Raw genomic sequence first — 55,656 nt, 5'->3', positions numbered from 1 at the left:
CGGCCGCCGTCTCGGGCAGGTCGAGGCCGAGTCCGTCGTAGAGCAGGACGGTACGGCGGTACGCCGGCGGCAGTTCGAGCAGCGCGGTGAGCAGCGCCCGCCGGTGCGCCTCGGCCGGCGGCGAGTCGGGGTGCTTGTGGGCGCGGCGCAGCCGGTGCCAGGGGGAGAGGGCGTACTCGTACGCCGTCGCCCGCACCCAGCCCACCGGGTCGGCGTCGACGGCCACCTCGGGCCAGTGCTCCCACGCGTGGTGGAAGGCGTACTCGACGGCCTCGTGGGAGAGCCGCCGACGACCGGTCAGCAGATACGTCTGGTGGACGAGACCGGGTGCGGCCTGGGCGTACAGCGCGTCGAAGGCCTCTTCGGGGGTGCGGCCCGGCACGGCGGGGGGCCCCGCCGGTTCGGGTGCCCACGCGGGCCGAGGGGCGTGCGCCGGCTGAGGGGCGCGCGCGTCGGCGGACGCCGGTTTCAGGCGCTCCTGCGGCCTCGCGGGGCCTTTGCGGGCGGGGCCGGGGGCGATGGCCGGAGAGGGGGAGGGCGCCCTCGGCGGCTTCGCGGCCCGCTTGACGGCGGCCTTGGGCCGGACGCCTGCCGCCGGGGCCTGCGGCGGTGCCGGTGCGTACGGCTGCGCGTGCGCCTGCGGCTGGGGCTGCGCGTGCGCCTGGGCCTGCGGCTGCCACGGGGCGGCCGGGGGATGGGGTTGGGCCTGCGGCTGCGCCTGGGCGGCCTGCACCTGGGCGGCCTGGGCCTGCGTCTGCGCCTGCGCCTGCGCTTGTGGCGCGCCCTGAGCCTCCGCCTGTGGTCGTGTCCGTTCCTGTGTGTGCGGCCGTTCGGGTGAGGGCGCGTCGTCCGGCTCGTATGAGCCGAGCAGCTTCGCGTACGCCTCGCGCTTGCGGCCCCGGGGCGCCGAGCGCCCGGTTTCCCATGCCTTGACCGTGGCCTTCGTGACGCCCATGGCCTCGGCGACCTGCTCCTCGCTCAGGGCGAGGGCCTCACGCAACCTGCGCCGCTCCTTCGGGGTCGGCAGGGTGACGGAGGGTGCGGAATCCGCTGTGCTCCGGCTCATCGGTGTCGACCTCCCGCAGAGCTGCTCTGGGCGGAAAAGTACATAAACGTATCTTGAGCGACACAACGGAGGTTTGCCTGTTACGCGGCAAAAGCGCGTGTCGTTGGGAGCATGGCCCCGTGACCCATGTGACCGAGCACCCTCTGGTCCAGGGCGGCCGTTCCGCCGCGCTCGCCACCGCCTGCGTCCGCGGCGGGGTCGCCGCCGGACTCGGTCTCGGCGCCCTCGCGGTCCTGGTGATCGCCGCCTGGATCAGCTCCCCGTACCCCGACAGCGGCGCCGGGGGAGCCCTGCACCTGGCCGCCGGGCTCTGGCTGCTCGCCCACGGCGTCGACCTCGTCCGTACGGACACCCTGTCCGGCCTCCCCGCGCCCCTCGGCGTGGTCCCCATGCTCCTGGCCGCCCTGCCCGTCTGGCTCGTCCACCGGGCCGCGCGCGACACCCTCGACACCGGTGACGAGGGCGACCGGCCCCGCCCGTCCACCGGCGCGGCCGTCGCCGCCGTGGCCGGGGGGTACCTCCTGGTCGCGGCCGCGACCGTCGCCTACAGCGGGAGCGGCCCGCTGCCCGCCGACCTGATCACCGCCGGGCTCTGGCTGCCGGCCGTGGTCCTGGGCGCGGCGGGCACGGGCGCCTGGACGGCGCTCGGCCGCCCGCTGCCCGGACAGCGCCAGACGGCCGCCGCCCTGCGCGCGGTGGGGCTCGGCCTCGTGACGCTCTTCGGCGGCGGCGCGGTGGCCGCCGCGGTCTCGCTCGCCCTGCACGCGCGCCAGGCACAGGCCGCGTACACGGGACTCGTGGGGGAGTGGTCGGGGAGCGTGACGGTGCTGCTGCTCGTCCTCGCGCTGCTGCCGAACATGGCCGTGTGGGGAGCCGCGTACGGTCTCGGGCCCGGCTTCACCCTCGGTACGGGGGCGATGGCGACCCCGCTGGGCCTGGCCGGCGATCCGGCCGTGCCGCCCTTCCCGCTCCTCGCCGCACTGCCCGCCGAGGGGCGTGGCACCTGGCTCCACTGGGCGGTCGTCGCGGTCCCGCTGGCCGCCGCCGTGCTCCAGGGCCGGCGCCTGGGACGTTCGGCGGGGAACTGGACGGCCCGCGACACGGCGCTCACGGCGCTCGGCGCGGCCTGGGGGTGCGGGGCGGCCGTCGCCGTCCTCGCCGGCGCCGCGGGCGGCCCGCTCGGCACCGGCCGACTGGCCGCGTTCGGCCCGGTGTGGTGGCAGGCGGGCGCGGCGACGGTCCTCTGGGGCGCCTGCGTCGGGGTGCCGGTGTCCTTGGGAGTACGGGCCTGGGGCCGCCGGGCGCTGCGCCCGAAGCGGAAGCGGAAGCCGGTGCCGGTGCCGGTGGTCGCGGGGGAGGAGTCCGGGGCTGTGTCCGGGGCGGTGTCCGGGGCGACGGACGCGCCCTCGCCCGTGCTCTCGGCCGTCCCCGCGGCCTTGAAGGGACTTCTCTCCGGTCTCGTACCGGCGCCCGGGGCCGTGCCCCCGCCCGTACCGGGTGCTCCGGGGGCCGGACAGACACAGCCGCGCCCTTCGGGAACGGTCCCCGAGCCCGCCCCCGCCCGGGTGGGCTCGGACGCGGGTTCCGGTCCGGGGGGCGACCCCGACCCGGACGGCGACCGGTACGGCGATCCGTACGGCGACGGGTACACGGACCACGGCGGCGGGTACACGGACCCGTACGACGACTCCGGCTTCGAGCCCTACGACTACCTTCCGGCGGCCTGGGAGCCGGCCTCCTCGCCGCCACCGGCCCCACGGGCCCCGACGGCCGACTAGGCCGGCCGGGGAGCCCCGGCCGGCCTAGTCGGGACCGTTGCCCCCGAGCCTTCTCCCGCGCCTGCCGCCGCACCTACTCCCGCACCCCGAAGCCCGCGCGGAGCGGCTTCGGCAGGAGGTCGTTGCAGGCCAGCTGGCCCGCGTGGGTGAGGGCGTCGTCGCGGCACTCGTAGAAGTCGCTGTAGACGAGCTGCATGGTGAAGCCCACCGCGACGATCATCAGCGCCACGCTCGCCGCGACCAGACCGCTGATCGCGGCCGTCCGCATCGAGCGGAGCGGGACCGCCGTGGCGCCCTGCCCCGAAGGCCGTCCGGCGGGCTGCCCCGGCGTCTGCCCGGCGGCCGGTCCCGAGGGCTGAGACGCCTGCCCGGGTGCCGGCTGTGATGTCGGCGACAGCGCGTCGGCCGGCTTCGGCTTGGCGCGCAGCGAGCTGATCGCCCAGTAGAGACCCAGGGCGCCGAGCAGCAGCGCCAGTTCCGGGATCTCGAAGATGGCGAAGAAGAAGGCCCACATGCCCGCGAGGATCGCGTACCGCGCACGCCGCTGCGCCGGGTCCGTCGGGTCCCAGCGGAGCCCCTTGCCGCCGGGCGCGCCCTGACCGGGGCCTCCCTCGGGGCCGCCCTGGCCGCCCCCCTGGCGCTCGGGACCACGGCCGAAGCCGCCGTCCGAGGGGCCCGGCTGCCTGGGGCTCCAGCGGCCGTCGGACGGCCCCGACGAGCCCGAAGCCCCGGAAGCACCGGACGTCTCGTCGTCCGGGCCCTCCGGTCGCCGCGGCTGCCACGGCTGGTCCGGCCGGCCCTCGGGCGGCGGAGCGAACGGGTTGTTGTCCTCCGTGGACTGGCGTTCCGGCATCTGCTGAACGTCTTCCCTCTGTCGTCACGACCACGGCCGCACCCGTGGTCTCCGCTGCTGTCTCGTCCGCCGCTGTGGCTGATCGTCTGCTGATCGTCAGGCGTCGGACCCTGACGCTACCGCCCTGCTCCGCCCCCGTCCCGTGGGGGCCGTCCGGTGTGCCGGTATCGTTGCTGACGGTCGAGCCATTCGTAGGGTTCCCCGTATCGAGCGGCACGATTCGTTCGTATGACCGTACAAACACCACGGAAAGAGTGACCCAGTGGCTGCCGCCCGCCTCGTCGTCCTGGTCTCCGGTTCCGGTACCAATCTTCAGGCCCTGCTCGACGGCATCGCCGCGGACCCCGAGGGGTACGGCGCGGAGATCGTCGCCGTCGGCGCCGACCGTGACGGGATCGCCGGTCTGGAGCGCGCCGAGCGTGCCGGACTGCCGACCTTCGTGTGCCGGGTGAAGGACCACGCGACCCGCGAGGAGTGGGACCGCGCGCTGGCCGAGGCCACCGCCGCGTACGAGCCCGACCTCGTCGTCTCGGCCGGATTCATGAAGATCGTCGGCAAGGAGTTCCTCGCCCGCTTCGGCGGCCGGGTCGTCAACACCCATCCGGCCCTGCTCCCCAGTTTTCCCGGTGCCCACGGGGTGCGTGACGCCCTCGCCTACGGCGCGAAGGTCACCGGGTGCACCGTCCACTTCGTCGACGACGGTGTCGACACCGGCCCGATCATCGCCCAGGGCGTGGTCGAGGTGCGGGACGAGGACGATGAAGCCGCTCTGCACGAGCGCATCAAGGAAGTCGAGCGCTCGCTGCTCGTCGACGTCGTGGGGCGCCTCGCCCGGCACGGCTATCGCATTGAGGGACGAAAGGTTCATGTCGGTGAACACGGACACCGTTAAGCCCATCCGCCGCGCGCTGGTCAGCGTCTACGACAAGACGGGGCTCGAAGAGCTGGCCCGCGGTCTGCACGAGGCCGGTGTCGAGCTCGTCTCCACCGGCTCCACGGCCGGGAAGATCGCCGCCGCGGGCGTGCCGGTCACCAAGGTCGAGGAGCTCACCGGCTTCCCCGAGTGCCTGGACGGCCGCGTCAAGACCCTCCACCCGCGCGTGCACGCCGGCATCCTCGCCGACCTGCGCCTGGAGTCGCACCGCGAGCAGCTCGCCGAGCTCGGCGTGGAGCCCTTCGACCTGGTCGTCGTGAACCTCTACCCGTTCAAGGCGACCGTCGCCTCCGGCGCCACTCCCGACGAGTGCGTCGAGCAGATCGACATCGGCGGCCCGTCCATGGTCCGCGCCGCGGCGAAGAACCACCCGTCCGTGGCCATCGTCACCAGCCCCGAGCGGTACGCCGACGTGCTCGCCGCCGTCCAGGCCGGCGGCTTCGACCTGACCGCCCGCAAGCGGCTCGCCGCCGAGGCCTTCCAGCACACCGCCGCGTACGACGTGGCCGTGGCCGCCTGGTTCGCCGACGACTACGCCGCCGCCGACGACTCGGGCTTCCCCGACTTCCTGGGCGCCACGTACGAGCGGAACAACGTCCTGCGCTACGGCGAGAACCCGCACCAGGGCGCCGCGCTGTACGTCGACGGCACGGGCGGCCTCGCCGAGGCCGAGCAGCTGCACGGCAAGGAGATGTCGTACAACAACTACACGGACACCGACGCCGCGCGCCGGGCCGCGTACGACCACACCGAGCCCTGCGTCGCGATCATCAAGCACGCCAACCCGTGCGGCATCGCGATCGGCGCCGACGTCGCCGAGGCCCACCGCAAGGCGCACGCCTGCGACCCGCTGTCCGCGTTCGGCGGCGTCATCGCCGTCAACCGCCCCGTCTCGGTCGCCATGGCCGAGCAGGTTGCGGAGATCTTCACCGAGGTCATCGTCGCCCCGGCGTACGAGGACGGGGCCGTCGAGGTCCTCGCCAAGAAGAAGAACATCCGTGTGCTCAAGGCCGAGGGCGCCCCGAGCAACCCGGTCGAGGTCAAGCCGATCGACGGCGGAGCGCTCCTCCAGGTCACCGACCGCCTCCAGGCCGAGGGCGACGACCCGGCCAACTGGACCCTGGCGACGGGTGAGGCCCTCTCCGCGGAGGAGCTCGCCGAGCTCGCCTTCGCCTGGAAGGCCTGTCGCGCGGTCAAGTCCAACGCGATCCTGCTCTCCAAGGACGGCGCCTCGGTCGGCGTCGGCATGGGCCAGGTCAACCGCGTCGACTCCGCGAAGCTCGCGGTCGAGCGGGCGGGCGAGGAGCGGGCGCGCGGTTCCTACGCGGCCTCGGACGCCTTCTTCCCCTTCCCGGACGGCCTGGAGATCCTCACCGCCGCCGGTGTGAAGGCGGTCGTGCAGCCCGGTGGGTCGATGCGTGACGAGCTGGTGATCGAGGCGGCGACGAAGGCCGGAGTGACGATGTACCTCACGGGGACGCGCCACTTCTTCCACTGAGTCGTACGGACGACGGGCGGCCCGTCGGTACCCCTGGGGTGCCGGCGGGCCGCCCGTTTTTTCGTACGGGCCGGTGCTTTTTCCTGACGGGCCGGCGTCCGTCCGTACGGGCCGACGCTTGCCGTACGGGCCGGTGCAGGCCCCCGGCCTCAGCAGTCCGTCGCCCAGATGTGCGAGGCGATCGGCCGGGCGAGGGCGAGGTCGCGGCGGGCGCCCTTCGGTACGCAGCCGAGCGCGCCCTCGAAGTCGTTCGCCGCGAAGTAGGCGACGTGGACGAAGCCCTTCGGGTCGGCGCCGCCGTTGTTGAACACCGAACGCGGGGCCTCCTTCCGTGCCCAGCCGCACGCCCGGTCCCCCTCGGACCACACGGCGTCGTCGTGCTCCCATGCGCACATCTCGCCCCGGCCGCCGCTCCCGGAGAAGAAGCAGACGAAGCGCGGCGCGCACCGCTCGTACCCGGCCGCCGCGGAGGCGGGCGGCTCGTCCGGCCCGTTCAGGAACGTGCTCAGGCCGAGGCCCGTCGCCGTGAGGGCGGCCAGAGCGGCCAGGGCGGCCACGAGCGGTGACACCCGTCGTCCGGGGGGACGCCCTCGGCGGCGCGGCGCCCCTCCGGCGGCGGCCTCCCGGACCCGGCGCAGCAGGGACGCCGCGTCGTGGGCGGCCCGCTCCTCGTGCGTACGGCTCAGACAGTCCGCGACGATCTCCCGCCAGGCGGGCGGGAGCCCGGGGGAGAGCCGCAGTTCCTCCTCCCCTCGCGCGTACCGCACGGCCGCGTCCCGGCGCGCCGTCGGCGTGCCGCCGGGGAGCGGAAGGGAGCCGGTGAGGACGAGGTGGGCCAGGACGCCGTAGGCCCATACGTCGGAGCTGGGGCGGATCCGGGTGCCCCGGACGCCGACCTCGGACCAGAGCAGTTCGGGCGGGCTGTAGTCGGGGGTGGCGAAGCCGGGGGCGTAGGCGTGGGTCCCCTCCAGTTCGCTCGCCGTGCTGAAGTCCCCGAGCCGGACGTCGCCGTCCTGCATCAGCAGGACGTTGCCGGGTTTGAGGTCGCCGTCGCGCCGCGTACACGCTCGCGAACGCCCCCGCCCCCAGCGGTCGCTCGACCGTCCAGACGCCGACGCGGTAGCCGGCCGGCACGGTCAGCGGAAAGCCGCTCACCGCGGGCGGTCGGCGGCGGGTGTGCAGTCTTTCGCCGGGCGCCGGCCGGACCTGTTCTCCGGGGGTCGCGGCCGGTGTGGGCACCACGATGATGCTGTACATGACGCTTCCCTTCCCCGGGGTCCGCGCCGTCAGGCCGGAAAGGGGCGGCGAACGAGTGCAGTACGTCACCTCCGTGCCCGCGCCGCGACGGGGGCCGCACGGGGACCGCGGGAGGCCCACCGCCCCCGTCGGTGAGGGATCCGCCGATCGGGTGGACTCTGGTCTAATGAGTTGCTCTTTTGTCGACCACTGGTAGTGGGGGCGTGGTGTTGGACGTACAGAACAGGTCCGCCGAGGAGGCCGTCACCGGCTCTCCGGGCGCCGCCGCCACCGAGTCGCCGGAAGCCCTTCCGCCGGCCCCGCTCCGCCCGTACCTGATCCTCGCGGTCGTCCTCTGCGGTCTGTACTTCCTCTACTCCTGGGTCCAGTACGCGCACTTCCGCACCCCGTCCTGGGACCTCGGGATCTTCGGGCAGTCCGTCCGGGCGTACGCCGAGTTCAGGGCCCCGATCGTCGACATCAAGGGCCCCGGCTTCCACATACTCGGCGACCACTTCAGCCCGGTCACCGCGCTCCTGGCACCGCTGTACTGGATCTGGCCCTCGCCGGTCGCCCTGCTCTTCGGCCAGGCCGCGCTGTTCGCCTCCGGTGCCGTCGTCGTCGGCCGCACCGCCCAGCAGATCCTCGGCAGCCGGGCCGCCGGCATCGGGCTCGCCCTCGCGTACGGGCTCTCCTGGGGGCTCCAGGAGGCGGTGAAGTCCGACTTCCACGAGATCGCCTTCGCCGTCCCGCTGCTCGCCCTGACCTGCCGCGCCCTGCTCCTCGGGCGCTGGACCGCCGCCGTCGCCTGGTCCGCCCCGCTCGTCCTCGTCAAGGAGGACATGGGGCTGACCGTCTCTATGGTCGGCGCGGTCCTCTTCCTGAAGGGGCAGAAGCGGCTCGGCGCGGCCCTGGCCGGCTTCGGCGCGGCGGCCTTCGCGCTGACGGTCCTCGTCCTGATCCCGGCGGCGAGCCGGGTCGGCCAGTACGACTACTGGTCGAAGATCGAGAAGACCGGGCAGGGCACCGAGACCTCCTTCGCGCAGGTCGTCGGTGACGCCCTCGCCTCGGGCGAGCGGTGGGAGATGGTGGTCTTCCTGCTCGCGATCACCGGCTTCCTCGCCCTGCGCTCCCCGTTGATCCTGCTGGTCCTGCCCACGCTGGGCTGGCGCTTCCTCTCCCAGGACCCCAATCACTGGGGCATGCACTGGCACTACAGCGCCATCCTCATGCCGGTGGTGTTCCTGGCCCTGGTGGACGGCGTCCGCTCGGTCCGCACCTCACCGCGCGCGTGGCTCGTCTCGTACGGGAGGGTCGTCGTCCCGGTCGCGACGGCGGTCGCGCTCGTGCTCGCCTGGAATCTGCCGCTGCGGGAGCTGGCGAAGCCGGAGACGTACCGGACGGACGTCCGGGCCGAGCAGGCGCGGGCGGCGGTGGAAGCGGTGCCGGAGGGCGTGAGCGTGGAGGCGGACGTCTCGCTCCTCGCCCACCTCACGGCGGACCACCGGGTCTACTGGGTGGGCACCTCGAAGGGCGCCACCCCGGACTACCTCGCCTTCGACCTGCGCGGCTGGTCGCAGCAGGTCACGGATCCGGAACAGCTGGCTTCGCAACTGCATCCGGAAGCGCGGTACGAGATCACCCACCGCTCCGACGGCTTCGCGGTCCTGAAGCGGGTCTAGCGGGTCTAGCGGGGCCGGCGGGGTGGACATGGCTGGGGCCCGGTTCCGTACGGAACCGGGCCCCAGCCATGAGTGGATCAGTACTGCTGCTTGTTGCGGTTGAACCAGGCCGAGCCGTCCGACTTCGCCACGAAGACGATGCACAGGACGGCCAGGGCGAGGCCCACGATGCCGAGGGGCAGCGAGAAGAGGCTGAACAGCACGCTGATCGAGGAGTAGACGATGGTGCCGATCCGGACGCCGTTGCCGCCGGAGCGGAACTTGGCGGCGAGCACCATGCCGAAGGCGGCGAAGATCAGCGAGAAGATGCCGAGGCCGATCAGGATGCCCTGACCCAGGTCGGCGAAGGCGTCGACATCGGCGGACGAGGCGCCGGACTTCTCCAGCTCGCTGTCGATCGCGAAGGACATGCCGATCACGGCGAGGCCGCCGATGACGTTGAACGCGGCGCTGATCCACAGCATGACGCGCGCGGCCTTCACACCACCGGGCATCTCCATGGCCACGCCCGGGTAGCCACCGCCACCGTACGGAGAGATCGGCGGTGCCGCGGGGTAGCCGTAGCCCTGCTGCGGGGGCACGCCCTGGGGGGCCTGCTGCGGGTAGCCGTAGCCGGGCTGCTGGCCCTGACCCTGCTGCTGGCCGTACGGGTTGTTCGGGTCGCCGAAGCTCATCGCGGGTTTCCTCCGTGAAATTTCTCTGTGCGGGGACGACGCGGCCCGCGCGGAGGACTTTTCACGGGATGTGAGCGGATTCCCCCCGGCACTTTCCGCGGTACTTCGCCGATCATCGTGGTCGCAACGCCGACTTTTTGTCCAGTCGATACGCAGCGCAGTTGTGCAAGTGCAACCTGTCGTTCCGTGTGACGGGCCGCCCGGCGCGAGCGAATTGGAACAAGGCGGGGGTCATCCGGGAGGATGTCTCCATGAGCGCCCAGATTCTCGATGGCAAGGCCACCGCAGCCGCGATCAAGTCCGATCTGACCGTCCGTGTGGCGGCCCTCAAGGAGCAGGGCATCACACCGGGACTCGGTACCGTCCTGGTCGGCGACGACGCCGCCAGCCAGAAGTACGTGGCGGGCAAGCACCGCGACTGCGCCCAGGTCGGCATCGCGTCCATCCAGCGTCACCTTCCGGCGACCGCCACGCAGGAGGAGATCGAGGCGGTCGTACGCGAGCTCAACGAGGACCCGACCTGCACCGGGTACATCGTCCAGCTCCCGCTGCCGAAGGGCATCGACGAGAACCGCATCCTGGAGCTGATGGACCCGGCCAAGGACGCCGACGGTCTCCACCCGACCAACCTCGGCCGGCTCGTGCTCAACGAGCCCGCCCCGCTGCCCTGCACCCCGAACGGTGTCATCACGCTGCTCCGCGCGCACGGTGTGGAGATCAACGGCGCGGAGGTCGTGGTCGTCGGCCGCGGTGTCACGATCGGCCGCCCGATGCCGCTGATCCTCACCCGCCGCTCCGAGAACGCGACCGTGACCCAGTGCCACACCGGCACCCGGGACCTCTCGGCGCACCTGCGCAACGCCGACATCATCGTCGCGGCGGCCGGTGTGCCGCACCTGATCAAGCCGGAGGACGTGAAGCCGGGCGCGGCCGTCCTGGACGTCGGTGTCTCGCGCAACGGCGAGGGCAAGATCCTCGGCGACGTGGACCCCGGTGTCGCCGAGGTGGCCGGCTGGATCTCCCCGAACCCCGGCGGTGTCGGCCCGATGACCCGTGCCCAGCTTCTCGTCAACGTCGTCGAGGCCGCCGAGCGCGCGGCCGCGGCGCTCTGACGTGACCTCCGGAACCCCGGACGGGGCGGACGAGCTGTCGGGCGATGTGAAGGCTTCCGGTTCCGCCGCGGCCGCCGCCCCCCCGGACGCGGGGTCCGCGTCCGCCTCCGTCGGCGACTCGGCGGAGGCTTCCACCGGTGCCGTGGACGGCCCCTCCGCCGGAGCCTCCCCCGGTGGCCCGCGGAGGCGGCCGCCCACCGTCACGACCGGTACCGCGCGTCCCGAGGGCGGCGGCCGGGCGGCCCCCGGCGACGCCCCCGCGCCCGCCCGTCAGTGGCCGCTGCTCACCGTGCTCGGCCTCGCCGGACTCGGTCTGCTCGTGGTGGGCACGGACGTCGTCCCGCAGGCCTTCCGGATCGGGACGATCCTGGTCGGGGTCGCCCTTCTCGTGGGGGCCGTGATGCGCCGGGTGCTGCCCTCGGTGGGCATGCTCGCCGTGCGGTCCCGCTTCACGGACATGATCACGTACGGCGTGATGGGTGGCCTGATCGTGCTGCTCGCGCTCATGGTGCAGCCGAGGCCCTGGCTCAGGATCCCGTTCCTGGAGGACGTCCTCCACCTCACGGTCACCTAGCCCGGATCGTACGGACGCGGCGCCCGCCCTCTCCCCCGTGGGAGGGCGGGCGCCGCTGTGATCAAGGGTCATGTACGTGCCAAGGCTGGTTCAAGGCCCGACGGTGCGCTGTGGCACGGAAGTGACCATTCCGCTACCTCGGCTCCGCATCCGGGGCGCGCATCGCCCCCGGACCTGCCATCCTTCGGGAAGCAGGGGAGGGCACGGGACAAGGGGGCCGCACATGCCTGGCTGGAAGTCGCTGCCGGACGAACTCGACCCGGACGTCCGCGCGTTCACCGAGCGGCTCCGTCGGCTGATCGACCGCAGCGGCCTCGGCGTGACGGCCGTGGCCGAACGCACCGGACACGAACGGTCGGCGTGGGACGCGTATCTGAACGCCCGTCTGCCCGCCCCCCGGGCCGCCGTCGTGGCACTCGCCGAGGTGACCGGAACCGACCCGGCGGGCCTCGCGACCGACTGGGAGCGCGCCCGCGCCGCCACCCTCGTCCGGCCCGAGGACGGCGACGGCGACGGTCACGGCGACGGCGACGAGGGTCCCGGGGTCACCGGCGACGGCCGTGCACCCGGAACCACCGACGGCCGTGCACCCGGCGACGGCCCCGATCCCCGTGGCCCCGGCGACGACCGCACCATGGAGATCCGGCGCCTCGACCGGCCCCGCCCGGCAGGGACACCGGTCCCCGACGCCGCCCCGCCCCCGCCCCGTACCCCGGCGCCCGACTCCCCCCGTACTGCCGGGCCCCCCACCCGTACCCCCGACTCCCGCCGCCGCGGTGTGCTCCTCTACGCCGCCGGGATCGTCGGCGCCCTGCTCGTCGTCACGGCCGCCCTGCTCCTCGTCGACCTCGGGGGTTCCGACGGCGAGGACGACCCCGTGGCCGCCCCGCCCGCCACCACCGCCCCACCCGCCACGAAGCGCGCCTCCCTTCCCCCGGGAGTGAACTGCTCGGGACCCGACTGCACCGGCCAGGACCCGGAGGCCATGGGGTGCGGCGGCCCCCTCGCCACCACCGTCGCCGTCGCCCGCGTGGGCGGCGCCCGGGTCGAGGTCCGCTACAGCGAGACCTGCGCGGCCGCCTGGGCCAGGATCACCGGGGCCGCGCCCCGGGACACCGTCACCGTCGAGGCCGGGGAGACCGTGCGGCGCGCCACCGTCGCCCCGGGGACCGACACGGCGACGGTGGAGACCGACGCGTACACGCCGATGGTCGCCGTCGACTCCGGCGCCGCCGCGAAGGCCTGCGGGCTGCTCGCGGACGGGAACGAAGGCTGCACGGAGGACCGGTAGCCGCCCGGACGAGAACCCGCGGGCACGTCGGCGGGGGCCGGTGGTCGCGCAGGTCGGAGCCGGTGGCCGCGCGGACGAAAGCCCGTGGGCACGCGCGTGTGCACGGGTCGACACGCGGACGTGAACCCGTGGGAGCGCAGGCGCCGTCGGGCCTCCGGGAGGGGGCGCGGAAGGGCGGCAGTGAGCCGGACCACAAGGGGGTGGGGATTCACCGGGGCCCGGGTCGGATAGCCTGACCGCTGGATATCTCTTCATGTCGAGACACCGATCGATCAAGAGAGCTATCCCGCACCAGGGGCAGGGACCCCCACCGCCAGCTGTCTTACGGAGATCGCCATGACCCGCACTCCCGTGAATGTCACCGTGACCGGCGCGGCCGGCCAGATCGGCTACGCGCTGCTCTTCCGCATCGCCTCCGGCCACCTGCTCGGCGCGGACGTGCCGGTCAAGCTGCGCCTCCTCGAGATCCCGCAGGGCGTGAAGGCCGCCGAGGGCACCGCCATGGAGCTCGACGACTGCGCGTTCCCGCTGCTCAAGGGCATCGACATCTTCGACGACCCGAACCAGGGCTTCGAGGGTGCCAACGTCGCGCTGCTCGTCGGCGCCCGCCCGCGTACCAAGGGCATGGAGCGCGGTGACCTGCTCGCCGCCAACGGCGGCATCTTCAAGCCGCAGGGCAAGGCCATCAACGACCACGCCGCGGACGACATCAAGGTCCTCGTCGTCGGCAACCCGGCCAACACCAACGCCCTGATCGCCCAGGCCGCCGCCCCGGACGTGCCGGCCGAGCGCTTCACCGCGATGACCCGCCTGGACCACAACCGCGCGCTCTCGCAGCTCGCCGCCAAGACCGGCGCCTCGGTCGAGGACATCAAGCGCCTCACCATCTGGGGCAACCACTCGGCGACCCAGTACCCGGACATCTTCCACGCGGAGATCGCCGGCAAGAACGCCGCCGAGGTCGTCAACGACGAGGCGTGGCTGGCCGACACCTTCATCCCGACCGTCGCCAAGCGCGGCGCCGCGATCATCGAGGCCCGTGGCGCGTCCTCCGCCGCCTCCGCCGCGAACGCCGCCATCGACCACGTCCACACGTGGGTCAACGGCACCGCCGCCGGCGACTGGACCTCCATGGGCATCCCGTCGGACGGCTCGTACGGCGTCCCGGAGGGCCTCATCTCCTCCTTCCCCGTCACCACCAAGGACGGCAAGTACGAGATCGTCCAGGGCCTGGACATCAACGAGTTCTCCCGCACCCGCATCGACGCGTCCGTGGCGGAGCTCGCCGAGGAGCGCGACGCGGTGCGCGAGCTCGGCCTCATCTGAGACCGAACTCCGGCTCCACGCCCCGGCGTGATGCCCCGGCACCGCGCACCGGCTCCGTGCCGGGCGTGACGCCCCGCTCCACAAGACCCGGCGCCCCCGGGCCGTACGACCGACCGTACGGCCCGGGGGCGCCGTCATGCCCCGGCTCTCCCTGCCGACACGGAACCCCCACCTCCCCTATGCTGTCCCACCGGTTCACGGACAAGTGAGTCGTAAACGTGGACAGTTACACACCTTCGGGGGAGTTTTGGCGCAGTCGTTCTTACCTCAGCAGCCGGGTGAACCACCCCACACACCACCGCCCCACAACCCACCGCCCGGCGCACCTCCCGGCGGCCCGTCGGCCGTCGACCCGCGCCGGCTGCCCGCCTCCAGCGAGGCGACCCGGCTCCTCTGCGCCGGCACCTACCTCGACGACGGGTTCCGCGACGCCGTCATCGACCAGCTGTACGTCCACGAGGAGCGCTTCGCCGCCCCCTCGCTCGGCTACGACGCGAGCCGCGTCCTCGCCCACGCGCTGCGCGCCCGCCGCGTCGAACTCGCCTGGGCCGCCGGCATCCTCGCCCTCTGGATCGTCGCGCTGCCGCTCACCAAGGGCCTGATCGCCCTGCTGATCGTGCCGTTCCTGGTGCTCGGTCTCGCCCGCTGGGTCAGGGGACGCTCCGCCGCAGCGCCCGTCTACCGCGTCGTCGGGGCCTTCCTGCTCCGCTGGTACGGGCGGCTGATGCTCCTCCAGTCCGCCGTGCTCCTCCTCGTCCTCGCCCTCGGCGACGAGGAGTCCGGCTACGAGTTCCTCGGCGACACCGCCGAGGCCGGCCAGTTCGTCGGCCTCGCGGTCGAACTCGCCGCCCAGGAGATCTGGGGCATCGGCAAGCTGGAGGTGTGGATCACCGTCGCCGTGCCGTTCCTGGTGGCCTGGGCGGTGGCCACCCAGCGCGGCCAGTTCGCCCGCGCGCTCACCGAGGAGCTGTCCAGGGGCCGCTTCCCCGACCTGGGTTCCGACCCCGCCGAGCGGACCGAGGGTGTCCGGTCCCGGCGCCTGCGCGACCGGATCCGCCTCGAACAGCACGCGCGACTCGTCATGTACGGGGTCGACGACCCGTTCTGCGGAGCCGGCGAGCCGTACGAACCCTGGTCGCTCTCCGTGGAGCTGCGCCCCCGCGAGGACCTCGCCGACGGGGCGCCCGAACCGCTCGACAACAGCGCCGTCATGCGGCACGTCGTCCCGCTCGTGGAGGCGCTGCGCGTGCCCTCGCCGCACGGCTCGCCGGAGCTCCAGGCCGCCGTCCGCGACCGGCTGCGCGAGCTGGAGATCGACGAGGTCGTCTTCCTCCCGGTGGACGGGCTGCCGGCCCGCACCGCCGCCCCGTACAGCCCCGAGGGCTTCGAGACGCACCGCTCGGGCGCCATCGAGGAGGGCGGCGAGACCCGCCGGCACTTCCTGCGCATCCGGGTCGGCGGCTGGGGCGAGGAGATCGTCACCACCGTCTTCGTCCGTGTCCACACACAGGGCGGCATGCTGATGCTGGAGGTGGCCCCGCACGTCCTCCGGCCGGTGAAGCCGCTCTACCGCTACGCCGACCGGATCGCCCACCGCTACCGGCACAACCACTCCTTCGGCAAGGCCGTCTGGGCCCTCGGCCAGACCCCGCGCTCCGCCGGGCAGGCCCTGGTCACGCTCGGGCGCTCGCTCGGCCACGCCTGGCGGCTGCTCACCGCGGGACACGCCAACGCGCTGCCCGAGGGGCCCGAGGTCTCGGTCCGCGAGCTCGGATCCGACGACGAGGCCTCCCTCTTCCAGGAGATGGACGTCAGCCGCTACCTGAAGAGCGTGCAGGACCGGGTCGCGAACGGTGTGACGGTCGCGCTCCGCGAAGCGGGTTACGAGACCGCCGAGTTCGAGCAGAAGATCGTCCACGTCGCCGAGGGCGGCACGTTCATCGAGAACACCAAGGGCAACGTCACCCTCGGCAACCACAACACCGTCACCAGCAAGACCTTCACCACCGCGACGACCGGAGGCAATCGTGGCTGAGACCGGGCACACCACCGACAACGGCGCCGGCGACCGCGCCCGTGGCGGCATCAACGTCACCAACACCGGCGGCAACGTCACCATCGGCGACCACAACACCGTCACCAGCACGGTGACCGGGACCGCGCCCGCCCGCGATCCGCGGCAGGAGGAACTGCTTCTGGCCGTCCGCCGGCTCCGCGCCGACCTCGGCGGGGTCGTCCCCACCGAGCAGACGGCCGCCCTGGACGCCGAACTCGCCGACGCCGAGGACGAGATCGAGGGCACGGGCCGGGCCGACACGGGACGGCTCACCCGGCTGCGCCGCGCTCTCACGGACGCCGGAGCGGTGACCGGGATCCTCGCCTCGGGCGTGGCCGTCGGGCAGGCCGTCGGCACGCTGCTCGGAGGGTGAGATGAGCGGCGACGGGGGCGGCGGGGGCGCGGCCCGCTGGAACGACGAGACACAGAGCTGGGAGACCGGCCCGGCGACGCCCGGACCCGTGGGGGGAGCCGGGGGCGGCCCCGTCGTGGGCGGGGTGCCCGGGCCCGCCGGGGAGGGCGCGGTGCGCGGCCCCGCCGCCCAGGAGCCGCCGACCGCCCCGGCGTCCGGTCCCGGGCCCTCATTGGTGAAGGGTGGGGCAGGGGGCGGCCCGGTCGTACCGCTGCCGCCCCCGCCCCCGCCGCAGTACACGCCGGGACCGGTGCCGGAGTACGACCCCGGGTACGCGCCCGCGTACCTGCCGGAGACGGGCGGCTGGCAGTACTCCACGCCCGGCGGCCCCGCTCCCGAGGCCCGGCCACGCGCGCGTGGCGCCGTCGCGGCGGGCGTCGCGGTGGCCGTCCTCGCGGCGGGCTCCGTGGGGGGCTGGCTGCTGTGGGGCCGCGACGACGGGGGGAGCCCGGCGGCGGGCGGCCCCCCGGCCTCCGTCTCGGCCCCCGACGAGCCGGGGGCCGAGACCACCGCCCCGACGTCCGGCTCGCCGTCGGACCCCTTGTCCGGTACGCCGTCGGACTCCGCCACGCCTTCCGGCACGGCCACCCCCACGGACGGCGCGCCCCCGGCCGGCTACGGGGTCGTGAAGGACCTCAAGGGCTTCACGATCGCCGTCCCCGACGGCTGGGACCGCACGGAGACCGACCAGGGCGTCTTCTACAACGCGCCCGACCGCCGGAGCCTGCTCCAGATCTTCGTCGTCACCGAGGCCGGTCTGACGCCGTACGAGGCCCTGCGCGGGGCCTCCGAGGACGGCCGGGCCACCAAGCCCGGGTACCAGGAGATCAGCCTCGAACGGGTCACCGGCGAACCGGACGCCCCGGCCGACTCCGCCGAGCTGGTGTACGCGTACACCCGGGACGACGGCAGCCGCCGCAAGGTCGTCGACCGGGCCTTCACGGCCGCGGACGGCAACCACTTCGCGATCCTGGTCGCCGGTCCGGAGAGCGACTGGCCCAAGCAGCGGGAATCCCTGAGCGTGGCGCTGAAGTTCTTCCGGCCCGGGGCGTACTGAGGGGCTCGACGCCCGCTGAGGGGCTCGGCGCCCGCTGAGGGGCCCGGGGCGTGCTGAGCGGCTCGTGCGTACGGGGCAGCTCGGGGCGGGACTTCGGTCCCGCCCCCGGGGCGTTCCGTCGTGGTGGCGGACCCGGCCCTTCGGCCCGGAGGGCCGCTCAGAGCACCCCGCCGCCCCGGAGCCGGAGCTTCGTCGCGAACGCCGACAGGTCGTCCCTCGCGCGCCGGAGCAGCCCGTCGCCGAAGGTGATCCGGGTCGCGCCGAGGCGACCGAGCGCGGCGAAGGACGGCCCGCCCGGGCCGGCCAGGGTGTTGATCGGGAGGGCGCCGAGGGCGTCGCGCAGGGCCGGGAGATCGGCGGACGGGGCCGCGATCGGGTAGACGCAGTCCGCGCCCGCCTCCGCGTAGAGCCGGGCGCGGGCGATCGCCGCCCCGACCGGATCGGGCGCCCGCCGGATGTACACGTCCACGCGGGCGTTGACGAAGAGGCCGGGCCCCGCCGCGGCCCGTACCTCCGCGAGCCAATCGGCCTGTTCCCGGGGGTCCTTGAGCCCGCCGGCCCCGTCGCTGTCCTCCAGGTTCACCCCGACGGCACCCGACTCCCGCACACGCTCCACCAGTTCGGCCGCGGGAAGCCCGTAGCCGCCCTCCAGGTCCGCCGTGACGGGCACGGAGACCGCGCGGGTGATGCGCCCCACCGCGGCGAACATCTCCGACGCCGGCGTCGCCCCGTCCTCGTACCCGAGGGAGGCGGCGATCCCGGCGCTCGGTGTGGCGAGCGCCGGGAATCCGGCCGCCTCGAAGGCCCGGGCGCTCACCGCGTCCCACGGGCCGGGCAGTACCAGCGGATCCCCGGCGGCCCGGCCCAGGTGGAGGGCGCGGAACCGACTCCCGGCCGTCCCGCCCGCGCCCCGGCCCCCGTCGCCGCTCACGCGGAGCGCGGGGTGTAGTGGCCGGGCGTCATCCGGGTGGTGACGGCGATCCGGTTCCACGCGTTGATGACGACGATCGCGCCGATCACCCGGGCGAGCTCGGTCTCGTCGAAGTGCGCGGCGGCGCGGGAGTACACCGCGTCGGGAACGAAGCCGTCGGTGAGGATGGTGACGGACTCGGTGAGCGCGAGCGCGGCGAGCTCCCGCTCGGTGTAGAAGTGCCGGGACTCCGCCCAGGCGGAGAGCTGCACGATCCGCTCGACGGTCTCGCCCTCCGCCAGCGCGTCCTTGCTGTGCATGTCGACGCAGAACGCGCAGTGGTTGATCTGCGAGGCCCGGATCTTGATCAGGTGGTACAGGGTCGGGTCGATGTCCTTCGCGGCCGCCGTCTCCAGGCGCAGCATCGCCCGGTAGAACTCGGGGACGCGCTCGGGGAAGGGGAGGCGAGGGGCGTGCTCGTGGGCGTACTCGGCTGCCGCGGGGGTGGCCGCGGTGGGCTCGGCGACGTTCGTGTGCGTGGTCATGTCTTCACCGTACGAGCGAGGTGGCACAGGAGTATGGTCCATTGGCATGGCGAACGAGTGGGCCACTTTCGGGGCCGATCTCCATCTGGAACTCCGGGGTCCGCGGCTGCGGGCGGGCCTCATGGACGCCCTGCGGGAGGCGGTGCGCAGCGGGCGTCTGGAGGCGGGCACCCGGCTGCCGTCCTCCCGGTCGCTCGCCGCCGACCTCGGGATGGCCCGTAACACCGTCGCCGACGCCTATGCCGAACTCGTCGCCGAGGGCTGGCTGACGGCCCGGCAGGGCTCCGGCACCCGGGTCGCCCGTCGCGCCGAGCCCCGCCCTCCGGCGCGCCCGTCCCCGGCCTCCTCGCCCGCGCTCGCCCTGCCCCGGTCCACCACGCCCGCGCACAACCTGAAGTCCGGCACCCCCGACCTGGCGTCCTTCCCGCGCGCGGAGTGGCTCAAGGCGTACCGGCGGGCCCTCACCGCCGCCCCGAACGAGGCCTTCGGGTACGGAGATCCGCGCGGCCGGATCGAACTGCGCACCGTCCTCGCCGAGTACCTCGCCCGCGCCCGGGGCGTCCACGCCCGGCCCGAGCGGATCGTCGTCTGCGCGGGCTTCGCGCACGGCCTGACGCTGATGGGTCAGGTGCTGCGGAGCCGCGGGGTGACGGACGTGGCGATCGAGTCGTACGGCCTCGATCTCCACGCCGACCTCCTCACCCGTACGGGACTCGGCACCCCGGTCCTGCCCTTCGACGAACGCGGCACCCGTGTCGAGGAGTTGTCGGACGGGTCGGGAGCCGGGCCCGGACCGGTCGGGGCCGTCCTGATGACGGCGGCCCACCAGTTCCCGCTGGGCGGCGCGCTGCCCCCGGACCGGCGGGCCGCGGTCGTCGACTGGGCGCGCGCCTCGGGCGGCCTCGTCCTGGAGGACGACTACGACGGCGAGTTCCGGTACGACAGACAGCCGGTGGGCGCGCTCCAGGGCCTCGACCCCGAGCGGGTCGTCTACCTCGGCACCGCGAGCAAGTCCCTCGCCCCCGGCCTGCGGCTCGCCTGGATGGTGTTGCCGGAGAGCCTGGTGGGCGAGGTGGTGGCGGCGAAGAGCGGCGCGAACCTGGTCCCCGGCGCGCCGGACCAGCTGGCGTTCGCGGAGTTCCTCGGCTCGGGGGCGTACGACCGGCACGTCCGGGCGATGCGGCTGCGCTACCGGCGGCGCCGTGACCAGCTGGTGGCGGCGGTGTCCGCGCACTCGCCGGAGACGAGGATCGGCGGGATCGCGGCCGGGCTCCACGCGGTCCTGACCCTGCCGCCCGGCACGGAGCAGGACGTCCTGCGGGCCGCCGCCTGGAACGGCCTCGCGGTCCAGGGCGTCAACCAGTTCCGCCGCCCCACCGTGCCGGCGACCCTGGACGGTCTCGTCGTCGGCTATGCGACACCCCCGGACAGCGGCTGGCAGGGCGCCCTCCGGAGCCTGTGCCGGGTGCTGCCCCAGGGGGTGTCGTGAGCCCGGGGTTCCAGACAGTACTTTCCGGGCACCCCTAGGCGGTGCCCGCGGCCACGGGCTTCCCGGCCGGGTCGACCTCCGGCGGCTCGCCGAAGCGGGCAAGGACCAGGGAGCCCGCCACCGCGACGGCGAAGCCCAGGATCGCCAGCCAGCCCAGGCCCTCGCGTGTGCGGTCGCCGAGCCAGACCACCCCGACGATCGCCGGGCCGACCGTCTCGCCGAGCACCGCGCCCGCCGTCGCCGTGGTCACCGAGCCGCGCTGGAGCGCCGAGGTCAGCAGGAGGAAGGCGGAGCCGCCGCCCACCAGCAGCGCGTACCAGACCGGGTCGGCGAAATCGATGCCGTCGATCAGGCGGACCGCGATCTCCACCACCCCGAAGCCGAAGCCCGCCCCGAGGCCGAGGACCAGTGCGCGGGGCTTCTCCGGCAGCCGGCCGCCCACGACGCCGAGCAGCAGCACCCCGAAGGAGATCCCGAGCAGCGCCCAGCGCATCCACTCCGAGCCGTCCCGGTGGCCCTCCTTCCCGGAGGCGAGGGCGAGCATCCCGAGCCCCAGGCAGACCACGGCCACGGCCGTCCACTCGATCCGGCGCAGCCGCACCCGCAGGACCCGGGAGGAGATGACCGCCGTGACCGCCAGGCTCGCGGCGAGCGCGGCGCCCACCGCGTAGATGGGCAGGGTCCGCAGGGCGATGATCTGGAGGACGAACCCCGTTCCGTCCAGGCCGAGTCCGACGAGATACCGCCACTGGCGCAGCGCCCGCCACATCAGGGTGACGTCGACGCCACCTCCGGTCCCCGGTGTCGCGGCGCGGGCGCCCATCGCCTGGAGAACCGAGGCGGCGCCGAAGCAGACGGACGAGGCGAGCGCGCAAATCATCCCTAGTAGCACGAAAAGACTCTAGGCGTTGCGGCTGGAAATCACCGGCCTACACTGTGCGGTCGCGACAGACGTGAACGCGACAAGCGGGAACGGCGGCCGGTGTGACCGCGGAAGGTCGCGACCGCGAAGGGGAGGCGACGGACATGCGCAGGCTGAGGTCGAGCACGGTGGTGCTCGGCGGGATGGGCGTGCTCGCGGCGACGATCACCGCGTGCGGCTCCGAGCCGGACAAGCGGTGTGTCGACCCGCTGACCCGGGAGGAACTGCCCCGCTACGAGTGCGAGAGCGGTGGCGGCGGTGACGACGACAACGGCGGCACGAGCACCCGTGGCTCGTACTACTACGGCGGTTCCGTGCGCGACAAGCAGGTGAGCGGCGGCAGCTTCGACAAGAAGGCCGTCGACACCGGCGGCTTCGGCTGCTCCGGTTCCGGCGGCGGCTGAGAGAGGCCCGGCACATGCGACGGCACACGATCGAGCCCCGGCCCGGCTGGCAGGAGACGGTGGAGGAGCAGGGGCTCGTCTACCCGCTGACCCGCTACCCGGACGGTTCGCTGCGCCCGTACTGGGACGAGAGCGCCTACTACTCCTTCACCCTGCCCGAGGTCGAGGCCCTGGAGGAGGTCGTCGAGGAGCTGCACGCGATGTGCCTGGCGGCGGCCGCTCACATCGTCGAGCGGGACCGGTTCGCCGAGCTCGGTCTCACCGATCCGAAGCTGGTGTCCCTGGTCGCCGAGTCCTGGCGGCGCCGTGCGGAACTCCCCTCCCTCTACGGGCGGTTCGATCTGCGCTACGACGGTACGGGCCCGGCCAAGATGCTGGAGTACAACGCCGACACCCCGACCTCGCTGGTGGAGGCCGCGAGCCCGCAGTGGTTCTGGATGGAGGAACGGTTCCCCGGCGCCGACCAGTGGAACTCGCTCCACGAACGTCTCGTCGACGCCTGGAAGAAGCAGGCCCACCTGCTGCCTCCCGGCCCCCTCCACTTCGCGCACTCGGACGGCGACGAGCTCGGTGAGGATCTGATGACGGTCGCGTATCTGCGCGAGACCGCCCAGCAGGCCGGGCTCGAGACCGAGGCGCTCTCCGTCGAGCGGATCGGCTGGGACCGGCTCTCCCGCCGCTTCGTCGACGACCGGCTCCGCTTCATCCGCAGCTGCTTCAAGCTCTACCCGTGGGAGTGGCTGACCACCGACCGCTTCGGCGGGCACGTCCTGAGCACCCTCGACAACGGCGGCGGCACGGGCACGACCTGCTGGATCGAGCCCGCCTGGAAGATGCTGCTCTCCAACAAGGCGCTCCTGGCGATCCTGTGGGAGCTGTACCCGGGCCACCCCAACCTGCTGCCCGCCTACCTCGACGGGCCGCGCGAACTCGCCACGACCAACGGCTGGGTCGCCAAGCCGCTGCTCGGCCGCGAGGGCGCCGGTGTCACCCTGCACGAGGCCGGCACGGAGCCGTTCGTACGGGACGGGGAGCCCTGCTGCTACCAGGAGCTGGCCCCGCTGCCCGACTTCGACGGCAACCGGGTGGTGCTCGGCGCGTGGGTCGTCGAGGACGAGGCGGCGGGGCTCGGGATACGGGAGTCGGCGGGGCTCGTCACCGACGAGTACGCCCGCTTCCTCCCGCACGTGATCCTCTGAGGGGTGTCCGGAAGGTCCTCGGGGCCCTCCGGTGGCCGTTGCGTCTACTCGGGGACGTACTCCCTGAGCGGCGCGGGCCTCAGTCCGGCGGCCTCGGCCGCGTCCAGGGCCCGCCGCAGGTCCTGCTCCAGGGTCTCGTTGAAGTGCAGCAGGATGATGTCGCCGGCCTTGAGCGTCGGCGTCGGCGGGGTCCACTGGCCCCAGGTCGTGAGGTCGTACGTCCAGGTCACCAGCGCCTTCGCCCCGCAGGCGCGGGCCGTGGTCAGGGTGGTCGCGTCGTAGACGCCGTACGGCGGCCGGAGCAGCCGCGGGCCGTCGCCGAACCGGGCGAGGTGCTGGTCGCGCGCCCCGCAGACCTCCGCCTTCTGGCCGGCGGCGTCGAGGGTGGTCAGGTCCGGGTGGTTGACCGTGTGGTTCTCGACGCGGGAACTGCCCCGGTTCAGCAGGGTGTGGAAGTAGCCGGAGTCGTACGAGTAGGCGCCGGGCAGCAGGAAGAGCGAGGCGGGCACCCGGCGGTCGAGCAGCAGCTTCGCCGCGGCGGGGTCGTGGAACCAGCCGTCGTCGATGGTGATGAAGACGACGGGGTCGGTGGTCTCGATGTGCGAGACCACCGGGACGGGCTCGGGCCAGGCCGCCTTCGGGGCGGCGTGCGCGGGTCCCGTGACCGCGCCGAGGAGCGCGAGGGGGACGAGGGCGGCGAGCGCGGCACGCACGGCGTGACGCAGACGGAGTCTCGGCATGGCCGCATCATTGGCCTAGACCAACTGCCGTGTCAATGGCCCGAGTTGCTCCGGTCCGACCCCGCGTCCGCCGCCCTCCCGAGCGGATTGCGTCAGTCCTCCGACAGGACGCCCCGCAGCTGCTCCAGCCCCCAGTCCAGATCCTCCTTCGAGATGACCAGCGGCGGCGCGATCCGGATCGTCGAGCCGTGGGTGTCCTTCACCAGCACACCCCGCCCCATCAGCCGCTCCGAGATCTCCCGGCCCGTGCCGTGCGACGGCGCGATGTCCACCCCGGCCCACAGACCGCGCCCGCGCACCGCCTCCACCGCCCCGCCGCCCACGAGCAGCCCCAGCTCCGCGTGGAGGTGCTCGCCCAGCTCCGCCGCCCGCTCCTGGTACTCGCCCGTCCGCAGCATCGCGATCACCTCGAGGGCCACCGCACAGGCCAGCGGGTTCCCGCCGAACGTCGAACCGTGCTCACCCGGCCGGAACACCCCGAGCACATCCCGGTCGGCGACCACCGCCGACACCGGCACCACGCCACCGCCCAGCGCCTTCCCGAGGATGTACACATCGGGCACCACACCCTCGTGCTCGCACGCGAACGTCCTGCCCGTCCGGCCCAGACCCGACTGGATCTCGTCCGCCATGAACAGCACGTTCCGCCGGAGGGTCAGCTCCCGCACCCCCGCCAGATAGCCGGCCGGCGGGACCAGAACCCCCGCCTCGCCCTGGATCGGTTCGAGCAGCACGGCCACCGTGTTCTCGGTGACCGCCGCCTCCATCGCCGTCAGATCCCCGTACGGCACGATCTCGAACCCCGGCGTGTACGGGCCGTAGTGGTCCCGGGCCTCGTGGTCCGTGGAGAAGCTGACGATCGTCGTCGTCCGGCCGTGGAAGTTGTTCGCCGCGACCACGATCTTCGCGTGCCCGTCCGGCACGCCCTTCACCTCGTACCCCCACTTCCGGGCGGTCTTCACGGCCGTCTCCACGGCCTCCGCACCGGTGTTCATCGGCAGCACGGCCTCCTTGCCGCACAGCTCGGCGAGCCGGGTGCAGAACTCGGCGAACCGGTCATGGTGGAAGGCGCGCGAGGTCAGCGTCACCCGCTCCAGCTGGGCCTTCGCCGCGTCGACCAGACGCCGGTTGCAGTGCCCGAAGTTGAGCGCCGAGTATCCGGCGAGCATGTCGAGATAGCGGCGCCCCTCGACATCGGTCAGCCAGGCGCCGTCCGCCGAGGCGACGACGACCGGCAGGGGGTGGTAGTTGTGTGCGCTGTGCGCCTCCGCCGAAGCGATCGCGTCTTGTGTGCTCGACACGGGATCTCCGTTCGTCCTGCGGCTCGGGGGATGACCCCGACGAGGGGGTGTGGCCCCTGTTTCTATCGTCGCTCGGATACCGGACGGGGAAACCTCGCGCGCGGCGCGCCCGCTACTCTGAAAACACGCACGGCGACTGGCGAACGGGGAAACGACCCCGGGGGAGCCGTGCGCGGCAGACCACACGAGACGCCGCCCGCCTGGGCGTCACGGGACCGAAGTCCCGCGTGGCGCCGCGCCTCCCACGCAGTGCCCCGGGGCCCGCCGACGCCCGGAGGACACCACCATGACCGCCCCGCAGCACCCGTACACCCACCCCGCGCTCACCGCCGCCGACCCCGAGCTCGCCGCTCTCGTCGGCGCCGAGGAACGTCTCCAGGCGGAGACCCTGCGCCTCATCCCCAGCGAGAACTACGTCTCCGCCGCCGTGCTTGAGGCCTCCGGCACCGTCCTCCAGAACAAGTACAGCGAGGGCTACCCCGGCCGCCGCTACTACGAGGGCCAGCAGAACATCGACCAGGTCGAGACCCTCGCCGTCGAGCGCGCGAAGGCCGTCTTCGGCGTCGAGCACGCCAACGTCCAGCCCTACTCCGGCTCCCCGGCCAACCTCGCCGTCTACCTCGCCTTCGCCGAGCCCGGCGACACCGTCATGGGCATGGCCCTGCCGATGGGCGGCCACCTCACCCACGGCTGGGGCGTCTCCGCCACCGGCAAGTGGTTCCGCGGCGTCCAGTACGGCGTCCGCCACGACACCGGCCTCATCGACTTCGACGAGGTCCGCGAGCTGGCCCTCAAGGAACGGCCCAAGGTGATCTTCTGCGGCGGCACCGCGCTGCCCCGCACGATCGACTTCGCCGCCTTCGGCGAGATCGCCCGCGAGGCCGGCGCCGTACTCGTCGCCGACATCGCCCACATCGCCGGCCTCGTCGCGGGCGGCGCCCACCCGTCCCCGGTCCCGCACGTGGACGTGATCTCCACGACCACCCACAAGACCCTGCGCGGCCCGCGAGGCGCCATGCTGATGTCCCGCGAGGAGCACGCCAAGGCGCTCGACAAGGCCGTCTTCCCCGGCCTCCAGGGCGGCCCGCACAACCAGACCACCGCCGCGATCGCCGTCGCCCTCCGCGAGGCCTCCCAGCCCTCCTTCCGCGACTACGCCCACGCCGTCGTCGCCAACGCCAAGGCCCTCGCCGAGGCACTCCTCGCCCGCGGCTTCGACCTGGTCTCCGGCGGCACCGACAACCATCTGATCCTGATGGACCTCACCCCCAAGCAGGTCCCGGGCAAGATCGCCGCGAAGGCCCTCGACCGGGCGGGCATCGTCGTCAACTACAACACCGTTCCCTACGACACCCGGAAGCCCTTCGACCCCTCCGGCATTCGCATCGGCACCCCCTCCCTCACCTCCCGGGGCCTCGCCCCGGAGCACATGACGCTCGTCGCCGACTGGATCGACCGCGGTGTCGCCGCCGCCGGCAAGGGCGACGAGCAGGCCCTCGCCGCCGTCCGCGCGGAGGTCGCCGACCTCCTGGCCGCCTTCCCGGCCCCGGGCCTCCCGGTCTGACCCTCGTGGCGGCGCCCGGGTGGTGGCCCCTCCAGGGCCGGCCACCCGGGCCCGCCCCGCCGGTCAGCGGCCCCCACCGGTCAGCCGCCCACCGACTCCGCCGCCCGCCGGGCCTCCTCACGGTCCGGTATGCCTTCCAGCCGGAAGGTGAGCGCGCCCCCGCTCCTCGTCCAGAGAAGGGTGGGGCCCGCCGTGCGGACCTCATGCGTCCAGGCCGAGCCCGTCCCGTCCGTCATCGGAAAGGTCAGCAGGTGCGGGGCGGCGAACCAGTAGCCCTGCGCCCCGTCCGGGAGATCGACCCACTCCGGATGGACCCTGACCTGCTTGGCGAAGCCGAGGTCCAGACGGGCCGGGAACTCGTCGAGCCGGACCGTCCGCGCCCCGTCGCGCCAGCACAGACTGATCACCGCCCGGCCCCGCTCGGCCGACCCCGTCACCGCGACCGCGTCCGGCGCGCCCAGCGCCTTCGGTATCAGCGGCTCGAAGCCCGCCAGCCGCCCCGCCTCCGCCGGCGGCACCGGCTCCGGGCACCCCGGCACCGCGCCCCCGGCCGGCGGGCGGCGCCCGTCCGGGTCGTACCGCACGGTCACCCCGCCGAAGCCGAACCAGTCCGCCACCGCCGCCCGCACCGGCGGTGTGAGCACCAGCACGATCAGCACCCCGGTCAGCCCGGCCACCAGGGCCCGCCACCGCTCCCGCGCCCACCCCCGCACGGCCGCCCACCACCGCCGCCGGACCGGCACGGGCACGGGCTCGGGAGTCGGCACCCGCTCGGCGAGGAGCTGCGCGAGCACCCGCTCGGCCATCGACTCCCCGTCCACGTCCGGCACCCGCAGCCGCCGTCCCAGCTCTCTCAGCTCGTCCGGCAGACCCTCGTCAGCCACGCTCCTCACCTCCCTCCGGTCCGTCCCTCAGACCTTCCTCCAGCACCAGGCCCAGCTTCTTCAGCGCCCGGCTCAGCCGGGACTTCACCGTCCCCTTCGGCCAGCCGAGCGCCTGCGCCGTCTCCGTCTCGTCCAGTTCGAGGAGATACCGGTGGATCACCACCTGCCGGTGGTCCTCGCCCAGACCGTCGAGCGCGTCGAGCAGTCGTCTGCTCCGCTCCCGCCGCACCGCCGCGACCGCCGGATCGGCCGACTCCGGTATCCGCGGCTCGCCCCCGAGCAGGTCCGCCTCCCGATCGGCGACGGCCCGCTGCCGGCCCGCCGACCGCACTGTGTTCCTGGTCTCATTGGCGACGATCCGCAGCAGCCACGGCCGGAACGCCGAGCCCTCCTTGAAGCGCCCGAGCGAGCGGTACGCCTTGAAGAAGGCCTGCTGCACCACGTCCTCGGCGTCCGCGCCCGCACCCCACGCCACCGCGGCTCTCAGCGCGACCGGCGTGTGCGCGCGGACCAGCTCCGCGTACGCCTCCGGCTCTCCGGCGCGCACCCGTGCGATCACCACGGCCTCGTCGGCGTCGACCAGGCCCCCCTCCCGCGTCCTCACACTCTTGATACACCGGCAGTCCGGGATCGGTTCCCACACCTGAGAGAATGATGTGCATGGCCTCTGACGTTCCCCGCGTGCTCTCCGGAATCCAGCCCACGGCAGGCTCGTTCCACCTCGGCAACTACCTCGGCGCCGTCCGCCAGTGGGTCGCCCTCCAGGAGTCCCACGACGCCTTCTACATGGTCGTCGACCTGCACGCGATCACGGTCCCGCAGGACCCCGCCGAGCTGCGCGCCAACACCCGGCTGGCCGCAGCGCAGCTGCTCGCCGCCGGTCTCGACCCCGAGCGCTGCACCCTGTTCGTCCAGAGCCACGTCCCCGAGCACGCCCAGCTCGGCTGGGTCATGAACTGCCTCACCGGCTTCGGCGAGGCCTCCCGCATGACCCAGTTCAAGGACAAGTCCGCCAAGCAGGGCGCCGAGCGCGCCACCGTCGGCCTCTTCACGTACCCGATCCTGCAGGTCGCGGACATCCTGCTCTACCAGGCCAACCAGGTCCCGGTCGGCGAGGACCAGCGCCAGCACATCGAGCTGACGCGTGACCTCGCGGAGCGCTTCAACGGCCGCTTCGGCGAGACGTTCACGATCCCGGCGCCGTACATCCTCAAGGAGACGGCGAAGATCTACGACCTCCAGGACCCGGCGATCAAGATGAGCAAGTCGGCGTCCACGCCGAAGGGCCTCATCAACCTCCTGGACGACCCCAAGACCACCGCGAAGAAGGTCAAGAGCGCGGTCACCGACACCGAGACGGTGATCCGCTTCGACCCTGAGAACAAGGCGGGCGTCTCCAACCTGCTCACCATCATGTCCACGCTCACCTCCACGTCCGTGGAGGACCTGGTGAAGAGCTACGAGGGCAAGATGTACGGCGCGCTGAAGACGGATCTCGCCGAGGTCATGGTGGACTTCGTCACGCCGTTCCGGACCCGTACCCAGGAATACCTGGACGACCCGGAGACGCTGGACTCTGTCCTGGCCAAGGGCGCGGAGAAGGCCCGCGCGGTCGCCGCCGAGACGCTGGCGCAGACGTACGAGCGCATGGGCTTCCTGCCCGCCAAGCACTGAGCGCGGCAGCGATCACGCACCGCGGGGGCGGGGAGTCCAAGGACCCTGGCCCAAAGGGTGGTGCAGGCCGCACACTGGCGACTGCACCACCCGACACAAGTCGACCGACGACGGAGGAGAACGACGTGGGGACCGTAACGCTCGGCGTTTCGATCGCGGTCCCGGAGCCCTACGGCAGCCTGCTCCAGGAGCGGCGCGCCGGCTTCGGGGACCCGGCCGCACACGGCATCCCCACGCACGTCACGCTCGTCCCGCCGACCGAGGTCGCCGAGGAGCGGCTGCCGGGGATCGAGGCGCACCTCGCCGGTGTCGCCGCCGACCACCAGCCGTTCCCGGTGCGGCTGAAGGGCACCGGGACGTTCCGGCCGCTCTCGCCGGTCGTCTTCGTGAAGCTGGTGGAGGGCGTGCCCCTCTGCAACCGGCTCCAGCAGCAGATCCGGGACGAGTCCGGCCCGCTCGCGCGCGAGCTGCAGTTCCCGTACCACCCGCACGTCACCGTCGCGCACGGGATCTCCGAGGAGGGGATGGACCGGGCGTACGAGGAGCTCGCCGGGTTCGAGGCGGCCTGGACCTGCCGTTCCTTCGCGCTGTACGAGCAGGGCGCGGACGGTGTGTGGCGGAAGCTGTACGACTACGAGTTCGGCAGCGGCCGCCCGATCGCGGCCGTCCCGGCGCAGGGCGGCAGCCCGGTCGACACGCCGACGGCCACCACCACGGGCTGACCCGGCCCGCCCCGGCCCCCGGGCGGCCTCAAGGGTCGACCGGGGACGCCCCACCGGCCGGGCGTCGGCGCACATACGTAATCCGCCGACCCGGCACGGCCCGCCCCCACCACACGCCCCGTCGCAGGCACACCGCCGACGCGGCGCCCGCTCTCGCACCGGGCCGCTCCCGCACCAGGGCGCACTCACACCGGCGCCCGCTCCCGAACCAGGGGCGCACTCACACCGGCAGCAGTCGGAAGAGCGCCCTCGGCGTGTGCCGCACCGCCGTCATCACCATCCGCAGCGCCCCCGGCACCCACACCGTCTCCGAGCGGCGCCGCAGCCCCAGCTCGATCGCACTCGCGACCGCCTCCGGGGTGGTCGCCAGCGGCGCCTCCGCGCGCCCCGCCGTCATCTTCGAGCGCACGAACCCGGGCCGTACGACCATCACGTGCACCCCGGTGCCGTACAGCGCGTCCCCGAGGCCCTGGGCGAAGGCGTCGAGCCCCGCCTTCGAGGAGCCGTAGATGAAGTCGGCCCGGCGGGCCCGCTCGCCCGCCACCGAGGAGAGCACCACCAGCGAACCGTGCCCCTGGGCCTGGAGCGCGCCCGCGCACACCAGCCCCGCCGAGACGGCGCCCGTGTAGTTGGTCTGCGCGACGCGGACGGCGGCGACCGGGTCGGACTCGTCCCGCGCCTGGTCGCCGAGGACCCCGAAGGCGAGGAGCACCATGTCGATGTCCCCCTCGGTGAAGATCTTGCCGAGCCGCTCCTCGTGCGACTCGGTGTCGAGTGCGTCGAAGGGCACGGTGCGCACGTCCGCGCCGAGTACGCGCAGCGACTCGGCGGCGGCGGTGAGCGCGGGGGAGGGGCGCCCGGCCAGCCAGACGGTCCGGGTGCGGCGGGCGATCAGCCGGCGGGCGGTGGCCAGCCCGATCTCGGAGGTGCCGCCGAGGACGAGCAGGGACTGCGGGGCACCGAAGGCGTTCTTCAACGTGACCTCCTGGAGATCGGGGCGGGCCGGAGGCGGACCCCGGCCGGCGGACGGGACGGGCGCGGCCGGGACCGCGGGCGTTCGAGCCGCGGGCCCCGGCCGCCTGGGCCGCGTCGGCCGCCGCGGCACCGGCACCGAGGCCGGTCCACGCGCGCGTGGCGGGGCGCGGTGCGCCCCCGGCCGATCGCCTCGCGGTCGTCCGGGAGGCAGGTCTCGACAGCCATGGGGGTGACCGTATAGCCGCGTCTGTCGCTTATGCCGTTATTGCATGGCGGTTCGTCGAAATGGGTGATTAAAGGAGTGTCGGGAAAGCACCCCCGGGGAAGGGGGCTCCCTTGATCCACGAGTGGCGATGTACGGGATGTCGCTGGCGGGCCCGCGCGCCTCGGCGGGGGATTCTCGTATCGCGGTCGCCATCAGGGGCTTGCACGGATTGAGGGGTAGGCGTACGACATGGACTGGCTGACCAAGCTCCCCGTCATCGGCCCGTGGGTCGCGAAACTCATGCGGACCCACGCGTGGCGCTCGTACGAGACCCTCGACGAGGCCCACTGGACCCGGCTCGCGGCCGCGATCACCTTCGTCTCCTTCCTCGCGCTCTTCCCGCTGATCACCGTCGCCGCCGCGGTGGGCGCCGCACTCCTCAGCAAGGACCAGCTCGACCGGATCGAGGAGAAGATCAGCGACCAGGTGCCCGGCATCTCCGACCAGCTCAACATCAGCGGGCTCGTCGACAACGCCGGCACCGTCGGGCTCGTCGCGGGCGCGCTGCTGCTCCTCACCGGCATCAGCTGGATCGGCTCCATGCGGGACTGCCTGCGCGCGGTGTGGGGGCTCGACGACATCGAGGGCAACCCGATCCTGCTCAAGGGCAAGGACGCGCTCATCCTCGTCGGCCTCGGCGGCGTCGCCCTCGCCTCGCTCGCCGCGTCCTGGCTCGGCTCCACCGCCGTCGGCTGGAGCGCCGACCGGATCGGGATCTCCGGCGACGGCGCGGGCGGCTACCTCCTCCAGACGGCCGCCGTCCTGGTCGCGGTCGTCGCCGACTTCCTGATCCTGCTGTACGTGCTGACGCTGCTGCCGGGGGTGCAGCCGACCCGCCGCCGGCTCGTCGTGGCGGCGCTGATGGGGGCGGTCGGCTTCGAGCTGCTCAAGCTGCTGCTCGGGGGCTACATGCGGGGCGTCGCGGCGAAGTCGATGTACGGGGCGTTCGGTGTCCCGGTCGCCCTGCTGCTCTGGATCAACTTCACCGCGAAGCTGCTGCTGTACTGCGCCGCGTGGACGGCTACGGAGTCACGTCGGGAGCAGACTCCGGAGTCTGCTCCGAGCGGCGGCGACGGGCCGCCGACGCAGCGAGCGGCCAGCGACGGTTGACCAGGAAGACGGCACCGGCGAGGAGTACGAGCACACCGCCCGCGACGGCCAGCGCGATCCCGACGCCACCGGACTGGTGCTCCTTGGCGGCCGCCCGGGGGGAGTCCCCCGGGGCGTTCTTCCCGGGGGCCGGGACCGAGCCGTCGTCCGGGGCGGAGGTGCCCGTACGGGCGGAGCGGGGCGGCACGAGTTCGCCGACGGGGGTCACCTTCCCGTACGCGGCGAAGCCCCAGTCGAGGAGCCGGGCGGTCTCGCGGTAGACGGCGTGCTGCTCCTTGGAGGAAGGGTTCATCACCGTGACGAGCAGGACCCTGCCGTTGCGCTCGGCGACGCCGGTGAAGGTGGCACCCGCGTGGGTGGTGTTGCCGTTCTTGACGCCGGCGATGCCCTGGTACGGGGCCACGCCGAGGTCACCGGTGAGCAGCCGGTTGGTGTTCTGGATCTCGAAGGTCTCGCGCTTCTTGCCCGGCTTCTGCTCGCCGGGGAAGGCGGCGCGGGGCGTGGCGGCGTACTCGCGGAAGTCCTGCTTCTGCATGCCGTTGCGGGCGATGAGCGTCAGGTCGTACGCGGAGGAGACCTGGCCCGGGGCGTCGTAACCGTCCGGGGAGACCACGTGGGTGTCGAGCGCCTGGAGCTCGGCCGCGTGGTCGTTCATGTCCTTCACGGTCTGCCGCAGGCCGTTGTTCATGCTGGTCAGGACGTGCACGGCGTCGTTGCCGGAACGGAGGAAGACGCCGAGCCACAGGTCGTGGACGCTGTAGGTCTGCTTCTCCTTGATGCCGACGAGGCTGGAGCCCTCCCCTATCCCGGCCATGTCCGCGGTGGTGACCAGGTGGTTCTGCGTCTTGGGGAACTTCGGCAGCAGGGTGTCCGCGAAGAGCATCTTGAGGGTGGAGGCCGGGGCGAGCGGCCAGTGCGCGTTGTGCGCGGCGAGGATCTGACCGTTCTCCGCGTCCGCGACGATCCAGGAACGGCCGGACAGCTCCTTCGGCAGCACCGGGGCGCCGGGCCCCAGCTTCACCTGCGTACCGGGGCTGCCGAGCAGCGGTCCGCCGACCGAGGACATCGCGGCGGGGGGCTTGGGCTGCTTGTCCTTCTCGTCCTTCGTGTCCGCATGGGCGGGCACGGCGACGACGAGGGGCAGGAGGACAGCAGCGGCGACCGCCCAAGCGGTCTTCTTCGAAGCAGACACGGTCGTGAACGTACAGGTACGGAAGAACGACCCGAACCCCGGCTGGCGGTTCACCCGGGCTCCTCCACCCGGAAGCGGGGCCCCCGGGGCCGACGGTGATACTGGGGTCATGAAGCTCAGCCGCCGCGTCTCCTGGTTCCTGCTCGCGTTCGGGGTCTGGAGCTGGTTCATCTGGATCACTTTCGTCAAGAACCTGTGGAACGACGGGAGTGGCCTCGCGTTCGACGACGCGGGCGACCCGACGGCCTACTTCTGGGTTCATCTGCTGCTTGCCGTCACGTCCTTTGTCCTGGGGACGGGGATCGGGGTGCTCGGGTTGCGTGGGGTGCGTGCCGCGCGTCACGGAAACGGTTAGGACCGCGCGAGCGGTCAGAAGAGGGGTTCCGGGGCGTGGTCGTCTTCCTGCTGGTCCTGATCGTGGTCCTCGCGCTGCTCGGCGCGGTCCACTGGTACGTGTGGCGGCGCCTCGTGCGCGATGTCACGACGCGCGGGAGCCTGCCGCGCCGTCTGGGCACGGCCGCCGTCGTGGCGCTGCCGCTGCTCTCCTTCGCGGCCCTCGGCTCCTCCCGCGCCGGAGCGCCCTTCCTGCTCCAGCAGGTGGTCGCCTGGCCGGGTTTCCTCTGGCTGGCGCTGCTGCTGTACGTGACCCTGGCCCTGGTCGTCGGCGAGGCCGTCCGGCCCCTCCTGCGCCGTTGGCTCGCCCGGCGCGCCGGGGGAGCGGCGCCCGCGGCGCCCCTCCCGGTGCCGGTTCGCGAGTCCGTCCCCGCCGCCGAGCAGCCGGTCCCGCCGGTGGCGCCCGACGCCCCGGCCGGTCCTGCCTCCGGGGCGTCGGAGCCCGCCGGGGCCACGGGGGCCTCGGAACCGACTGAGCCCAAGGAGCCGAGGGGGGCCGTCGGGCCGGTCGCTCCCGGGGCCGCCGCGGAGGTCTCCCGTCGGCTGTTCGTCTCCCGGGTCGTCGGCGGTACGGCCGCCGCCGTCGCCGCAGGGACCGTCGGCTACGGCACGTACGGCGTGCTGCGCGGCCCCCGCGTCAAGCGGGTCACCGTCCCGCTCGCCAAGGTGCCGCGTGCCGCGCACGGCTACCGGATCGCCGTCGTCTCCGACATTCACATCGGCCCGATCCTGGGCCGCGCCCACACGCAGCGCATCGTGGACACCATCAACGCCGCCCAGCCCGACCTGGTCGCCGTCGTCGGCGACCTCGTCGACGGCACCGTCGAGAACCTCGGCTCCGCCGCCGAGCCGCTCGCCCGGCTCCGCGCCCGCCACGGCTCCTTCTTCGTGACCGGCAACCACGAGTACTTCTCGGGCGCCGACGCCTGGGTCGACCACGTCCGCGAACTCGGCCTGCGCACGCTGCGCAACGACCGCGTGGAGATCGCGGCCGGGTTCGACCTCGCCGGCGTCGACGACGTGGCGGGGGAGAGCGAGGGCCAGGGGCCCGACTTCGCGCGGGCCCTCGGTGACCGCGACCGGGCGCGCGCCGCGGTCCTCCTGGCGCACCAGCCGATCGTCATCCACGACGCCGTGCGCCACGGCGTCGACCTCCAGCTCTCCGGGCACACCCACGGCGGGCAGCTCTGGCCCGGAAACCTGCTCGCCGAACTGGCCAACCCGACCGTCGCGGGACTCGAACGGTACGGGGACACCCAGCTGTACGTCTCGCGGGGCGCGGGAGCCTGGGGACCTCCGGTCCGGGTCGGGGCGCCCTCGGACATCACCATCGTCGAACTCGCCTCGAAACAGGCGTAACCGGGGCGGGGTGACTCCCTGCGTCGAGACCGATACGTGCTGCTCATCGACTTAAATTCGCATTTCCCGGACATATACATGTGGTGTGAAAGTTTTCTCTTCCACTTGTGAAAACGGTGTGATGGGATGACGTTGATCGCGACGTTTCCGGGGGCCGTCGCACCGGGGTGGGACGAAAAAAGGAAGCACGGCAATGCGGTCGACGGTCCGTCTGCGGATCCTCATCACTTGTGGAGTACTGGTGGCCGCCGGAGTGGGGGGTTGGCAACTCCTGCCCTCCGACGGCGGCCGCACCGATCCGATCAGTGTCGGCACAACCGACGCGATCACTTCTCTGGACCCGGCCGGCGCGTACGACGCCGGTTCCTGGGCCATGTACAGCAATGTGTTCCAGTCGCTGATGACGTTCAAGCCGGGGTTCACGACCCCCGTGCCGGACGCGGCGGAGAGCTGCAAGTTCGTGGGCACCAAGCTCACGACGTACCAGTGCACGCTCCGCGACGACCTCTCCTTCGCCAACGGGCGAAAGGTGACCGCCGAGGACGTCAAGTACTCCTTCGAGCGGATGCTGCGCATCAAGACCGACGTCGGTCCGCAGCCTCTCTTCCCGACGCTGAAGAGCGTCTCGGCCGAGGACCGGACCGTCACCTTCCACCTGAGCGGCCGGGACGCCACGTTCCCGCTGAAGGTGGCCACGGGTGCCGGTTCGATCGTCGACAAGGACCAGTACCCGGCCGACAAGCTGCGTACCGGCTCCGCGGTCGACGGCTCGGGGCCGTACGTCCTCAAGGAGTACAAGGAGGGCGAGTCGGCCCTCCTGGAGCCCAACCCGAACTACCGGGGCGCCATCACCAAGGCCGGCGGTCCGGTCCTGGTGAAGTACTTCGGCCAGTCCGAGGAGCTCGCGAGCGCCTGGAAGTCGAAGGACGTCGAGGTGACGCACCGGCAGCTCCCGCCGGAGTTCGTCTCCGCCCTGGACACCAAGGACGGCACCCGGGTCACCGAGGCGGAGAGCGCCGAGATCCGCAACCTCAACTTCAACGTCCGGCCCGGCTCGCCCATGGCCGACAAGGCGGTCCGGCAGGCCGTCGCCGCCGTCCTCGACCGCCCGGCGATCACCACCGGCGCGTACAAGGGAACGGTCGAGCCGCTGTACTCCCTCATCCCGCAGGGCTTCGTGGGGCACAGCACGGCCTTCTACGACGTGAACCCGGAGCCGAGCGCCAAGAAGGCGAAGAAGCTCCTGAAGGACGCCGGGGTGGAGACCCCGGTGAAGTTCACCTTCGGCTACCGTGCGGACGCCACCTACGGCGCCGAGACCGCCGAGATCAAGCGGCAGCTGGAGGAGACCGGCCTCTTCGAGGTCAAGACCGTCGAAGTGAAGTGGACGGAGTTCCAGAAGCAGTACGCGAAGGGGACCTTCGACGCCTACACGGTCGGCTGGCTGCCCGACTTCCCCGACTCCGACAGCTTCACCGCGCCGCTCGTCGGCACCGCGAACACCCTGCACAACGGGTTCTCCAGCAAGCGGATCGACGAACTGATCTCCTCGACGCAGCAGTTCAGCGACCGCTCCCGGGCGACCGGCGACTTCAAGGAGATCCAGAGCGAGGTCGCCACCGACGTCCCGCTCGTCCCGCTGTGGCAGAAGAAGGACTACGTCCTCTCCACGGAGGCGGTCGCCGGCTCCCAGTACCTGACGGACGGTACGGGCATCTGGCGCCTGTGGGAGCTCAGCTGGATCTAGGCCGTCTCCTCCGGATCGGGGGAGACGACCCGGATCTCGTCACGAGGTCTTCGGCGGCTTCGGTTCTGCCCTCTTCTTGGGCTTTCCCGAGGCCGCCATTCCGGCCGCGGTCGGCATGAAGTCGGAGAGCAGCTCGTGCGTCTCCTTGACCAGCGGGCGCAGGATCCGGAAGCGGGAGAGCGAGATCGCGCGGGCGGTGACCGGTGCGAGGCGCTCCACCAGGCGCCGGCTGTTGGCGGCGCCCTCCGAGCGGTCGTACACCCAGAACAGCACCAGGCCCATCTGCTGGAGCCAGAGCAACTGGGGCAGGGCCTCGGCCAGTTCGGGGTCGACCTTCACCGAGGCGCCGGAGATGACCCGCCGGTGGACCTCGATCGCCGCCTCGCGGGGCCCCTCCGACTCGGGGGAGAAGGGGCTGAGCGGGCTGTCCGGGTCGGCGGCGTTCTTGAAGAACTGGGCCGCGAACTCGTGGTACGGCTCCGCGATGTCGAGCCAGCCGAGGTAGACCCCCCGGATCCGGGCCGTGAGGTCCTTCTCGCCGCCGGTCAGGATGGGCTCGACGGCCGCCTGGTGCTCCTCGGCGATCCGGTCGTAGAAGCCCTGGACGAGGTGTTCCTTGGAGGAGAAGTAGTAATAGGCGTTGCCGACGGAGACCCCGGCCTCCTGGGCGATGGCCCGCATCGTCGTCTTGTCGTAACCGCGCTCCTTGAACAGCCGGAGCGCGGTTTCGAGGATCAGCGTGCGGGTCTGCTCGCTCTTCGGAGCCTTCTTGTCGTCGGCCTTCTTGTCGGCGGCCTTCTTCTCTTCCTTCGCGTCCATCACAGGGCCGAGCCTAGCCGGGCCGACCGGGCACTTCGCAGCGCCCGTCCGCGCAGCTCCCGTCCTCGCCGCCCGGCCCCTTGAGGGCCTCGCGCCACTTCGCGGCCGCGAGCACGGTCATCCGGGCGAAGGGCTGCCCGGCGGGGGTGGCCAGCCAGTGGGCCTTGGCCCGGTGGTCGGCCAGCGCCCAGAGGCAGACGATCCAGGCGGAGGTCTCCCGGTAGACCTGGCCCCGGTCCCCGACCACGGTGATCTCCCGCAGGGTGGCGGCGTGGTCGAGGGCGGGGAAGCGGCGCCTGGCCTCCTGCGACCCGGCCGGTACGAGGTCCAGCGGGACGAGCTGCCGCTGGCGCAGCAGCCAGTGCCTGAGATGCACGCAGAGCGGGCAGTCGGCGTCGTACAGCACGGTCAGACGTCCCACGGGGGTCGGCACCGCGGTTCAGCCCTGAGGCGCGGGCGGGGCCCAGGGGCCGGCCTTGGGCGCGGTGGTCCAGCCCTGGGGGCCGACCGGCGGCACCTGCTCGCGCTCCATGACTCCGCGGCGCCGGATCTTGTTGAGGACGTACACGTTCCCGAGGTGCATCACGCCGAGGACGAGCAGGACGACCCCGAGCTTCACCGAGAGCGCCTCGAAGAGTGCGCGGGCGTCGAGGACGGCGTCGTCCTGGCTCAGGTAGAGGGCGACGAAGCCGAAGTTGACGAGGTAGAAGCCGACCACCAGAAGGTGGTTGACGGCATCGGCGAGCTTCTCGTTCCCGTGCAGGACGTCCGCGAGGAAGATCCTTCCGTTGCGGCTGAGTGTGCGCGCGACCCAGATGGTCAGAGCCACGCTGATCAGCAGATAGACGATGTACGCGACGACAGTGAGGTCCATGCCCCACCCTCCCTTGAACGCGTTCAAAAGCTGGCGGTCATGACTGTAGACCTCTCTTTGAACGTGTTCAAGTTCCATGCGGGGCCCAGGGGAAACCTGCTGGCCACCGCCGGTCCCGCCGCCTAGGGTCGGGCGGATGACGCTCTCTCACGACCTGGCCGGCGCCGGCCCCTCGACCGTCCTCCTGCTGCACTCCGGGGTCTGCGACCGCCGGATGTGGGACGGGCAGTTCCAGGCCCTCGCCGACGCGGGGCACCGCGTCGTCCGCTGCGACCTCCGCGGCTTCGGCGACAGCCCCATGGACGCTCCGCACACCCACGCCGACGACGTGCGCGGCCTTCTCGACCACCTCGGCATCGAACGGGCCGCCGTCGTCGGAGCCTCCTTCGGCGGCCGGATAGCCCTGGAGCTCGCCGTCCGCCACCCCGGCCATGTCTCCGCGCTCGCCCTGCTCGGCTCCGGCGTGCCGGGTTTCCGGCCCGGCGCGGAACTGCGGGCCTGGGGAGAGCGTGAGGACGAACTGCTCGAAGCCGGCGACCTCGACGCGGCCGTCGAGCTCAACGTCGACACCTGGCTCGGTCCCGAGGCGGGGCCGGAGGCCCGTGCCCTCGTCCGGGAGATGCAGCGGCACGCCTTCGAGGTCCAGCTCGCCGCGCCCGAGGAGTTCCACCCCGCCGAGCCCGAGGTCGGCGCCGACGACCTCGCCGGGATCGAGGTCCCCGCCCTGGTGGTCACCGGGGCCCACGACCACCCCGACTTCCGGGCGGTCGCCGACGGTCTCACCCGCGTCCTGCCCGACGCGCGCCGCGTCGACCTCGACTGGGCCGGACACCTTCCCGCGCTGGAGCGCCCGGACGAGACCGCCCGCCTGCTCACCACCTTCCTGGCGGAGACCAGGAGCCACCGGACGGCCTGACCCCGGGGCCGCCGCCCCGTCGGGCTCCGGGTGCCCCGCCCCGCCGGGCCCCGCCCCCGCCCCGCCGGCCAGGTCCCCGGTCGGCGCGGGGCGCCGAGTCCACAGTCCGGCCCGGTCAGTGCGGGACCGCGGTCTCTTCCGTCTCCGCGGCCGACTCCGCCGACTCCGCCGACTCGGCCATCTCCGTCTCGGCCGTCTCCGCCCCCGCCGCCCGCGGCTCCGCCGATGCCACCTGTACGAACAGGTCGACGTCCCGGAACGCCTCCGACAGCGCGAGCGCCGGTACGTCGGTCAGGGCGGCCTCCGACCAGGCGCCCCGCGCGCCCGCCGCACCGGAGCGCCGCTCGAACCACACCCGGTCCGTCGCGCAGAGCCGGGCCACCCCGTCCCGGCTCGCCCCCTCGTCGACCAGCTCGACGAGGAGGCGTGCCCGCCAGACCGTCCCCTCGGCCGCCGGGACGTCCCCCGGGACCGGCAGCTCCTTGGTCATCTCCGAGGACCAGCCGTCCGAGAAGTACCCCAGGTGGTTCCCCGTCCAGCCGCGCTCGGTCATCAGCGCCCGCGCCTGTCCGTACCGCAGCACCCGCCCCGCGAAGCGGTGGGAGGACGAGCCGGTCGCCCACTCGGCCGGGGTGAGCGGGTACATCTCGCGGAAGACCTGCCTGAACGGCTGGTCCTCCTCCCGCCCCTCCGTCGCGTCCCGCCACTCGGCGACCTCCTCGCCCCCGGCCCGCAGCGGATGCCACAGCCGCAGGCGGGCGCCGGGGCCGACCGGACGCGCGGTGCCGTCCGCGCCCGCCAGGGCCCAGCCGCCGCCGGTGCGCTCGGGCAGGCCCGCGGTCCACCGCTCCCCGTCGTCCTCCGCGACCTCCCACAGCAGCGCGCGGGCCATCGTCCCCGTGACCGGGTGGTCCACGTAGTACCGCTGCCAGTCCTCCGCCGGCCAGCCCGTCCCCGCCGCCAGGTGTTCCTCGAGGCGGGAGCGCTCGGCGGCGACCAGGGTCCTGAGCTCCCTGAGCCCCGCCCTGACCCGCTTCAGCTCCTCGGCGTGCGCCTCCCGGACCTCCTTGGGCGCGGTCTTCAGGAGCCTCCCCTCCGGGCTCCTGAAGACCAGCGCGACCGTGCCCGGCTCCCGTACCGACAGTTCCGCCGTGTACGCCCCGAGCGGTGTCTCCCGGACTCCGCGCCCGTCGAGCCCGAGCGTCGCCACCCCGCGCTCGCGGAGCATCGACGGCGTCACCCCGGAGCGGGCCGAGACCTCCTCCAGGGCCTTGGCGATCCCCTTCGCCACCGCGCGGTTGACCACCTTCCGCGGCAGTCGGCCGAGCCACTGCACGGCCTCCTCGCCCCGGGCGTCCCCGCACGCGCCGAGCACCGCGACGGCGGTGGTGGCCAGTGGCCGGCTGCGGCACATGCCGCCGGAGCCCCCGAGCCCCGTGCCCGCGTGGAGTGCGACGGCGCCGACCCGCGGGACGACCCAGTCGGCGTCCACGTCGAGCGCCGCCCACAGCAGGCCGCGGACGAGCGCGGTGTTGCCGGCGGCGGCGAGGGTCGGAACGTCCATTCCCCACAGGTCCAGTTCGTGCACCCGGTGCGCGGGTTGCGCGGCGATGCCTTCGAGGAGGAGCCGGACCACCTCCGCCCCGCCCTCGGCCCGCCCCAGGAGTTCCGCCGACCGCTTCCGCCAGTTCCGGGGAGCGCGGGGCCGGTGCAGCGTGGCGCAGTGATTCAGGAACTCCACCGTCCCCGCCCCCTTGAGGACCGCCGGGTGCGCGGCCCGCATCGCCGGGCCGTAGTCGTCGAGCCCGTCGAGGAGGTGACGGGGCAGCAGGCCCGGAACGGTGGGGACGGGGCGCCGCAGCAGGGCGTCCATCCGGTCCCGGAGCGCGGCGAACCGGGCGTCCCGGTGGACCCGGAGGTGTTCGGCGATGCCCCGCAACGCGCGCACCCGGGTCCGGTCGAAGTCCTCCGCCTGCTCCGCGGCCGACAGAGCGATCGGCACCAGGTGGGGGAAGGAGTCGAGGAGTTCGTGCGGGGCGACCTCCGCGTCCCTCCCGAGGAGGCGGGAGAGCAGCAGGTCGGACTCCGCCGTCGACCAGCCGAGTTCCTGCCGTGCCAGGTCGTCGAGGGCCCGGCCGGCCGTCTCCTCGTCGCACCGGCGGCAGATCCGCCGGTGGAGGGCGAGCGCGCTCTCCCGCCGCCCGGCCGTGTCCGGCGAGTCCGGGAACCCCACCGGGTTCTCCGTGTCGCCCGTGCTCCCCGCGTCCGCTGTGTTTCCCGCGTCCACTGTGTTCCCCGTGTTCCCCACCATGCGGACGACGGTAGAGGACCCCACCGACAACGCTCAGGTGAGGCGGCGCACCCCCGGCACCAGGGCCGTCGCGGCGCAGCAGCCGCCCACCACCACCCCGGCGGCGAGGAGGGGCACTTCGGGGCCCCAGGCCGAGGCGGCGATCGGTGCCAGCGTGTACCCCAGGGGCATGGCCGCCAGGGAGAGCAGCCAGTCGTACGAGGTGACCCGGGCCAGCGCGTGGGCGGGCACCGACCGTTGGACGGCGGTCTCCCAGACGGGGGAGAGGAAGCCGAGCCCCGCCTGCGCGAGCCCGTAGGCGGCGATGGTGACGGGGGCGGGCGCGGCGACGGCGAGCAGGATCAGCGGCAGGGCGTACGTGGCGAGTCCGAGGTTCGCCATGAGGACCGGGCGCCGGGGGCTGACGCGGTCGGCGAGCAGGGCGCCGAGGAGGTAGCCGACGGCGCCGACCTGGAGCAGGAGGACCCAGGTGGTGCCGCCGCCGAGCTGTTGCACGGCGACGGCGGGCCCGAGGGTCATGAGGACGGCGGCGGCGCCGTTCCAGGCGCTGTGGCCGATGAGGCTGGTCCAGTACCAGTCGCGGGAGCGGACCTCCTGCCAGCCTTCCGCGAGGTCGGCCCGGAGGGAGCGGCGGGGGATCGGGATCCTTTTCACCCGTACCGCCGTCAGGAGCAGCGCGCTGACGGCGAAGGTCGCCGCGTCGAGGACGAAGGCCCAGCCGGGTCCCACGGTCAGGACGAGGGTGCCGGCGAGGGCGGGGCCGCCGAGCCGGCCGGCGCTCCGGGCGACGCTCATCGCCGCGTTGGCGCGGTGCAGAGACTCGGCGGCCACCACGCCCTTGACCAGGGGCGCGTCGGTCGGCATCGCGAACGCCCCGGCCGCGCCGCCGAGCGCCTCGGCGACGGCCAGGACGGCCAGGCTCGGGGTGCCGCCGAGGAGTTGGATGCCGACGATCAGCTGGGTGGCGCAGCGCACGAGGTCGGTGGTGAGCGCGACCGTGCGGGCGTCGAAGCGGTCGCCGACGACTCCGCCGAGCGGCAGCAGGAGCAGCTTGGGCACCATCGCGCAGCCGAGGACCAGGGCGAGTGCCGTGGTGGAGCCGGTGGCCTCCAGGACGGCGAGGGCGAGGGCGGCGGGGATCGCGGCGTCGCCGAGGAGGGAGAGGGTGCGACCGGTGAAGAGCAGCCGGAAGGAGCGGGTGCGGAGCGGATGGGGGGCCGGCGGAGACATGGGTGTGGCGACAACAGGCATGACCCGAAGAGTATTTCGGTATCGAATAATTCGTCAACGAAGTACTTATCGGGAGGTTCTCCGTCCACCGACGTACGATCACCCCATGGCGCACCCCGAGGAACCGCGTACTCCGAGCGAGCCGCGCGACTGGACCGACGAACACGTCGCCCGCTGGCAGCCCGTCCTGCCCGGCCTCGACCCCGTCGTCGAGGGCGCCGTCACCCGGATGAAGAAGCTCTCCGTCCACCTCCGCCGGGTCAGGGAGCAGTCCCTCGTCGACTTCGACCTGGAACGCCATGAGTTCGACACCCTGCACAAGATCGCCGGCCGCGGCGGCAGCGCAGCCCCCTCCGAGCTCGCCCAGGACCTCGACCTGGCCCCCGCCTCCGTCTCCGGCCGCCTCGACGCCCTGGAGAAGCGCGGCTTCGTCCGCCGTACGCAGTCCACCACCGACCGGCGCCGGGTCGTCGTCGAACTCACCGCCGCCGGCCGCGAGACCTGGCTCGGCGCGATGGACGTCCTCGGCCACGAGGAGTACCGCCTCCTCGGCGTCCTCGACCCCGGGGAGCGCACCCTCCTCAACGACATGCTCCGCCGCGTCATGGTCGAGGCGGAGTCCACCGGGACGACCCGCCCCTGGCACGGCTGAGGGACCCGGGGGAGGCCCCCGGGTCCCTCGGACGAACACCTGCCGTCGTACGGCGTACGGTCACATGCTCAGCGAGCGCGCGTAGTTGAGCTGCCCCATCACCCAGTGGATGGTGTCCGGGCCGCGCGCCGGGATCATCGTCGCGTGGTGCCTGCCGCCGCTGGTCACCGTGACCTGGATGAAGCCGGTGGTCTGCTTCTCCTTCATCAGCAGGAACAGCAGGCCCAGCAGGCAGAAGATGAAGAAGATGACCGCCAGCACGATGGCGACCGTGGGCATCTTCTCCTCGGTGCGCGACATGTCCATCACGTTCCACACGGCGCCCTTGAGGGGCATCGGTCCGGCCGGCGTGATGATCTGGTCGCCCACCACGGTGATGTCACCCAGGCTCAGCAGCGGAGCGCCCGCGCCCTGCGGCGGCCCCGGCATGTGCTGCGGCGGAACGGGCACCCCTTCCGGCAGGGTCGGCTGGTACGCGGGGGTGTGCGGGTGCGGGTACCCGTAGGCCGGCTGTCCCGGCGTACCCGACTGTCCGCCCGGGCCCCACTCGTAGTCCTCCGACTTGTAAGGGTTCGGCTCGCTCATCAGTCCCCGTCCTCCACAAAGAAAAAGCCCGCTCCTGCACGCCGCAGCGTACAGAAGCGGGCCGGAACACCGAACCGTTCGTCAGAAGCGACGCGTGATCAGCGCACGCTTCACTTCCTGGATCGCCTTGGTGACCTCGATGCCACGGGGGCAGGCGTCCGTGCAGTTGAACGTCGTGCGGCAGCGCCACACACCGTCCTTGTCGTTCAGGATCTCCAGGCGCTGCTCGCCCGCCTCGTCACGCGAATCGAAGATGAAGCGGTGCGCGTTGACGATCGCGGCCGGACCGAAGTACTGGCCGTCGTTCCAGAAGACCGGGCAGGACGACGTGCACGCGGCGCACAGGATGCACTTGGTGGTGTCGTCGAAGCGCTCGCGGTCCTCGGCGGACTGCAGGCGCTCGCGGGTCGGCTCGTTCCCCTTGGTGATGAGGAACGGCATGACGTCGCGGTACGCCTGGAAGAACGGCTCCATGTCGACCACGAGGTCCTTGAGGACCGTGAGGCCCTTGATGGCCTCGACCGTGATCGGCTTCTCCGGGTTGATGTCCTTGATCAGCGTCTTGCAGGCGAGCCTGTTCTTGCCGTTGATCCGCATCGCGTCCGAGCCGCAGATGCCGTGCGCGCACGAGCGACGGAAGGTCAGCGTGCCGTCGACGTCCCACTTGATCTTGTGGAGGGCGTCGAGCACACGCTCCTTCGGGTCGATCTCGATCTGGAAGTCCTCCCAGACCGACGCGTCCGACACCTCGGGGTTGAAGCGGCGGATCCGCATCGTGACCGTGATGTACGGGGAGGCGGCGGACTCCGCCTCGACCTTGTCCAGTACGGGGGTAGCCATCAGTACTTACGCTCCATCGGCTGGTAGCGGGTCTGGACGACCGGCTTGTAGTCGAGACGGACGGTCTCGGAGCCGTCCTCGCCGACCTCGCGGTACGCCATGGTGTGGCGCATGAAGTTGACGTCGTCGCGGTTGGGGTAGTCCTCGCGGTAGTGACCGCCGCGGGACTCCTTGCGCGCCAGGGCCGAGACGGCCATGACCTCGGCCAGTTCGAGCAGGTTGCCCAGCTCGATGGCCTCCAGGAGGTCCGTGTTGAAGCGCTTGCCCTTGTCCTGGATGGACACGTTCTCGTAGCGCTCGCGCAGCTCGGCGATCTTCTCGACGGCCGTCTTGATCGTCTGCTCGGTACGGAACACCATGACGTTGGCGTCCATGGTCTCCTGCAGCTCGCGACGGATGTCCGCGACCCGCTCGTGACCCGTGGAGTTGCGCAGCTTCTCGATCGTCGCGACGACGAGGGACTCCGGGTTCTCCGGCAGCTCGACGAAGTCGGACTTGGCGGAGTACTCGGCCGCGGCGATGCCGGAGCGCTTGCCGAAGACGTTGATGTCGAGCAGCGAGTTGGTGCCGAGGCGGTTGGCGCCGTGCACCGACACGCAGGCGACCTCGCCGGCCGCGTACAGACCCGGGACGACGGTGGTGTTGTCCGAGAGGACCTCACCCTCGACGTTGGTCGGGATGCCACCCATGGCGTAGTGCGCGGTGGGCTGGATCGGGATCGGGTCCGTGTACGGCTCGATGCCGAGGTACGTACGGGCGAACTCGGTGATGTCCGGGAGCTTGGCGTCGAGCTGCTCCGGCGGGAGGTGCGTCAGGTCCAGGTAGACGTGGTCGCCCTCGGGACCGCAGCCGCGGCCCTCGCGGATCTCCGTGTAGATGGAGCGGGACACGACGTCACGGGACGCGAGGTCCTTCATGACCGGCGCGTACTTCTCCATGAAGCGCTCGCCGTCCTTGTTGCGGAGGATGCCGCCCTCACCGCGGGCGCCCTCCGTCAGCAGGATGCCCATGCGCCAGATGCCCGTCGGGTGGAACTGGAAGAACTCCATGTCCTCCAGGGGCAGGCCGCGGCGGTAGCAGGCGGCCTGGCCGTCACCGGTCAGGGTGTGCGCGTTGGAGGTCACCTTGAAGAACTTGCCGGTGCCGCCGGACGCGTAGATCACGGCCTTGGCCTGGAAGATGTGGATCTCGCCGGTGGCCAGCTCGTAGGCGACGACGCCCGCGGAGTGCTTCACACCGTCGATCTCGGTGATCAGCTGGTCCAGGACGTAGAACTCGTTGAAGAACTCCACGCCCTCCTTGACGCAGTTCTGGTACAGCGTCTGGAGGATCATGTGGCCGGTGCGGTCCGCGGCGTAGCAGGACCGGCGGACCGGGGCCTCGCCGTGGTTGCGGGAGTGACCGCCGAAGCGGCGCTGGTCGATGGTGCCGTTCGGGGTGCGGTTGAACGGCAGGCCCATCTTCTCCAGGTCGAGGACGGCGTCGATGGCCTCCTTCGCCAGGATCTCGGCGGCGTCCTGGTCGACCAGGTAGTCACCGCCCTTGACCGTGTCGAAGGTGTGCCACTCCCAGTTGTCCTCCTCCACGTTCGCCAGCGCGGCGGCCATGCCGCCCTGCGCGGCGCCCGTGTGGGAGCGGGTGGGGTAGAGCTTGGTGAGCACGGCGGTGCGGCTGCGCTTCGTCGACTCGATGGCGGCGCGCATGCCGGCGCCACCGGCGCCGACGATGACGGTGTCGTACTTGTGGATCTTCATGACGTGGATTACCTCAGCCCCGTGCCTAGCGGATGTTCGGGTCGAAGGTGAAGATCACCAGCGTGCCCAGAAGGATGGTGAACACCGTGGCGGTGTACAGCAGGCCCTTGAGCCACAGGCGCGTGTTGGCCCGCTCCGCGTAGTCGTTGATGACGGTGCGGAGGCCGTTGGCGCCGTGCAGCATGGCCAGCCAGAGCATCAGCAGGTCCCAGACCTGCCAGAACGGGGACGCCCAGCGGCCGGCCACGAAGGCGAAGCCGATCTTGGAGACGCCGCCGTCCAGGAAGAGCTGGATCAGCAGGTGGCCGAGGACCAGGACGACGAGGACCACACCGGAGAGGCGCATGAAGAGCCACGCGGCCATCTCGAAGTTGCCGCGGGTCGCGCGCGGGGTCTTGCCGGTGCGCTTGCGGGGGGCCTCGATGTACGGCGCGGGGTTGTCCGCGTCGTAGTGGGCGCCGCCCTCGACGGGGCCGATCGCGGCGGAGGTGGTGTCAGCAGACATGTCTGGCGTCAGCTCCCGAACAGTTCACGTGCGGCGTGGCCGAGGACGGGGTACAGCGAGCCCGCCATCAGGACGACCCAGATGCCCACGACGGTCCAGAGCATCTGCTTCTGGTAGCGCGGGCCCTTGGACCAGAAGTCCACGGCGATGACACGGAGACCGTTCAGCGCGTGGAAGAGGATGGCAGCGACGAGGCCGTACTCGAGGAGTGCGACGATCGGCGTCTTGTAGGTCGCGACGACCTCGTCGTACGCCTCGGGCGAGACGCGGACGAGAGCGGTGTCCAGCACGTGTACGAACAGGAAGAAGAAGATGAGGACGCCGGTGACTCGATGAGCCACCCAGCTCCACATTCCTTCCCGGCCGCGGTACAGCGTTCCAGCCGGCACGGAAAAACCCTCCGGGAGCGGGGATCAGGGTCGGCCGGCTTCAGTGTCGGTCTGACCCGGCCGGGTACGGTCCACCGGCCCCGGTCATCGTAGCGACGACTTGTCGGTTCGTTTGCGCGGGGTCCATAGGTGTGATCAAACAGGCACGGACGGCCTAGAACCGAGGCCGGAATCGCCGTATTCCGGACGGAATCACGGTGCGGAGTGTCGGGGTGTGAGCGGCTCGGCGAGCCGGAACGCGAGCCGGGCGCGTGCGAGCCGCCTCAGTTCGTCGGCGGCGATCACGCGTTCCTCCTCCGCTTCGTTGCCGAGACGTGACCGGATGCCTGCGAGAACCTGGTCGAGACGCTCCCCGGGACGCACCCCGTCGAGGCTGATCACGAACGCGTGCCCGAAGCTGCTCTCGTACGCGGCGTGGGCGGCCCGCAGCGCGGTCCGTGCCGCCGGCGGCGCGTCGGGGTGGGGCAGTGCCGAGGACTCGGCGGCCAGGGCCTCGTCGAGATCCGCGCGGGACAGGTCGTATCCGGCCTCGTCGCCGGCGGCGAGCAGCGCCTCCACGGTCGGGTACGGACGGTGCGCGGCCACCCGTTCGGCCCAGCGGCGGCTGTGGCAGCAGGAGAGGAGCAGGCTCTCGGCCTCGTCGGGCGCGGCGGCGTTGAAGCCCGCGAGCCCGCGGACGGACGGGCCCTGGTTCTGGGCGGGTATGGCAGGCGTGTCCGTGGAGCCCGGCTTGCGGCAGGGGACATGGGTGTCGCTGGTCAGCGTGGGCTCCGGTACTCCGGGACGGGTGGGGCGGTCGCGCGCGGGGACGGTCGCGATGGGGTGGGTGTGACGCAACGTTACCGACGGGACGAGGGAAGTGTCCGACGGATGCGCGAATTTCACCCGGAAGGGAGAGTTTCGGAACAGGTGATGGACGCACACGTTCCGGTCGCGGGGCCGTCGAGTCCCCCGATTGGCCGGACCGTCCGCCGTACGGGAGGATTCCGAATGATGCGGTACTCCATACGAGGGCCCCACAAGGGCCCCGCACTCCTGGCGACGGCGGTGGCACTGGCCACCGTGGCGGCCTGCTCCGGCGGATCACCCTCCGGCTCGGGCACGCCCGCCGCCTCCTCCGGCACGACCTCCGGTACGTCCGCGGACGCCGCGCCCACCGGCGCGCCGCCCAGCCCGACGCCCACCCCGACCCGGACCTACCCCCCCTCCACCGCGCCCCGGACCGTCCCCGCCGTGCGCGACCACGAGGCCGCCCGTGGTCCCGGCTGGAAGCCCGCGCCCACCGGCGGGGTCGTCCTCGCCGCGAACAGCGCGGGCCTCGCCGACGAGGGCAGGCTCCTCGCCGGGGAACTCGGCATCCCCTACCGCGGCGCCGTCGCCGCAGGCCCCGGAGACGTCGAGCTGGCCCTGGGCGGGACCGGCGCCCCCGAGTCGTACAACCTGACCGTCCGTGACAACCGGGTCCGGATCAGCGGCCCCGACGAGGCCGGCGTCTTCTACGGCACCCGCACCCTCAAGCAGTCGGTGAAGGGCTCCGGCGCGATGCCCGAGGGCGTCGTCACCGACGCGCCCGCGAAACCCCAGCGCGGACTGAACCTCGACATCGCCCGCAAGTTCTTCACCGCGGGCTGGATCGAGGCCAGGCTCCGTGAGATGGCCGACCTCAAGCTCAACCAGTTCGGGCTGCACTTCTCCGACGACCAGGGCTTCCGGATCGCCTCGGACAGTCATCCCGAGATCGTCTCGGCCCAGCACCTCAGCAAGGCCGAGGTGCGCCGGATCCTCGCCCTCGCGCAGACCCTGCACATCACCGTCGTGCCCGAGATCGACTCGCCCGGGCACCTCGGCGCCGTCCTGCGCGCCCACCCGGACCTCCAGCTGCGCAACGTCCAGGGGACTCCGCGCCAGGGCGCCATCGACATCTCCAAGCCGGCCTCGGCGAAGCTCGTCGACGAGCTGCTGCGCGAGTACTCGGCCCTCTTCCCCGGTGGCTGGTTCCACGTCGGCGCCGACGAGTACCAGGCGCTGACCGTCCGCAACCCGTCCGCCTCGTACCCGCAGCTGGCCACGGCGGCCCGGCAGAAGTACGGACCCCAGGCGGGTGTCCAGGACCTCGCGGAGGGCTGGCTCAACGACCGCGCCGCCGTCGTGCGCGCGGCCGGGAAGACGGCCAAGGCCTGGAACGACGGCTTCTTCCGCGGCGGCGTCGTCACCGCCGACAAGCGGATCGAGGTCGAGTACTGGACGGGCAAGGAGATCGGGGCCCGCCCGCCCGCGGAGTACCTGGCCGAGGGCCGCAAGGTCGTGAACCTCAACGACGAGTTCCTCTACTACGTCCTCGGCGAGCCGAACCAGTTCACGTACCCCACCGGCCGCCGGATCTACGAGCAGTGGACCCCGCTGGTCCTGCGCGGCACGACACCGGTGCCGGCGCGCTACGCCCCGCAGATCCTCGGCGGCCGGTTCGCGGTCTGGTGCGACCTGTCGGGCGCGCAGACCATGGCGCAGGTGGCGGACGGGATCCGGATGCCGCTGACGGCGACGGCACAGAAGCTGTGGGACGCCCGGACCCCGACGCTGACCTGGGAGCAGTTCAGGGCGCTGGCGACCAAGGTGCGGTGATCTTTGTCGTGGACGCGATCGATCCGGATCGCGTACGTTCCCCCGGCGGCGGCCACCTGGCCGCCGCACGTTCCTTGGGGGGACCACGTGCTCACGCTCCGAAATCCGAACGGCCTTTCCCATGCCGTCGTAGCCCTGCTCGCGGGCAATATCTTCTTCGATGTCCTGCTCGGTCTCGCCGACGTCCGTGATCTGACGGCCGACGGGACGGAGTCCGTCGATCCGGCGAGGTTCGGGCCGCTCAATCTGAACCTCGTGTACAGCATGTCGTTCACGCTGTACCTGGCGACGGGGATCGTCTTCATCGTCTGGTTCTACCGGCTGCGGAAGAACGCCGAGGTCTGGGCGAGCGACCTGCAGACCCGGAAGCCGGGCTACGCCGTGGGCGGCTGGTTCATTCCGATCGCCAACTTCTGGATACCGCGGGCGATCGCCGTGGAGATCTGGCGGGCGAGCCGCCCGGCGCCGTACGCCGCGGACGGCAGGCGGGAGCTGACGCTGCTCAACTGCTGGTGGACGTGCTGGATCGTCGGCACCCTGGTGAACTGGGCCTCCGGCCAGATGTACGAGACGGCGGGGACCACCGGCGACTACGACGCCGCGAGCCAGTGGTCCCTCGCGGGCTTCGCCCTCGACATCGTCGCCGCCGTCCTCGCGATCCTCTTCGTCCGGCGTCTGACCTCTATGCAGCACGCCAAGGCCAATGGCATGATTCCGGCCGCACAGTGACGAAATAGCGCCCCTCGGCGCAGTAGTGGACGTACTGAGTCCGCATCGGGTGGCAAGGAGGCGTCATGGCATCGGCGACCGGCCGGAACCTGCTGGAACTGATCGACGGGGCCGACGAGCGGGGCCTGGCCGCGGCCGGTCTCGCCTGCCTCGACCGCTGTCTCCCGCTGCTCGCGGGCGACCGGGGCGACGCCCTGCGCCCCGTGTGGGCGGCCGTCGCGCGCGGCGACGGCGCGGCCTGGGGCGAGGCCGTCGCCAAGGCCCGTGTCGAGCTGGACGGCGCCGACGGCACGGCGGACGCCCTGGCCGTACGCGGAATGCTGGCGGAGGCCCCGGCCGCCTGGACGGCCGAGGCCCTGCGCGCCTGGGCCGGCGCCTGCTCCGGCACCGCCCTCGCACTGCACGGCCGCTACGACGCGGCCGATGTGCCCGACGGCCTCGTGGAGCGCTGCCGGGCCGGGGACGCGGACGGCGCGGGCCCGCTGCTCGCCGGGGAGCTCCGCCGGCAGCAGGCCGTCCTCGAATCGGTCGCCCACGGCCCGACCGGTCTGCGCCGGGCCCGTGAACTCTCCGTCGAGGGCGGCCGGGTGCTGCGCGCGGTCGTCTCGCGCCGGGCCCGCACCGCCTGAGGCCTCAGGCCTGTTCCTCCGGGGCGGGGGCCTGGATCGCCACCGAGGCGACCATCTCGGAGATCTCCCGCTCCGCCGTCGCCTTGTCGAGGCCGAGGCCGGTCAGGACACCCGTACCGTCCTCGTGCTCCAGGAGCGCGAGCAGGATGTGCTCGGTGCCGACGTAGTTGTGCCCGAGGCGCAGTGCCTCGCGGAACGTCAGCTCCAGGACCTTCTTCGCCGGCGCGTCGTACGGGACGAGGGTGGGCGGATTCTCGACGGCGGGCGGCAGGGTCGCGGCGGCGGCCTCGCGGACCTGGTCGAGGGTCACGCCCCGCGAGGTGATCCAGTGCGCCGCGAGCCCCTCGGGCTCGGCGAGCAGGCCGAGTGCCAGGTGGGCGGTGGTGATCTCGCCGTTGCCGACGGCCGTGGCCTCGTTCTGGGAGGCCATCACCACGTTCCGGGCGCGGGGGGTGAAGCGGTTGAACCCGGCGTTGGGGTCCATCTTCTCCGCGTCCGGGTCCTTGGGCACGAAGCGCTTCTGGGCCGCCTGGCGGGTGACGCCCATGCTGCGGCCGATGTCGGTCCAGGAGGCGCCGGAGCGCCGGGCCTGGTCCACGAAGTGGCCGATGAGGTGGTCGGCGACGTCGCCGAGGTGGTCCGCCGCCATGACGGCACCGGAGAGCTGGTCCAGCGCGTCGGGGTGGACCTTCTTGATCGCGTCGATGAGTTCGTCGAGACGGACGGGGATGTTCGGGCCGACTGGATTCGTCATGAGGCAACCGTAGGTTGACACCCCTTCACTGTCAACCTTCGGTTGACACCCTGAAGGGGTGGAAAAGGGAGACGGCCGGGGTCGCCACCCCCCACAGGAGAGACCCCGGCCGTCGTCCACGGAGCCGCAGCACGGCTCCGTACTCCATTCAGCGCCGGGAGTGCGGTTTGTGTCACACCGCCGGCCGCGCCGGACGGATCCCGCGCACCGCCGTCCGAAGGTTGCAAGTTGTACAAAGACCCCGGACCGCGTGGACGCGGCGCCGCGACACGACGTAGCGTGCAGTTGCGCGAGACGGCGTGGCGGCGGTGACCAGCCGCGATGGAGCGACGACGCGACCGACGAACAGGGTTTGGGGAGTGCTGGGGGACGACGCGGAGCTGACGGCCGCGGTGCTCGCTGCGCAGGACGGGAACGAGAACGCGTTCCGTACTGTGTATCGCGCCGTGCATCCACGGTTGCTCGGTTACATACGCACGCTGGTCGGCGACACCGAGGCCGAGGACGTCGCCTCCGAGGCCTGGCTCCAGATCGCCCGCGACCTCGACCGTTTCGACGGCGACGCGGACCGGTTCCGCGGCTGGGCGGCCCGGATCGCCCGCAACCGCGCCCTCGACCACGTCCGGATGCGCGGCAGGCGTCCCGCCGTCGGCGCCGACGAGACCGAACTCACCGACAAGCCCGCCGCGTGCGACACCGCGGGCGAAGCCCTGGAGGCGCTGGCCACCGGCCACACCATGCAACTGATCGCCCAGCTTCCCCAGGACCAGGCCGAGGCCGTCGTCCTGCGCGTCGTCGTCGGACTGGACGCCAAGAGCGCCGCCGACACCCTGGGCAAACGCCCCGGCGCCGTACGCACCGCCGCCCACCGCGGCCTCAAGAGGCTCGCCGAACTCCTCGGTGTCGACGGCGAGACGGGCGGTCCCGACGGCATCGACGAAGCCGTCGTCCCCCTGGACGGTGTGCCTCCGCAGCGCGGGCGCGGGCCGGGGTCCGTGACCCCCGGCGGTGTGACGCATTCGCGTCCGCGTACGCAGAAGGACATGTGATGGCCGACGAGCGGTACCAGTGGCTCGACCAGGAGGCCGCGGAGCGGCTGCTCCGTGGCGAGCCGGTCGACGCCGCCGACGACCGCGCGCGTTCCCAGGCCGACCGGCTCGCCGGAGCCCTCGACGCGGCCCGTACGGCCGCCGCCGTCCCCGCCGTGCCCACCGCACTGCCGGGTGAGGCCGCCGCGCTCGCCGCCTTCCGCAGGGCCACCGCCGAGCGGGCCCGCGCCGACGCGGTGGCGGCGGCCGCGAGCGGTCGCACCGAACACGCCGATCTCGGCCGGGTGCGCCTCGCGCCCGCGGCCGTCTCGCGCCGCCGCTGGGGACGTTCCGTGCGGTACGGACTGGCCGCCGCGGTCGCCGCCGTCACCGTCGGAGGGGTCGCCGTCGCCGCGGGAACGGGTGTGCTGCCGATCGTGGGACCCGCCCCCGCCAGCTCCGTCACCGCGGGGGAGACCGTCGAGCCGCTCGTCTCCGAGGAGCCCGGCATACGCAAGGACCCCGAGGCGCCTCCGACGACCGAACCGGGCGACGACACCGGTGCCACGCCCGGCGTGTCCCCCTCGGCGGGCGGCGGCACCACGGCCCCGCCCACCGGCGGCCCGGACGGGCAGGCCGAGGACACCTCGGAGCCGGGCACGCCGGCACCGGGCCGCAGCACGGCGGGCACGGGCACGGGCGGTACGGGGAAGGACCCCGGAGGTTCGGGCTGGGACCCGGACGACGGCACGACCTTCATGGAGAAGGCCGTCAAGGCCTGCCGGGCGTACCGCACGGGGAAGCTCGACGCCACGGCCCGGAAGGGGCTCACGCGCACCCTGCGCGACGGCGAGACCCTGCGCCGCTACTGCGACCGCATCCTCGGCGGCGCCACCGGCAGCCCCGAGGGCGGCGCCGACGACGGCAAGGGCGAATCCGACGGCGACGGCAAGCGCGAGGACGGGCGCGACGGCGACCGGGAGCAGCCGCCCGGCGACACCGGCGACAGCGGCGGTGACCTCCGCGACGTGACCCGGTCCTCGGCGCTGGATTCCGCCCGCTCGGCCCCCCGGCTCTTCGCCGAGATCCCTCTCGGGATCGCCGTCACCGCCCGCGTTCCGCTGCCGGTGTAACACTTTTCGACCCGCGGGCGCAGTACTGAATGAGCCGACTGGTCATCGGCCGCGCAGTGAGCCGGGGTTCCCCCCGTACCTACGGCTCCGCGCACTCGGCGCGGGTGGGACACGTTCCCCCGGTCCCACCCGCGCCCCTCACTTCTTCCGCTCCTCCCCCGTCCGGGTCACCAGTGGACGACGACCTTGTCGCCGACCTTCACCTGGTCGAAGAGGTTCGTGAGCTTGACCTTGTCCCGGACGTTGACGCAGCCGTGCGAGGCCCCGTTGTAGCCGCGGGCCGCGAAGTCCGCCGAGTAGTGCACCGCCTGGCCCCGGCTGAAGTACATCGAGAGCGGCATCGGCGTGTGGTAGAGCCGCGACCAGTCCTGACGGACCTTGCGCTCGACGGTGAACGTGCCCTCCCGCGTCGGCGTGTTCTCCGAGCCGAAGCGGACGTCCATGGCCGAGACGACCTTGCCGTCGATCATCCAGGCGAGGGTCCGGCTCTCCTTGCTGATGCACAGCACCCGGCCGGTCATGCAGCGCGCGTCGGGGGTGTCCAGCTGGTTGGTGGTGGACGGCTTCAGCTCGTCGGCGGTCGGCTTCCGGCTCGCGCCGAGCAGCCCCTGCCAGGTCGCGTCGTCGACCGAGCCCGTCCGGGGCAGCCCCTGCTTCCCCTGGAAGGCCTTGACCGAGCCGGCCGTCATCGTCCCGTAGAAGCCGGTGGGCGCCCGGTGGAAGTGCCCGAGCTGCCGCAGCCGCGCCTGGAGCTCGCGGACCTGCTCGCTCTCGTCCCCGTCACCCATCAGGACGTCGGGTTCCGGCGTCGCGGTGGAGGTGCCGGTGGGCTCCGCCGTCGTGGCCGAGGGCGACGGGGCCTTGCCGTCCTCGGTCGGGGCGTCGGTCGCGGCCGGCGTGGACGAGGCGGTCGGCGGTGCCTTCGTCGGGCTCGCGGTGCCG

The 55,656-nt window shown here is 72.7% G+C and carries 54 protein-coding genes and 1 riboswitch (2 of these 55 only partly in view); of the genes, 28 read left to right on the top strand and 26 right to left on the bottom strand.

Annotated elements, in window-relative coordinates:
• Nucleotides 1-1,066: the 5' portion of a helix-turn-helix domain-containing protein gene (locus IE311_RS19000; protein ID WP_189832908.1), read on the bottom strand. The gene continues 425 nt to the left of window position 1, outside the view; 1,066 of the gene's 1,491 nt are visible here — the first part of the coding sequence; the start codon lies at nt 1,064-1,066; its stop codon lies beyond the left edge, outside the window.
• Between the two features lie 119 nt (nt 1,067-1,185).
• Here IE311_RS19000 and IE311_RS18995 point away from each other — a divergent pair, with 119 nt between their 5' ends.
• The gene (locus tag IE311_RS18995; protein ID WP_189832907.1) at nt 1,186-2,844 is read left to right on the top strand and encodes a cell division protein PerM; all 1,659 of its coding nucleotides are present in this window, start codon (nt 1,186-1,188) and stop codon (nt 2,842-2,844) included.
• 73 nt (nt 2,845-2,917) lie between these two features.
• On the opposite strand, the gene IE311_RS18990 is transcribed toward IE311_RS18995, so the two are convergent.
• Nucleotides 2,918-3,697: a hypothetical protein gene (locus tag IE311_RS18990; RefSeq protein ID WP_189832906.1), complete on the bottom strand. Its 780-nt coding sequence runs from the start codon at nt 3,695-3,697 to the stop codon at nt 2,918-2,920.
• 262 nt (nt 3,698-3,959) lie between these two features.
• On the opposite strand from IE311_RS18990, the gene purN reads away from it, so the two are divergent.
• A complete protein-coding gene (gene purN / locus IE311_RS18985) occupies nt 3,960-4,589 on the top strand; it encodes a phosphoribosylglycinamide formyltransferase (protein ID WP_189832905.1) in 630 nt (209 codons plus the stop codon).
• On the top strand, nt 4,564-6,129 hold the full coding sequence (purH, locus tag IE311_RS18980) for a bifunctional phosphoribosylaminoimidazolecarboxamide formyltransferase/IMP cyclohydrolase (protein ID WP_189832904.1): 1,566 nt from the start codon (nt 4,564-4,566) through the stop codon (nt 6,127-6,129). The genes purN and purH overlap by 26 nt, the downstream gene beginning before the upstream one ends.
• A 149-nt stretch (nt 6,130-6,278) precedes the next feature.
• Here the strand turns inward: purH and IE311_RS18975 are convergent, their stop codons facing one another.
• Complete coding sequence (locus IE311_RS18975; protein WP_189832903.1) at nt 6,279-7,148, bottom strand: protein kinase domain-containing protein; 870 nt, start codon at nt 7,146-7,148, stop codon at nt 6,279-6,281.
• A 444-nt stretch (nt 7,149-7,592) separates the two neighbouring features.
• Between IE311_RS18975 and IE311_RS18970 the strand changes: the two genes are divergently transcribed.
• Nucleotides 7,593-9,047, top strand: coding sequence for a DUF2079 domain-containing protein (locus IE311_RS18970; RefSeq protein ID WP_189832943.1), 1,455 nt, complete (start codon nt 7,593-7,595; stop codon nt 9,045-9,047).
• A 77-nt stretch (nt 9,048-9,124) separates the two neighbouring features.
• Here the strand turns inward: IE311_RS18970 and IE311_RS18965 are convergent, their stop codons facing one another.
• Nucleotides 9,125-9,721: a hypothetical protein gene (locus tag IE311_RS18965; RefSeq protein WP_189832902.1), complete on the bottom strand. Its 597-nt coding sequence runs from the start codon at nt 9,719-9,721 to the stop codon at nt 9,125-9,127.
• 251 nt (nt 9,722-9,972) lie between these two features.
• Here IE311_RS18965 and IE311_RS18960 point away from each other — a divergent pair, with 251 nt between their 5' ends.
• The 7 genes from IE311_RS18960 to IE311_RS36740 all read left to right on the top strand — a co-directional run bounded on the left by IE311_RS18960 (nt 9,973) and on the right by IE311_RS36740 (nt 17,549).
• On the top strand, nt 9,973-10,833 hold the full coding sequence (locus tag IE311_RS18960) for a bifunctional methylenetetrahydrofolate dehydrogenase/methenyltetrahydrofolate cyclohydrolase (protein ID WP_189832901.1): 861 nt from the start codon (nt 9,973-9,975) through the stop codon (nt 10,831-10,833).
• Between the two features lies 1 nt (nt 10,834).
• Nucleotides 10,835-11,407 carry a DUF3017 domain-containing protein gene (locus tag IE311_RS18955; protein WP_189832900.1) on the top strand — a complete coding sequence of 191 codons (573 nt, stop codon included), beginning with the start codon at nt 10,835-10,837 and terminating at the stop codon, nt 11,405-11,407.
• A gap of 223 nt (nt 11,408-11,630) precedes the next feature.
• On the top strand, nt 11,631-12,698 hold the full coding sequence (locus IE311_RS18950; protein WP_189832899.1) for a helix-turn-helix domain-containing protein: 1,068 nt from the start codon (nt 11,631-11,633) through the stop codon (nt 12,696-12,698).
• Nucleotides 12,699-13,034: 336 nt separating this feature from the next.
• Nucleotides 13,035-14,024, top strand: coding sequence for a malate dehydrogenase (locus tag IE311_RS18945; RefSeq protein WP_189832898.1), 990 nt, complete (start codon nt 13,035-13,037; stop codon nt 14,022-14,024).
• Nucleotides 14,025-14,271: 247 nt separating this feature from the next.
• Nucleotides 14,272-16,059 (top strand): hypothetical protein, encoded by a 1,788-nt coding sequence (locus IE311_RS18940; protein WP_229902011.1) that lies wholly within the window; start codon nt 14,272-14,274, stop codon nt 16,057-16,059.
• Nucleotides 16,052-16,453: a hypothetical protein gene (locus tag IE311_RS18935; protein ID WP_189832896.1), complete on the top strand. Its 402-nt coding sequence runs from the start codon at nt 16,052-16,054 to the stop codon at nt 16,451-16,453. The genes IE311_RS18940 and IE311_RS18935 overlap by 8 nt, the downstream gene beginning before the upstream one ends.
• Nucleotide 16,454: 1 nt before the next feature.
• Nucleotides 16,455-17,549, top strand: a complete 1,095-nt coding sequence (locus IE311_RS36740) for a hypothetical protein (RefSeq protein WP_229902010.1) — start codon at nt 16,455-16,457, stop codon at nt 17,547-17,549.
• A gap of 157 nt (nt 17,550-17,706) precedes the next feature.
• Here IE311_RS36740 and IE311_RS18925 read toward each other — a convergent pair whose 3' ends face one another.
• The gene (locus IE311_RS18925) at nt 17,707-18,480 is read right to left on the bottom strand and encodes an isocitrate lyase/PEP mutase family protein (protein ID WP_189832895.1); all 774 of its coding nucleotides are present in this window, start codon (nt 18,478-18,480) and stop codon (nt 17,707-17,709) included.
• The gene (locus IE311_RS18920; protein WP_189832894.1) at nt 18,477-19,004 is read right to left on the bottom strand and encodes a carboxymuconolactone decarboxylase family protein; all 528 of its coding nucleotides are present in this window, start codon (nt 19,002-19,004) and stop codon (nt 18,477-18,479) included. The genes IE311_RS18925 and IE311_RS18920 overlap by 4 nt, the downstream gene beginning before the upstream one ends.
• 46 nt (nt 19,005-19,050) lie before the next feature.
• Here IE311_RS18920 and pdxR point away from each other — a divergent pair, with 46 nt between their 5' ends.
• Nucleotides 19,051-20,493, top strand: coding sequence for a MocR-like pyridoxine biosynthesis transcription factor PdxR (gene pdxR / locus IE311_RS18915; RefSeq protein WP_189832893.1), 1,443 nt, complete (start codon nt 19,051-19,053; stop codon nt 20,491-20,493).
• 34 nt (nt 20,494-20,527) lie between these two features.
• Here pdxR and IE311_RS18910 read toward each other — a convergent pair whose 3' ends face one another.
• Nucleotides 20,528-21,373, bottom strand: coding sequence for a hypothetical protein (locus IE311_RS18910; RefSeq protein ID WP_189832892.1), 846 nt, complete (start codon nt 21,371-21,373; stop codon nt 20,528-20,530).
• 146 nt (nt 21,374-21,519) lie between these two features.
• Here IE311_RS18910 and IE311_RS18905 point away from each other — a divergent pair, with 146 nt between their 5' ends.
• On the top strand, nt 21,520-21,819 hold the full coding sequence (locus IE311_RS18905; RefSeq protein WP_189832891.1) for a hypothetical protein: 300 nt from the start codon (nt 21,520-21,522) through the stop codon (nt 21,817-21,819).
• A gap of 14 nt (nt 21,820-21,833) precedes the next feature.
• On the top strand, nt 21,834-23,018 hold the full coding sequence (locus tag IE311_RS18900; RefSeq protein WP_189832890.1) for a glutathionylspermidine synthase family protein: 1,185 nt from the start codon (nt 21,834-21,836) through the stop codon (nt 23,016-23,018).
• A 44-nt stretch (nt 23,019-23,062) separates the two neighbouring features.
• Here IE311_RS18900 and IE311_RS18895 read toward each other — a convergent pair whose 3' ends face one another.
• Nucleotides 23,063-23,758, bottom strand: a complete 696-nt coding sequence (locus IE311_RS18895; RefSeq protein ID WP_189832889.1) for a polysaccharide deacetylase family protein — start codon at nt 23,756-23,758, stop codon at nt 23,063-23,065.
• Nucleotides 23,759-23,850: 92 nt separating this feature from the next.
• Nucleotides 23,851-25,059: an ornithine--oxo-acid transaminase gene (rocD, locus tag IE311_RS18890; protein WP_189832888.1), complete on the bottom strand. Its 1,209-nt coding sequence runs from the start codon at nt 25,057-25,059 to the stop codon at nt 23,851-23,853.
• Between the two features lie 122 nt (nt 25,060-25,181).
• Nucleotides 25,182-25,272, top strand: a riboswitch (ZMP/ZTP riboswitch).
• Between the two features lie 73 nt (nt 25,273-25,345).
• Between rocD and IE311_RS18885 the strand changes: the two genes are divergently transcribed.
• Entirely contained in the window at nt 25,346-26,623 is a 1,278-nt protein-coding gene (locus tag IE311_RS18885; RefSeq protein ID WP_189832887.1) for a serine hydroxymethyltransferase, read from the top strand.
• An 80-nt stretch (nt 26,624-26,703) separates the two neighbouring features.
• Here IE311_RS18885 and IE311_RS18880 read toward each other — a convergent pair whose 3' ends face one another.
• Both IE311_RS18880 and IE311_RS18875 read right to left on the bottom strand, forming a co-directional pair.
• Nucleotides 26,704-27,507, bottom strand: coding sequence for a hypothetical protein (locus tag IE311_RS18880; RefSeq protein WP_189832886.1), 804 nt, complete (start codon nt 27,505-27,507; stop codon nt 26,704-26,706).
• On the bottom strand, nt 27,500-28,111 hold the full coding sequence (locus IE311_RS18875; RefSeq protein ID WP_189832885.1) for an RNA polymerase sigma factor: 612 nt from the start codon (nt 28,109-28,111) through the stop codon (nt 27,500-27,502). The genes IE311_RS18880 and IE311_RS18875 overlap by 8 nt, the downstream gene beginning before the upstream one ends.
• A 56-nt stretch (nt 28,112-28,167) precedes the next feature.
• Between IE311_RS18875 and trpS the strand changes: the two genes are divergently transcribed.
• Nucleotides 28,168-29,181 (top strand): tryptophan--tRNA ligase, encoded by a 1,014-nt coding sequence (gene trpS, locus IE311_RS18870; protein ID WP_189832884.1) that lies wholly within the window; start codon nt 28,168-28,170, stop codon nt 29,179-29,181.
• A 125-nt stretch (nt 29,182-29,306) separates the two neighbouring features.
• The gene (locus IE311_RS18865; RefSeq protein WP_189832883.1) at nt 29,307-29,903 is read left to right on the top strand and encodes a 2'-5' RNA ligase family protein; all 597 of its coding nucleotides are present in this window, start codon (nt 29,307-29,309) and stop codon (nt 29,901-29,903) included.
• A 220-nt stretch (nt 29,904-30,123) separates the two neighbouring features.
• Here the strand turns inward: IE311_RS18865 and IE311_RS18860 are convergent, their stop codons facing one another.
• Nucleotides 30,124-30,879, bottom strand: coding sequence for a decaprenylphospho-beta-D-erythro-pentofuranosid-2-ulose 2-reductase (locus IE311_RS18860; RefSeq protein ID WP_189832882.1), 756 nt, complete (start codon nt 30,877-30,879; stop codon nt 30,124-30,126).
• A gap of 453 nt (nt 30,880-31,332) precedes the next feature.
• Between IE311_RS18860 and IE311_RS18855 the strand changes: the two genes are divergently transcribed.
• Nucleotides 31,333-32,253 carry a YihY/virulence factor BrkB family protein gene (locus tag IE311_RS18855; protein ID WP_189832881.1) on the top strand — a complete coding sequence of 307 codons (921 nt, stop codon included), beginning with the start codon at nt 31,333-31,335 and terminating at the stop codon, nt 32,251-32,253.
• On the opposite strand, the gene IE311_RS18850 is transcribed toward IE311_RS18855, so the two are convergent.
• On the bottom strand, nt 32,165-33,445 hold the full coding sequence (locus IE311_RS18850; RefSeq protein ID WP_229902009.1) for a D-alanyl-D-alanine carboxypeptidase family protein: 1,281 nt from the start codon (nt 33,443-33,445) through the stop codon (nt 32,165-32,167). The two genes, IE311_RS18855 and IE311_RS18850, sit on opposite strands and share 89 nt — an antisense overlap.
• A 109-nt stretch (nt 33,446-33,554) precedes the next feature.
• On the opposite strand from IE311_RS18850, the gene IE311_RS18845 reads away from it, so the two are divergent.
• The 3 genes from IE311_RS18845 to IE311_RS18835 all read left to right on the top strand — a co-directional run bounded on the left by IE311_RS18845 (nt 33,555) and on the right by IE311_RS18835 (nt 36,944).
• Nucleotides 33,555-33,800, top strand: coding sequence for an SCO4848 family membrane protein (locus IE311_RS18845; RefSeq protein WP_189832879.1), 246 nt, complete (start codon nt 33,555-33,557; stop codon nt 33,798-33,800).
• Nucleotides 33,801-33,835: 35 nt separating this feature from the next.
• On the top strand, nt 33,836-35,197 hold the full coding sequence (locus tag IE311_RS18840; protein WP_189832878.1) for a metallophosphoesterase: 1,362 nt from the start codon (nt 33,836-33,838) through the stop codon (nt 35,195-35,197).
• A 193-nt stretch (nt 35,198-35,390) separates the two neighbouring features.
• A complete protein-coding gene (locus IE311_RS18835) occupies nt 35,391-36,944 on the top strand; it encodes an ABC transporter substrate-binding protein (RefSeq protein ID WP_189832877.1) in 1,554 nt (517 codons plus the stop codon).
• A gap of 39 nt (nt 36,945-36,983) precedes the next feature.
• Here IE311_RS18835 and IE311_RS18830 read toward each other — a convergent pair whose 3' ends face one another.
• Genes IE311_RS18830 through IE311_RS18820 form a run of 3 tightly spaced genes read right to left on the bottom strand, consistent with a single transcriptional unit; the run spans nt 36,984 to nt 38,637 of the window.
• A complete protein-coding gene (locus IE311_RS18830; RefSeq protein WP_189832876.1) occupies nt 36,984-37,763 on the bottom strand; it encodes a TetR/AcrR family transcriptional regulator in 780 nt (259 codons plus the stop codon).
• 13 nt (nt 37,764-37,776) lie between these two features.
• A complete protein-coding gene (locus IE311_RS18825) occupies nt 37,777-38,184 on the bottom strand; it encodes a thiol-disulfide oxidoreductase DCC family protein (protein WP_189832875.1) in 408 nt (135 codons plus the stop codon).
• An 18-nt stretch (nt 38,185-38,202) separates the two neighbouring features.
• Nucleotides 38,203-38,637: a hypothetical protein gene (locus tag IE311_RS18820; protein WP_189832874.1), complete on the bottom strand. Its 435-nt coding sequence runs from the start codon at nt 38,635-38,637 to the stop codon at nt 38,203-38,205.
• 136 nt (nt 38,638-38,773) lie between these two features.
• Here IE311_RS18820 and IE311_RS18815 point away from each other — a divergent pair, with 136 nt between their 5' ends.
• Complete coding sequence (locus IE311_RS18815) at nt 38,774-39,553, top strand: alpha/beta fold hydrolase (protein WP_189832873.1); 780 nt, start codon at nt 38,774-38,776, stop codon at nt 39,551-39,553.
• Nucleotides 39,554-39,668: 115 nt separating this feature from the next.
• Here the strand turns inward: IE311_RS18815 and IE311_RS18810 are convergent, their stop codons facing one another.
• Nucleotides 39,669-41,864 (bottom strand): DUF4132 domain-containing protein, encoded by a 2,196-nt coding sequence (locus IE311_RS18810; protein ID WP_189832872.1) that lies wholly within the window; start codon nt 41,862-41,864, stop codon nt 39,669-39,671.
• 33 nt (nt 41,865-41,897) lie between these two features.
• Nucleotides 41,898-43,115, bottom strand: coding sequence for an MFS transporter (locus tag IE311_RS18805; protein WP_229902008.1), 1,218 nt, complete (start codon nt 43,113-43,115; stop codon nt 41,898-41,900).
• Between the two features lie 85 nt (nt 43,116-43,200).
• Between IE311_RS18805 and IE311_RS18800 the strand changes: the two genes are divergently transcribed.
• Nucleotides 43,201-43,746, top strand: a complete 546-nt coding sequence (locus IE311_RS18800; RefSeq protein WP_189832871.1) for a MarR family winged helix-turn-helix transcriptional regulator — start codon at nt 43,201-43,203, stop codon at nt 43,744-43,746.
• Nucleotides 43,747-43,806: 60 nt separating this feature from the next.
• Here IE311_RS18800 and IE311_RS18795 read toward each other — a convergent pair whose 3' ends face one another.
• From IE311_RS18795 to IE311_RS18770, 6 genes are all read right to left on the bottom strand, one after another.
• Nucleotides 43,807-44,331 carry a hypothetical protein gene (locus IE311_RS18795; protein ID WP_189832870.1) on the bottom strand — a complete coding sequence of 175 codons (525 nt, stop codon included), beginning with the start codon at nt 44,329-44,331 and terminating at the stop codon, nt 43,807-43,809.
• 81 nt (nt 44,332-44,412) lie between these two features.
• On the bottom strand, nt 44,413-45,171 hold the full coding sequence (locus IE311_RS18790) for a succinate dehydrogenase iron-sulfur subunit (RefSeq protein WP_187623462.1): 759 nt from the start codon (nt 45,169-45,171) through the stop codon (nt 44,413-44,415).
• Nucleotides 45,171-46,925: a succinate dehydrogenase flavoprotein subunit gene (gene sdhA / locus IE311_RS18785; RefSeq protein WP_189832869.1), complete on the bottom strand. Its 1,755-nt coding sequence runs from the start codon at nt 46,923-46,925 to the stop codon at nt 45,171-45,173. Before sdhA ends, IE311_RS18790 begins: the two co-directional genes overlap by 1 nt.
• A 25-nt stretch (nt 46,926-46,950) precedes the next feature.
• Complete coding sequence (locus IE311_RS18780) at nt 46,951-47,430, bottom strand: succinate dehydrogenase hydrophobic membrane anchor subunit (RefSeq protein ID WP_189832868.1); 480 nt, start codon at nt 47,428-47,430, stop codon at nt 46,951-46,953.
• Between the two features lie 8 nt (nt 47,431-47,438).
• A complete protein-coding gene (sdhC, locus tag IE311_RS18775; RefSeq protein ID WP_015035721.1) occupies nt 47,439-47,819 on the bottom strand; it encodes a succinate dehydrogenase, cytochrome b556 subunit in 381 nt (126 codons plus the stop codon).
• Between the two features lie 192 nt (nt 47,820-48,011).
• Nucleotides 48,012-48,656: a 2-oxo-4-hydroxy-4-carboxy-5-ureidoimidazoline decarboxylase gene (locus IE311_RS18770; RefSeq protein WP_373313894.1), complete on the bottom strand. Its 645-nt coding sequence runs from the start codon at nt 48,654-48,656 to the stop codon at nt 48,012-48,014.
• 153 nt (nt 48,657-48,809) lie between these two features.
• Here IE311_RS18770 and IE311_RS18765 point away from each other — a divergent pair, with 153 nt between their 5' ends.
• The 3 genes from IE311_RS18765 to IE311_RS18755 all read left to right on the top strand — a co-directional run bounded on the left by IE311_RS18765 (nt 48,810) and on the right by IE311_RS18755 (nt 51,799).
• Nucleotides 48,810-50,441: a beta-N-acetylhexosaminidase gene (locus tag IE311_RS18765; RefSeq protein ID WP_189832867.1), complete on the top strand. Its 1,632-nt coding sequence runs from the start codon at nt 48,810-48,812 to the stop codon at nt 50,439-50,441.
• Between the two features lie 87 nt (nt 50,442-50,528).
• Complete coding sequence (locus IE311_RS18760; RefSeq protein WP_189832866.1) at nt 50,529-51,170, top strand: DUF4328 domain-containing protein; 642 nt, start codon at nt 50,529-50,531, stop codon at nt 51,168-51,170.
• Between the two features lie 65 nt (nt 51,171-51,235).
• Nucleotides 51,236-51,799, top strand: coding sequence for a hypothetical protein (locus IE311_RS18755; RefSeq protein WP_189832865.1), 564 nt, complete (start codon nt 51,236-51,238; stop codon nt 51,797-51,799).
• Between the two features lie 4 nt (nt 51,800-51,803).
• Here the strand turns inward: IE311_RS18755 and IE311_RS18750 are convergent, their stop codons facing one another.
• Nucleotides 51,804-52,553, bottom strand: coding sequence for a Clp protease N-terminal domain-containing protein (locus tag IE311_RS18750; protein ID WP_189832864.1), 750 nt, complete (start codon nt 52,551-52,553; stop codon nt 51,804-51,806).
• A gap of 359 nt (nt 52,554-52,912) precedes the next feature.
• Here IE311_RS18750 and IE311_RS18745 point away from each other — a divergent pair, with 359 nt between their 5' ends.
• A complete protein-coding gene (locus IE311_RS18745) occupies nt 52,913-53,602 on the top strand; it encodes an RNA polymerase sigma factor (protein WP_189832863.1) in 690 nt (229 codons plus the stop codon).
• Nucleotides 53,602-54,714, top strand: coding sequence for a hypothetical protein (locus IE311_RS18740; protein ID WP_189832862.1), 1,113 nt, complete (start codon nt 53,602-53,604; stop codon nt 54,712-54,714). Before IE311_RS18745 ends, IE311_RS18740 begins: the two co-directional genes overlap by 1 nt.
• Nucleotides 54,715-54,881: 167 nt before the next feature.
• Here the strand turns inward: IE311_RS18740 and IE311_RS18735 are convergent, their stop codons facing one another.
• Nucleotides 54,882-55,656 carry the 3' portion of a L,D-transpeptidase family protein gene (locus IE311_RS18735; protein ID WP_189832861.1) on the bottom strand. The gene runs 98 nt beyond the window's last position, so only the last 775 of its 873 coding nucleotides appear in the window; its start codon lies off the right edge, out of view; it ends in the stop codon at nt 54,882-54,884.

The sequence above is a fragment of the Streptomyces zaomyceticus genome, from assembly GCF_014656215.1.
GTDB lineage: Bacteria > Actinomycetota > Actinomycetes > Streptomycetales > Streptomycetaceae > Streptomyces > Streptomyces zaomyceticus.
This window is presented reverse-complemented; position numbering and strand designations above follow the sequence as displayed.

What these genes read in the sequence shown, in the direction of transcription:
- IE311_RS18990 (WP_189832906.1), bottom strand. Translation starts at nt 3,697, where the DNA reads ATGCCGGAACGCCAGTCCACGGAGGACAACAACCCGTTCGCTCCGCCG.
- purH (WP_189832904.1), top strand. Translation starts at nt 4,564, where the DNA reads ATGTCGGTGAACACGGACACCGTTAAGCCCATCCGCCGCGCGCTGGTC.
- IE311_RS18975 (WP_189832903.1), bottom strand. Translation starts at nt 7,148, where the DNA reads ATGCAGGACGGCGACGTCCGGCTCGGGGACTTCAGCACGGCGAGCGAA.
- IE311_RS18965 (WP_189832902.1), bottom strand. Translation starts at nt 9,721, where the DNA reads ATGAGCTTCGGCGACCCGAACAACCCGTACGGCCAGCAGCAGGGTCAG.
- IE311_RS18960 (WP_189832901.1), top strand. Translation starts at nt 9,973, where the DNA reads ATGAGCGCCCAGATTCTCGATGGCAAGGCCACCGCAGCCGCGATCAAG.
- IE311_RS18950 (WP_189832899.1), top strand. Translation starts at nt 11,631, where the DNA reads ATGCCTGGCTGGAAGTCGCTGCCGGACGAACTCGACCCGGACGTCCGC.
- IE311_RS18945 (WP_189832898.1), top strand. Translation starts at nt 13,035, where the DNA reads ATGACCCGCACTCCCGTGAATGTCACCGTGACCGGCGCGGCCGGCCAG.
- IE311_RS36740 (WP_229902010.1), top strand. Translation starts at nt 16,455, where the DNA reads ATGAGCGGCGACGGGGGCGGCGGGGGCGCGGCCCGCTGGAACGACGAG.
- IE311_RS18920 (WP_189832894.1), bottom strand. Translation starts at nt 19,004, where the DNA reads ATGACCACGCACACGAACGTCGCCGAGCCCACCGCGGCCACCCCCGCG.
- pdxR (WP_189832893.1), top strand. Translation starts at nt 19,051, where the DNA reads ATGGCGAACGAGTGGGCCACTTTCGGGGCCGATCTCCATCTGGAACTC.
- IE311_RS18910 (WP_189832892.1), bottom strand. Translation starts at nt 21,373, where the DNA reads ATGATTTGCGCGCTCGCCTCGTCCGTCTGCTTCGGCGCCGCCTCGGTT.
- IE311_RS18905 (WP_189832891.1), top strand. Translation starts at nt 21,520, where the DNA reads ATGCGCAGGCTGAGGTCGAGCACGGTGGTGCTCGGCGGGATGGGCGTG.
- IE311_RS18900 (WP_189832890.1), top strand. Translation starts at nt 21,834, where the DNA reads ATGCGACGGCACACGATCGAGCCCCGGCCCGGCTGGCAGGAGACGGTG.
- IE311_RS18895 (WP_189832889.1), bottom strand. Translation starts at nt 23,758, where the DNA reads ATGCCGAGACTCCGTCTGCGTCACGCCGTGCGTGCCGCGCTCGCCGCC.
- IE311_RS18885 (WP_189832887.1), top strand. Translation starts at nt 25,346, where the DNA reads ATGACCGCCCCGCAGCACCCGTACACCCACCCCGCGCTCACCGCCGCC.
- trpS (WP_189832884.1), top strand. Translation starts at nt 28,168, where the DNA reads ATGGCCTCTGACGTTCCCCGCGTGCTCTCCGGAATCCAGCCCACGGCA.
- IE311_RS18855 (WP_189832881.1), top strand. Translation starts at nt 31,333, where the DNA reads ATGGACTGGCTGACCAAGCTCCCCGTCATCGGCCCGTGGGTCGCGAAA.
- IE311_RS18845 (WP_189832879.1), top strand. Translation starts at nt 33,555, where the DNA reads ATGAAGCTCAGCCGCCGCGTCTCCTGGTTCCTGCTCGCGTTCGGGGTC.
- IE311_RS18835 (WP_189832877.1), top strand. Translation starts at nt 35,391, where the DNA reads ATGCGGTCGACGGTCCGTCTGCGGATCCTCATCACTTGTGGAGTACTG.
- IE311_RS18830 (WP_189832876.1), bottom strand. Translation starts at nt 37,763, where the DNA reads ATGGACGCGAAGGAAGAGAAGAAGGCCGCCGACAAGAAGGCCGACGAC.
- IE311_RS18820 (WP_189832874.1), bottom strand. Translation starts at nt 38,637, where the DNA reads ATGGACCTCACTGTCGTCGCGTACATCGTCTATCTGCTGATCAGCGTG.
- IE311_RS18815 (WP_189832873.1), top strand. Translation starts at nt 38,774, where the DNA reads ATGACGCTCTCTCACGACCTGGCCGGCGCCGGCCCCTCGACCGTCCTC.
- IE311_RS18810 (WP_189832872.1), bottom strand. Translation starts at nt 41,864, where the DNA reads ATGGTGGGGAACACGGGGAACACAGTGGACGCGGGAAACACAGCGGAC.
- IE311_RS18805 (WP_229902008.1), bottom strand. Translation starts at nt 43,115, where the DNA reads ATGCCTGTTGTCGCCACACCCATGTCTCCGCCGGCCCCCCATCCGCTC.
- IE311_RS18800 (WP_189832871.1), top strand. Translation starts at nt 43,201, where the DNA reads ATGGCGCACCCCGAGGAACCGCGTACTCCGAGCGAGCCGCGCGACTGG.
- IE311_RS18795 (WP_189832870.1), bottom strand. Translation starts at nt 44,331, where the DNA reads ATGAGCGAGCCGAACCCTTACAAGTCGGAGGACTACGAGTGGGGCCCG.
- IE311_RS18790 (WP_187623462.1), bottom strand. Translation starts at nt 45,171, where the DNA reads ATGGCTACCCCCGTACTGGACAAGGTCGAGGCGGAGTCCGCCGCCTCC.
- sdhA (WP_189832869.1), bottom strand. Translation starts at nt 46,925, where the DNA reads ATGAAGATCCACAAGTACGACACCGTCATCGTCGGCGCCGGTGGCGCC.
- IE311_RS18780 (WP_189832868.1), bottom strand. Translation starts at nt 47,430, where the DNA reads ATGTCTGCTGACACCACCTCCGCCGCGATCGGCCCCGTCGAGGGCGGC.
- IE311_RS18765 (WP_189832867.1), top strand. Translation starts at nt 48,810, where the DNA reads ATGATGCGGTACTCCATACGAGGGCCCCACAAGGGCCCCGCACTCCTG.
- IE311_RS18755 (WP_189832865.1), top strand. Translation starts at nt 51,236, where the DNA reads ATGGCATCGGCGACCGGCCGGAACCTGCTGGAACTGATCGACGGGGCC.
- IE311_RS18750 (WP_189832864.1), bottom strand. Translation starts at nt 52,553, where the DNA reads ATGACGAATCCAGTCGGCCCGAACATCCCCGTCCGTCTCGACGAACTC.
- IE311_RS18740 (WP_189832862.1), top strand. Translation starts at nt 53,602, where the DNA reads ATGGCCGACGAGCGGTACCAGTGGCTCGACCAGGAGGCCGCGGAGCGG.